This is a genomic window from Streptomyces sp. NPDC000348, from assembly GCF_042898795.1.
Classification (GTDB): Bacteria; Actinomycetota; Actinomycetes; order Streptomycetales; family Streptomycetaceae; genus Streptomyces.
This window is the reverse complement of sequence record NZ_JBIAZD010000001.1, coordinates 55211-111054: the sequence shown is the minus strand read 5'-3', so window position 1 is coordinate 111054 and position 55844 is coordinate 55211. Positions and strand designations below refer to the sequence as shown.

The 55844-nt window shown below is 69.2% G+C and carries 57 protein-coding genes and 1 tRNA gene (2 of these 58 running past the window's edge); 48 read left to right on the top strand and 10 right to left on the bottom strand.

The features are described from left to right. The 3 genes from ACFY3N_RS00560 to ACFY3N_RS00550 form a co-directional block, all read left to right on the top strand. Nucleotides 1-78, top strand: the final stretch of a protein-coding gene (locus ACFY3N_RS00560; RefSeq protein WP_390814454.1) for an anti-sigma factor domain-containing protein. It extends 675 nt beyond the left edge of the window; 78 of the gene's 753 nt are visible here — the last part of the coding sequence; the start codon falls outside the window, past its left edge; its stop codon occupies nt 76-78. A gap of 107 nt (nt 79-185) precedes the next feature. Next, nucleotides 186-1754, top strand: a complete 1569-nt coding sequence (locus tag ACFY3N_RS00555) for a sulfite oxidase (RefSeq protein ID WP_390814453.1) — start codon at nt 186-188, stop codon at nt 1752-1754. 59 nt (nt 1755-1813) lie between these two features. Then, complete coding sequence (locus ACFY3N_RS00550; protein WP_390814452.1) at nt 1814-2476, top strand: fasciclin domain-containing protein; 663 nt, start codon at nt 1814-1816, stop codon at nt 2474-2476. Between the two features lie 81 nt (nt 2477-2557). On the opposite strand, the gene ACFY3N_RS00545 is transcribed toward ACFY3N_RS00550, so the two are convergent. Beyond that, complete coding sequence (locus ACFY3N_RS00545) at nt 2558-2971, bottom strand: type II toxin-antitoxin system VapC family toxin (RefSeq protein ID WP_390814451.1); 414 nt, start codon at nt 2969-2971, stop codon at nt 2558-2560. Beyond that, nucleotides 2968-3231, bottom strand: a complete 264-nt coding sequence (locus ACFY3N_RS00540) for a CopG family transcriptional regulator (RefSeq protein ID WP_390814450.1) — start codon at nt 3229-3231, stop codon at nt 2968-2970. Before ACFY3N_RS00540 ends, ACFY3N_RS00545 begins: the two co-directional genes overlap by 4 nt. Nucleotides 3232-3459: 228 nt before the next feature. Between ACFY3N_RS00540 and ACFY3N_RS00535 the strand changes: the two genes are divergently transcribed. Beyond that, nucleotides 3460-4311: a class I SAM-dependent methyltransferase gene (locus tag ACFY3N_RS00535; protein ID WP_390814449.1), complete on the top strand. Its 852-nt coding sequence runs from the start codon at nt 3460-3462 to the stop codon at nt 4309-4311. A gap of 439 nt (nt 4312-4750) precedes the next feature. Here the strand turns inward: ACFY3N_RS00535 and ACFY3N_RS00530 are convergent, their stop codons facing one another. Continuing rightward, on the bottom strand, nt 4751-4972 hold the full coding sequence (locus tag ACFY3N_RS00530; RefSeq protein WP_381223585.1) for a hypothetical protein: 222 nt from the start codon (nt 4970-4972) through the stop codon (nt 4751-4753). Between the two features lie 244 nt (nt 4973-5216). Continuing rightward, a complete protein-coding gene (locus ACFY3N_RS00525) occupies nt 5217-5537 on the bottom strand; it encodes a hypothetical protein (RefSeq protein ID WP_390814448.1) in 321 nt (106 codons plus the stop codon). A gap of 145 nt (nt 5538-5682) precedes the next feature. On the opposite strand from ACFY3N_RS00525, the gene ACFY3N_RS00520 reads away from it, so the two are divergent. Further along, the gene (locus ACFY3N_RS00520; RefSeq protein ID WP_390814447.1) at nt 5683-6915 is read left to right on the top strand and encodes an HNH endonuclease; all 1233 of its coding nucleotides are present in this window, start codon (nt 5683-5685) and stop codon (nt 6913-6915) included. A gap of 86 nt (nt 6916-7001) precedes the next feature. On the opposite strand, the gene ACFY3N_RS00515 is transcribed toward ACFY3N_RS00520, so the two are convergent. Both ACFY3N_RS00515 and ACFY3N_RS00510 read right to left on the bottom strand, forming a co-directional pair. After that, nucleotides 7002-7193 carry a hypothetical protein gene (locus ACFY3N_RS00515; protein ID WP_390814446.1) on the bottom strand — a complete coding sequence of 64 codons (192 nt, stop codon included), beginning with the start codon at nt 7191-7193 and terminating at the stop codon, nt 7002-7004. Nucleotides 7194-7204: 11 nt separating this feature from the next. Further along, nucleotides 7205-8056 (bottom strand): helix-turn-helix domain-containing protein, encoded by an 852-nt coding sequence (locus ACFY3N_RS00510; RefSeq protein ID WP_390814445.1) that lies wholly within the window; start codon nt 8054-8056, stop codon nt 7205-7207. A gap of 253 nt (nt 8057-8309) precedes the next feature. Between ACFY3N_RS00510 and ACFY3N_RS00505 the strand changes: the two genes are divergently transcribed. From ACFY3N_RS00505 to ACFY3N_RS00420, 18 genes are all read left to right on the top strand, one after another. Continuing rightward, nucleotides 8310-8723, top strand: coding sequence for an ATP-binding protein (locus ACFY3N_RS00505; RefSeq protein WP_390814444.1), 414 nt, complete (start codon nt 8310-8312; stop codon nt 8721-8723). A 696-nt stretch (nt 8724-9419) separates the two neighbouring features. Next, nucleotides 9420-10847 carry a restriction endonuclease gene (locus tag ACFY3N_RS00500; protein ID WP_390814443.1) on the top strand — a complete coding sequence of 476 codons (1428 nt, stop codon included), beginning with the start codon at nt 9420-9422 and terminating at the stop codon, nt 10845-10847. Between the two features lie 74 nt (nt 10848-10921). Beyond that, a complete protein-coding gene (locus ACFY3N_RS00495; protein WP_390814442.1) occupies nt 10922-11884 on the top strand; it encodes an HNH endonuclease signature motif containing protein in 963 nt (320 codons plus the stop codon). 634 nt (nt 11885-12518) lie between these two features. After that, nucleotides 12519-15827, top strand: a complete 3309-nt coding sequence (locus ACFY3N_RS00490) for a type ISP restriction/modification enzyme (RefSeq protein WP_390814441.1) — start codon at nt 12519-12521, stop codon at nt 15825-15827. A gap of 308 nt (nt 15828-16135) precedes the next feature. Beyond that, on the top strand, nt 16136-16987 hold the full coding sequence (locus ACFY3N_RS00485) for a helix-turn-helix domain-containing protein (protein ID WP_390814440.1): 852 nt from the start codon (nt 16136-16138) through the stop codon (nt 16985-16987). A 97-nt stretch (nt 16988-17084) separates the two neighbouring features. Then, a complete protein-coding gene (locus ACFY3N_RS00480; protein ID WP_390814439.1) occupies nt 17085-17474 on the top strand; it encodes an ATP-binding protein in 390 nt (129 codons plus the stop codon). 175 nt (nt 17475-17649) lie between these two features. Beyond that, the gene (locus tag ACFY3N_RS00475; protein WP_390814438.1) at nt 17650-18501 is read left to right on the top strand and encodes a sigma-70 family RNA polymerase sigma factor; all 852 of its coding nucleotides are present in this window, start codon (nt 17650-17652) and stop codon (nt 18499-18501) included. Further along, on the top strand, nt 18498-19319 hold the full coding sequence (locus ACFY3N_RS00470; protein WP_390814437.1) for an integrase: 822 nt from the start codon (nt 18498-18500) through the stop codon (nt 19317-19319). Before ACFY3N_RS00475 ends, ACFY3N_RS00470 begins: the two co-directional genes overlap by 4 nt. Nucleotides 19320-19504: 185 nt before the next feature. Then, the gene (locus ACFY3N_RS00465) at nt 19505-19852 is read left to right on the top strand and encodes a hypothetical protein (RefSeq protein WP_390814436.1); all 348 of its coding nucleotides are present in this window, start codon (nt 19505-19507) and stop codon (nt 19850-19852) included. Nucleotides 19853-19857: 5 nt separating this feature from the next. Continuing rightward, complete coding sequence (locus ACFY3N_RS00460) at nt 19858-21225, top strand: FtsK/SpoIIIE domain-containing protein (RefSeq protein WP_390814435.1); 1368 nt, start codon at nt 19858-19860, stop codon at nt 21223-21225. Between the two features lie 83 nt (nt 21226-21308). Then, nucleotides 21309-21521 (top strand): hypothetical protein, encoded by a 213-nt coding sequence (locus ACFY3N_RS00455; RefSeq protein ID WP_390814434.1) that lies wholly within the window; start codon nt 21309-21311, stop codon nt 21519-21521. A gap of 24 nt (nt 21522-21545) precedes the next feature. After that, on the top strand, nt 21546-22253 hold the full coding sequence (locus ACFY3N_RS00450) for a DUF2637 domain-containing protein (protein ID WP_390814433.1): 708 nt from the start codon (nt 21546-21548) through the stop codon (nt 22251-22253). A gap of 11 nt (nt 22254-22264) precedes the next feature. Continuing rightward, nucleotides 22265-22444, top strand: a complete 180-nt coding sequence (locus ACFY3N_RS00445) for a mobile element transfer protein (RefSeq protein ID WP_073889547.1) — start codon at nt 22265-22267, stop codon at nt 22442-22444. Between the two features lie 13 nt (nt 22445-22457). Continuing rightward, on the top strand, nt 22458-22613 hold the full coding sequence (locus ACFY3N_RS00440; RefSeq protein WP_390814432.1) for a hypothetical protein: 156 nt from the start codon (nt 22458-22460) through the stop codon (nt 22611-22613). A gap of 21 nt (nt 22614-22634) precedes the next feature. Next, the gene (locus ACFY3N_RS00435; protein ID WP_390814431.1) at nt 22635-22940 is read left to right on the top strand and encodes a SpdD-like protein; all 306 of its coding nucleotides are present in this window, start codon (nt 22635-22637) and stop codon (nt 22938-22940) included. A 114-nt stretch (nt 22941-23054) separates the two neighbouring features. Beyond that, nucleotides 23055-24431, top strand: a complete 1377-nt coding sequence (locus ACFY3N_RS00430) for a replication initiator (protein ID WP_390814430.1) — start codon at nt 23055-23057, stop codon at nt 24429-24431. Continuing rightward, nucleotides 24431-24601 carry a helix-turn-helix transcriptional regulator gene (locus ACFY3N_RS00425; RefSeq protein ID WP_390815012.1) on the top strand — a complete coding sequence of 57 codons (171 nt, stop codon included), beginning with the start codon at nt 24431-24433 and terminating at the stop codon, nt 24599-24601. Before ACFY3N_RS00430 ends, ACFY3N_RS00425 begins: the two co-directional genes overlap by 1 nt. Beyond that, nucleotides 24598-26004 (top strand): tyrosine-type recombinase/integrase, encoded by a 1407-nt coding sequence (locus ACFY3N_RS00420; RefSeq protein WP_390814429.1) that lies wholly within the window; start codon nt 24598-24600, stop codon nt 26002-26004. Before ACFY3N_RS00425 ends, ACFY3N_RS00420 begins: the two co-directional genes overlap by 4 nt. A 233-nt stretch (nt 26005-26237) precedes the next feature. Here ACFY3N_RS00420 and ACFY3N_RS00415 read toward each other — a convergent pair. Then, nucleotides 26238-26309: transfer RNA gene (locus ACFY3N_RS00415), tRNA-Arg, on the bottom strand. A gap of 109 nt (nt 26310-26418) precedes the next feature. On the opposite strand from ACFY3N_RS00415, the gene ACFY3N_RS00410 reads away from it, so the two are divergent. From ACFY3N_RS00410 to ACFY3N_RS00290, 25 genes are all read left to right on the top strand, one after another. Then, the gene (locus tag ACFY3N_RS00410; protein ID WP_390814428.1) at nt 26419-26940 is read left to right on the top strand and encodes a response regulator; all 522 of its coding nucleotides are present in this window, start codon (nt 26419-26421) and stop codon (nt 26938-26940) included. A gap of 77 nt (nt 26941-27017) precedes the next feature. Continuing rightward, nucleotides 27018-27989, top strand: coding sequence for an ArgS-related anticodon-binding protein NrtL (nrtL, locus tag ACFY3N_RS00405; RefSeq protein ID WP_390814427.1), 972 nt, complete (start codon nt 27018-27020; stop codon nt 27987-27989). A gap of 20 nt (nt 27990-28009) precedes the next feature. Next, on the top strand, nt 28010-29401 hold the full coding sequence (gene lysA / locus ACFY3N_RS00400; RefSeq protein ID WP_390814426.1) for a diaminopimelate decarboxylase: 1392 nt from the start codon (nt 28010-28012) through the stop codon (nt 29399-29401). A gap of 300 nt (nt 29402-29701) precedes the next feature. After that, nucleotides 29702-30994, top strand: coding sequence for a homoserine dehydrogenase (locus ACFY3N_RS00395; protein WP_390814425.1), 1293 nt, complete (start codon nt 29702-29704; stop codon nt 30992-30994). A gap of 6 nt (nt 30995-31000) precedes the next feature. Next, nucleotides 31001-32059 carry a threonine synthase gene (gene thrC / locus ACFY3N_RS00390; RefSeq protein ID WP_390814424.1) on the top strand — a complete coding sequence of 353 codons (1059 nt, stop codon included), beginning with the start codon at nt 31001-31003 and terminating at the stop codon, nt 32057-32059. 350 nt (nt 32060-32409) lie between these two features. Next, on the top strand, nt 32410-33327 hold the full coding sequence (gene thrB, locus ACFY3N_RS00385; protein WP_390814423.1) for a homoserine kinase: 918 nt from the start codon (nt 32410-32412) through the stop codon (nt 33325-33327). Nucleotides 33328-33729: 402 nt separating this feature from the next. Next, nucleotides 33730-35811 carry a transcription termination factor Rho gene (gene rho / locus ACFY3N_RS00380; protein WP_390814422.1) on the top strand — a complete coding sequence of 694 codons (2082 nt, stop codon included), beginning with the start codon at nt 33730-33732 and terminating at the stop codon, nt 35809-35811. 240 nt (nt 35812-36051) lie between these two features. Then, nucleotides 36052-37152 (top strand): LCP family protein, encoded by a 1101-nt coding sequence (locus ACFY3N_RS00375; protein WP_390814421.1) that lies wholly within the window; start codon nt 36052-36054, stop codon nt 37150-37152. Between the two features lie 195 nt (nt 37153-37347). Further along, entirely contained in the window at nt 37348-37569 is a 222-nt protein-coding gene (rpmE, locus tag ACFY3N_RS00370) for a 50S ribosomal protein L31 (RefSeq protein ID WP_161291551.1), read from the top strand. Between the two features lie 229 nt (nt 37570-37798). Further along, nucleotides 37799-38866, top strand: a complete 1068-nt coding sequence (gene prfA, locus ACFY3N_RS00365; protein ID WP_390815011.1) for a peptide chain release factor 1 — start codon at nt 37799-37801, stop codon at nt 38864-38866. A 27-nt stretch (nt 38867-38893) separates the two neighbouring features. Further along, nucleotides 38894-39739 (top strand): peptide chain release factor N(5)-glutamine methyltransferase, encoded by an 846-nt coding sequence (prmC, locus tag ACFY3N_RS00360; RefSeq protein ID WP_361745018.1) that lies wholly within the window; start codon nt 38894-38896, stop codon nt 39737-39739. A gap of 53 nt (nt 39740-39792) precedes the next feature. Then, nucleotides 39793-40440: an L-threonylcarbamoyladenylate synthase gene (locus tag ACFY3N_RS00355; protein ID WP_390814420.1), complete on the top strand. Its 648-nt coding sequence runs from the start codon at nt 39793-39795 to the stop codon at nt 40438-40440. After that, nucleotides 40437-41114 carry a protein-tyrosine-phosphatase gene (locus ACFY3N_RS00350; protein ID WP_390814419.1) on the top strand — a complete coding sequence of 226 codons (678 nt, stop codon included), beginning with the start codon at nt 40437-40439 and terminating at the stop codon, nt 41112-41114. Before ACFY3N_RS00355 ends, ACFY3N_RS00350 begins: the two co-directional genes overlap by 4 nt. 229 nt (nt 41115-41343) lie before the next feature. After that, complete coding sequence (glyA, locus tag ACFY3N_RS00345) at nt 41344-42582, top strand: serine hydroxymethyltransferase (protein ID WP_390814418.1); 1239 nt, start codon at nt 41344-41346, stop codon at nt 42580-42582. 137 nt (nt 42583-42719) lie between these two features. After that, a complete protein-coding gene (locus tag ACFY3N_RS00340) occupies nt 42720-44048 on the top strand; it encodes an MraY family glycosyltransferase (protein ID WP_390814417.1) in 1329 nt (442 codons plus the stop codon). A gap of 311 nt (nt 44049-44359) precedes the next feature. After that, a complete protein-coding gene (locus ACFY3N_RS00335) occupies nt 44360-44797 on the top strand; it encodes a hypothetical protein (protein ID WP_390814416.1) in 438 nt (145 codons plus the stop codon). 273 nt (nt 44798-45070) lie between these two features. Next, a complete protein-coding gene (gene atpB, locus ACFY3N_RS00330) occupies nt 45071-45841 on the top strand; it encodes a F0F1 ATP synthase subunit A (protein WP_390815010.1) in 771 nt (256 codons plus the stop codon). 78 nt (nt 45842-45919) lie between these two features. Next, a complete protein-coding gene (gene atpE, locus ACFY3N_RS00325; RefSeq protein WP_159535807.1) occupies nt 45920-46156 on the top strand; it encodes an ATP synthase F0 subunit C in 237 nt (78 codons plus the stop codon). A 41-nt stretch (nt 46157-46197) separates the two neighbouring features. Further along, the gene (locus ACFY3N_RS00320) at nt 46198-46746 is read left to right on the top strand and encodes a F0F1 ATP synthase subunit B (protein WP_390814415.1); all 549 of its coding nucleotides are present in this window, start codon (nt 46198-46200) and stop codon (nt 46744-46746) included. Then, nucleotides 46743-47558, top strand: coding sequence for a F0F1 ATP synthase subunit delta (locus tag ACFY3N_RS00315; RefSeq protein ID WP_390814414.1), 816 nt, complete (start codon nt 46743-46745; stop codon nt 47556-47558). Before ACFY3N_RS00320 ends, ACFY3N_RS00315 begins: the two co-directional genes overlap by 4 nt. 137 nt (nt 47559-47695) lie before the next feature. After that, nucleotides 47696-49285, top strand: a complete 1590-nt coding sequence (gene atpA, locus ACFY3N_RS00310) for a F0F1 ATP synthase subunit alpha (RefSeq protein ID WP_390814413.1) — start codon at nt 47696-47698, stop codon at nt 49283-49285. A gap of 21 nt (nt 49286-49306) precedes the next feature. Beyond that, nucleotides 49307-50224, top strand: coding sequence for a F0F1 ATP synthase subunit gamma (locus tag ACFY3N_RS00305; RefSeq protein WP_390814412.1), 918 nt, complete (start codon nt 49307-49309; stop codon nt 50222-50224). Next, on the top strand, nt 50224-51660 hold the full coding sequence (gene atpD, locus ACFY3N_RS00300) for a F0F1 ATP synthase subunit beta (RefSeq protein ID WP_386018774.1): 1437 nt from the start codon (nt 50224-50226) through the stop codon (nt 51658-51660). The genes ACFY3N_RS00305 and atpD overlap by 1 nt, the downstream gene beginning before the upstream one ends. Nucleotides 51661-51792: 132 nt before the next feature. Beyond that, on the top strand, nt 51793-52170 hold the full coding sequence (locus tag ACFY3N_RS00295) for a F0F1 ATP synthase subunit epsilon (RefSeq protein WP_217131081.1): 378 nt from the start codon (nt 51793-51795) through the stop codon (nt 52168-52170). A 127-nt stretch (nt 52171-52297) separates the two neighbouring features. Next, a complete protein-coding gene (locus ACFY3N_RS00290; RefSeq protein ID WP_390814411.1) occupies nt 52298-52744 on the top strand; it encodes a DUF2550 domain-containing protein in 447 nt (148 codons plus the stop codon). 140 nt (nt 52745-52884) lie between these two features. Here ACFY3N_RS00290 and ACFY3N_RS00285 read toward each other — a convergent pair whose 3' ends face one another. From ACFY3N_RS00285 to ACFY3N_RS00275, 3 genes are all read right to left on the bottom strand, one after another. Next, entirely contained in the window at nt 52885-54708 is a 1824-nt protein-coding gene (locus tag ACFY3N_RS00285; protein ID WP_390814410.1) for a glycosyl hydrolase family 18 protein, read from the bottom strand. Between the two features lie 138 nt (nt 54709-54846). Next, nucleotides 54847-55488: a response regulator gene (locus ACFY3N_RS00280; protein ID WP_390814409.1), complete on the bottom strand. Its 642-nt coding sequence runs from the start codon at nt 55486-55488 to the stop codon at nt 54847-54849. Next, nucleotides 55485-55844, bottom strand: partial view of a sensor histidine kinase gene (locus ACFY3N_RS00275; protein WP_390814408.1) — the 3' end only. Its footprint extends 834 nt past the window's final position; 360 of the gene's 1194 nt are visible here — the last part of the coding sequence; its start codon lies off the right edge, out of view; its stop codon occupies nt 55485-55487. Before ACFY3N_RS00275 ends, ACFY3N_RS00280 begins: the two co-directional genes overlap by 4 nt.

The window sequence follows — 55844 nt, the reverse complement described above, 5'->3', positions numbered from 1 at the left end:
GGCATCACCGTCGAACCCGAGGGCGGCTCCCGCCGGCCGACCTCCGCCCCGATCGCCCTGATGGAACTCCCCACCTGAATCCGTTGCCGGAACGCCCGCGGATGGGTCCGGATCGCCCGGAAAAAAAGATTCACCGAATCGGGTGAGCGACCAATCCGCCGGCCTTTCCGGACCGGATTCCCCACGTGACCGACGACGAGAAGAGAACGCGACACCTCCTGGGTGCGCTGAGCGGAGTACTGGCCGGATTCTCCGCGCTCGCCGTCGCCGAACCGGTGGCGGCCCTGCTGCGCCCGCAGGCCGGCCCGGTCCTGGTGGTCGGGGGTGCGGCGATCGACCGCACGCCCGCCGCCGTCAAGGACTGGGCGATCCGGCAATTCGGCACCGACGACAAATTGGTGCTGCAACTCGGAATCCTCTCCGTACTGACCCTGTTCGCCCTCGCGCTGGGAATTCTGGCACTGCGGTTCCGGCGTTCCGGTGCGGCGGGAGTCCTGCTTTTCGGAGCGATCGGCGCAGCCGCGGCCGTGAGCCGCCCGGACTCGGCCGGCCCCGTCGACGCACTGCCGTCGCTCGTGGGAGCGGTGGCCGGAGCGGCCGTCCTGTTCCTCCTCGTCGGCCGACTCCGGGGCCCCGGTGCGGACGACGGGTCCCGGCCGGGGGACTGGGACCGGCGGGGCTTCCTGCTCGCGGCCACCGCCGCTGCCGCCGCCTCCGCCGGGGCCGGCGCCCTGGGCCGCGTGCTCCGGGGCGCCGGCCGCCGGGACGCGGCCGCCTCACGCGACGGCATCGTGCTCCCGGCCCCCGCCTCACCCGCCCCCGCGGTCCCACGGGGCGCCCGGCTCCGCATCCCCGGCATCAGCCCGTTCACCACCCCGAACGGCGACTTCTACCGCGTCGACACCGCGCTGACCGTCCCCCGGGTGGACGCCACCGCCTGGCGGCTGCGCATCCACGGCAAGGGCGTCACCCGTCCGGCCACCCTCTCCTTCGACGACCTGCTCCGCCGCGCCCTGGTCGAGCGCGACATCACGCTCACCTGCGTCTCCAACGAGGTCGGCGGCCCTTACGTGGGCAACGCCCGCTGGATCGGCGTACGCCTGTCCGACCTGCTCGCCGAGTGCGGGGTGGCACCGCCCTCCCGGGGCGGCCCGGCCGACCAGCTGGTGGCCCGCTCGGTGGACGGCATGACGATCGGCAGCCCGGTCGAGGACCTCATGGACGGCCGTGACGCCCTGCTCGCCCTCGGCATGAACGGCCGCCCCCTCCCCTTCGACCACGGCTTCCCGGTCCGCATGGTGGTGCCCGGCCTGTACGGCTACGTCTCCGCCTGCAAGTGGATCGAGGACATCGAACTCACCACGTTCGACGCCTACGACGCCTACTGGGTCAAGCGCGACTGGGCCCGCCGGGCACCGGTCAAGACCCAGTCCCGGATCGACACCCCGAAGCCCTTCGCCCGCCCGAAGGCCGGCCCGGTCATGGTCGCCGGGGTGGCCTGGGCGCAGCACCGCGGCATCGACCGGGTCGAGGTCCGCGTCGACGACGGCCCCTGGCGGGAGGCCCGGCTGGCGGCCGAGGACTCGCGCGACACCTGGCGCCAGTGGTCCTACGCCTGGCAGGCCCCCAAGGGCACCCACACCCTCACGGTCCGCGCCACCGACCGCACCGGCGAGACCCAGACCGAACGCCGCACCCGCACGGTCCCCGACGGCGCGAGCGGATGGCACTCGGTCGTGGTGACCGTCGAGTGACCCCCTGAGCTCTCTGCCCCCCTTTGAAATCAGCAGTTCCCACCACAGGAGAAACAGAAATGAACCCCCGTATCCGCCGCATCGCCCTCACCCTCACCGCGGCCGTCACCCTGCCCCTCGCCCTGAGCGCCTGCTCCGACGACGGCGGCGACTCGGCCGCGTCGGACTCCTCCGGCAAGGCGACGGCGTCCGCGCCGGCCTCGAAGCCCGCGTCCGGCGAGGGCATGGGCGGCGCCACCCCGGCGGACGCGCCGTTCGGCCCGGCCTGCGCCTCGGTGCCCGAGGACGGCGCCGGTTCCTTCGACGGCATGGCCCAGGACCCGGTGGCCACCGCCGCGTCCAACAACCCGGCCCTGTCCACCCTGGTGACCGCGGTGAAGAAGGCCGGCCTGGTCGACACCCTCAACAACGCCGAGGACATCACGGTGTTCGCCCCCACCAACGACGCCTTCGCGAAGATCCCGAAGGACACCCTGGACAAGGTGCTGGCCGACAAGGAGCAGCTCACGAACATCCTCACCTACCACGTGGTCGGCCAGCGGCTCGCCCCCGAGGACCTGGAGAACGGCTCCTACGAAACCCTGCAGAAGACCAAGCTGACGACGTCCGGCGCGGACGAGGACTACACCGTCAACGACTCCGCGAAGGTGGTCTGCGGCAACGTCAAGACCGCCAACGCCAACGTCCACATCATCGACACGGTCCTGATGCCCGCCTCCTGACACCCCACCACACCCGTCCCGGACGCCACGCGACAAGGCGCTCGGGGCGGGCTTCCGCACCGGACAGGACGATCCCCGGCGTCAGACCTTGATGACGGTGGCGCGCGCTCCGCAGAACGCGGTGATGTCCTCCGGGTCCGAGGTGAGCACGGTGACGGGCCCGGGAGCGGCCAGGGCGGTCGCGCTGAGCATCGCGTCGATGGCGTACTTGTGGCCGTGCAGTCCGGTGTCGGCGAGCAGGGCGGCGGCGTGGCGGGCGATCGGCTCGGTGACGGGTTCGACGACGAGGCGGGAAAGGGTCCATTCCAGGGCCGGGCGGTTGATGCGAGGGTGAACGACCTCCACGAGCGTCGCCGTGGACGTGATCACCCGCAGGTCGTCGGCACGGGCGAGGGCGAGCCAGGCGGTGACCGCGCGGTCGCGGAGTACGGCCTTGGCGAGCCCTTCGCTGTCCAGCACCAGCGTGCCGCCCGGGACGGCGGGGGAGCGGCTCACGCGGCGTTCGCTCCGCCCGGCGTCTGCTGCTGCCGGGCCTGGTGGAGTTGATCGCGCAGGGCCAGGATCTCGTCCTCGGTGACGGGCCCGTGCTCGGCTTCGGCGACGGCGATGAGTTCGTTCAGATTGTCGCGTTCGATCTGGCGGGTGACAGCGGCGGCGACATAGGCGGACAGCCCCGACGGACCACTGCGGGCCTTGGCCGCTTCGGCGATGTCACGCGGCATGGTGATCGAATACTTACCGGTAGGCTCACTCATGCTACTCATCCTACCTCTGACCCTACCGGCTGGGTCGGGATGCCGGTTCCTCGGGAATCCCTTCATGAACTCGGTCATCACCAGGATCGAGAGGCTCCACGCTGCCATCGGCACGATCGTGCCGACCAGTGAGCCGACCGGCCTGATGTGCAGCACCGGCAGATCCGCCGGCAGCACGAGCGGGTGGGCGCGAGTCACGGGACGCCCACGTACGGCACCATGTGCCGTATGGCCGACAACCGGATCGTGAACACCCACCAGTCCGAGGCGTGGAACGGCTACGAAGGCCGGCACTGGGCCGACCACCAGTCGCGCTACGACGCCCTCAACGACCCCACCAACGCCCCACTCCTGTCCGCCGCCCGCATCCGGGAGACGGACAGCGTCCTGGACATCGGCTGCGGCAACGGACACCTGACCCGGCTGGCCGCCCGCACCGCGGACCACGCCGTGGGCGTCGACCTGTCGGCCCCCATGCTGGAGCGCGCCCGCGCGAGCGCCGCCGCGCAGCACCTCACCAACGTCACCCACCTCCGGGCCGACGCCCAGGTGCACCCGTTCGAGCCCGCGACCTTCGACGTCGCCCTGAGCCGCTTCGGGATCATGTTCTTCGCCGACCCGGTCGCCGCGTTCGCGAACATCGGACGCGCCCTGCGCCCCGGCGGACGCCTGGCCTTCGTCTGCCCGCAGTCCGTCGACCGCATGGACCAGTCGGTGATCTTCGCGGCGGTGGCCGAGCACGTGACCCTGCCCGACTTCTCCCAGAAGACGGAAACCGGCCCCGCCGCCTTCGCGGACCCGGAACGCACCACACGCGTCCTGGGAGGAGCCGGGTTCGAAGCGATCGAGGTCGAACCACTCGAAGTGCCGCAGATGTGGGGCACGGACGCGACCGACGCCGCCACCTTCCTCTTCGGCTGGGGCCCGATGCGCCACTGGCTGCGCGACGCCGCCCCCGAGGCCGTCGACCGCGCCCGCCGGGCCGCCACCGACGCCTTCCGCGCCTACGAGACGGAGGACGGCGTACGCCTCACGGCCCGCCACTGGCTGGTGACCGCGACCTGGCCGGGACCCGCGTGACCCACCGGACCGCGGACCCCCGCTCCGCCCGGCGCCCGGTCAAGCGGGCGGTGACCAGGCTCCCGGGCCGCACTTCTGCGACACCGCCCGGTCACCTCCGGTGCCGCCCGGCCGGGCGCAGAGGGCGTTCCCCCTGCTGAGGCCTGGCCTCCCGGGCGGCCCGGGGCACGCCGGACCGCCGTCACGAACGGCGACCGGCCGCCTTGGGCCGCACCGCACCCGCATGCGGGAACGATTCCGGACCGTCCTCCGGGTGGAGATACTCGTGGTCCCCGAAGTCCGGGGCGCGGAAGGGCTGCGTCGCCGGAGGCGGAGCCACTGCGGAAGCAGGGCGAGGGGCTCCTTCCGGAGCGGAGAACTGCGAGGTCAGGTCGATGAGAGGCTCCCATTCATGACGAGCCCCTGGGGACCCGACGTACTGTGACAGGACACAGCGGTCCTACAGCTTGGTCATCTTGGAGTACGGGCTCAGGATCCGCCGTTCCGCCGAGCCGAAATCCACGACCGCGGCGATCCCCTCCTCGACACCGGTGACCCGGCCGAGGCCGTACATGTCGTGCGTGACCTGGTCGCCCACGGCGAACTGCTTGGGAGGCAGCGCGACCGGGGCCTTGAAGGGGCTGGTGGGCAGATGGCGTTTGGGCGCAGCAGATTTAGTCATTGCCCCCAGTATGCGCCCATCACGGGCCCAGGGAGTCGGAGATGCCCGGGGAGATCGGCGGATCACGACCCCGCCGGGGCCCCTCTCCTCCGGGGGCCGCCGACCGCCCGGGCCTCTGACCTGCGCCGGGACGGCTGCGCGGATCAGCGCGCCCAGTCGTGTCGGAGATGCCTCGCAGAGTGCTTTCCGTCGTCTACGTGACGTCCGTGATCGGGTGAGGGAGTCCGCGCACCGAAGAGTGCTCCTACTGCGTCGCGTCGCAGCTCTCGCAGCGGCTCACGGCCACCCGCTCGGTGTTGCCCCGGGTGGCGCGGAGCGGGCTGGAGGGAGCGAGACGACGCCATGCTCCGGGTGAGGGGGTGAGCACCCAGCCGTAGCGGGGCGGCCGGATGTCGGCCGGGACGATGTGCGTGCAGCCCGGAAGGTGGGCCTTGCCGCTGGCGTGGACGATGATCGAGGCCGCCGGCCAGCCGTCCCATTCGCCGGTGGTGGGCGCGCTGCCGTGAGGTGCACGCGGAGAGCAGTCGGCGCAGTTGTGCATTTCATGGCGTTCGCAGTACCGCATCACCCTCACCCCGTCAGGTCTCGAGCTGTCGCTCGGTGGACGGTCCGCGGATACCGGAAGCCGCCCCCTTGGGGAAGTCAATCAATAATGATTGCCGTCTGCCATGTCGCATGGATTGTCATACTGTCCGACTAGCCTTCGGCGTATGGGACTTGGCGACATCAGGTACGAGGACGTCATCGCGGCGACCGAAGAGTTCCGCCGCCTGGGCCGGGACAACTTCCTCCGGACGTACGGCTTCAAGCGAGCCAGGTCGTACGAGATGGTCCTGGACGGTCTTCGCTACGACTCGAAGGCCATCGTCGGTGTCGCCCACGGGCATGCCACAGGCGACTTCCTGAGCGCGGGGGACTTCAGCGGCGGTGCGGCCACGGTGGCACGATGCCTGCACGAACTCGGCTTCGTGGTGGAGACCGGGGAGACGTCCCTCGACCGTTCCGCCCTGCTGGAGCGCCTCCGGAAACTCAAGGTCTCCCGCGGCCCCGGGAACCCGGCCCCCAGCCGACACCAGCCGTTGAGCCTCCTGTGGGCGATGTCCCGCGAAGCCGACGAGCGGCCCCGCATGACCCCGTGGCCACAGTTCCGGGACGAAGTCGGCCCGCTCCTGGTCGAGTTCGGCCTCCCCAACGCGAAGGCCACTCCGGAGTATCCGTTCTGGCACCTCCGGGGCAGCGGACTGTGGGAGGTCCAGGGCATACCGGCCGAGCCGGCCAAGGAGATGCCGAAGACGAGCATCCTCGACGCGCACCACCCGCAGGCCGGCTTCAAGGAAGAGGCCGCTGCTCTCCTCCGGGACCCGGTGACCCGCCTCGACGCCATCACCACGATCTGCGAGACGTATCTCCAGGACGTCGACCGCCAGGCCCTCTTCGAACGCATAGGCCTGGACGGATACACCACGGCCGGCAGCCTGCCGAACCCGTCGGAGGACGAGAGCAGCGGCGCCGACATGGACGACGAGCACGGGCGGACGATCGGCCCCGCACCGCGCCGTGACGCGACCCGCTCCGTCATCGTCCGCGACGAAGCCCTGGCCAGGAAGGTCAAGGAACTCGAGGGCGACCGGTGCCAGATCTGCGACACGGCGCTCCGCTACCTGAACCGCCCGTACAGCCAGGCCGCGCACATCAGAGGCCTGGGCAGGCCCCACCACGGCCCCGACGAACTGCAGAACCTCCTGTGCCTGTGCGCCAACTGCCACGTCCTCTTCGACGGCTTGGAGATCTACGTCGACCCCGACGGCCTGGTCAGGGGCACGAGAGACGGCAGGGAACCCCGCCCTCTCCGCCGTGACCCCGGACATCCGATGGACGAGGCGCACATCGCCTATCACCGCGATCTGTGCCACCTCAATGCGCGCAAGCCTGCCGTCGGCTGACTTGCCCCAGGGCCGGGATCGGGCAGCCGACCGAGGTCGCCGAACGCACGAAAACCGTGTCACTTGGTGACGGCGCGCTACGGGCCCTACAGCAGATGATCGGCCTTACCGGCCTTGATGTCGCTGATGAGAGTGCGCAGGGCCTCGATGGAGTCGGCGAGAGGGCTCTCCTCCTGACCGGCAACAGCTATGTACCCGTTGCCGTCGGCATCGGTACCGAGCCGGAAGCAGGAGCTGCCCTCGCCGCAGAACGGGGCTTCCCAGGTGATGACAGCCATGTGGCCACTCCTCATAGTTGGTGAGCGATCTCGCGGATGAAGTCGCGGGACCGCTCCGGGGACAGCGCCAGACTTTCCAACAAGTCGAGTTGGGCGCGGTATTTCGCGAGTTGGCCGTCGCTGTGGAGGAAGTCCGGTCCATGAGAGTTGTCGATCTGCACGGTGTCGAGCTGCCGCACAGGCCCCTCGGCGTAGACGACCGTCTGTCCCGCTCCCGGGAAGGCGCCGTGGTCGAAGGGAAGCACGAGCACGGTGACGTTGTCCCACTCGGAGACTTCCAGCAGGTACTTCAACTGCCCCCGGGCAACGTCCCGTCCCCCGAACTGCATCCGAAGCGCCGCTTCGTGGATCACGGCCACGTACGGAACCGGATCGTCGCGGGTGATCACACTCTGGCGCTCCGAACGGTGGGCCAGACGGAGAGCGACCTCATGCTCGGGAAGTTGCGGGACGACGGCGCGGAAGATGGCCATGGCGTGCTCCGACGTCTGGAGCAGCCCCGGCACGTGCACGGTGTTCGCGCCCCGCAGACGTACCGCACAGGCCTCGGTTTCGGAGATGTCCAGTAAGCCCTGGGGCAAGCTGCCCCGGTAGCGTTCCCACCATCCTGCCCGGCTCGGCTCAGCCATCTCGACGAGGGCATCGACGTATGTCTCGTCGGTGCAGTCGCAGTTGCAGGCCAGCGTGCGCAGCCGTTCGGCGCTGATGCCGCGCAGTCCGGACTCCATGTTGGAAATCCGGCTCCGGTCGACGCCGAGAAGCCCTGCGGCGTACTCCGCGGACATGCCGGCTGTGGTGCGCATCCTGCGCAATTCACTACCCAGACGCTTCTGACGTTGAGTGAGGATCGTCCTCGGAGGCATGACGTTCCTTCCGTACGGTGCGGTGTCCGCATCAGTCCTATAAGCACAAGTTCACCGCATCGAGGCCATTATTTCGGACCACATGGCAAATGTGGCCCCTCCTGTTCTACTGTCAGTATCGCGCAAGTTACACAACGCGATGCCGGAAGTGCACCGCGCGAGCATGCCCGCCTGCCCTGGGGCGGGTGCGCCCGCGACCAGGGCGGTAGGCCACCGGCGACCTCAAACCCCTTGTATCGCAATGGAGTTCGCCATGCCCGAGATCCCCCTGGTACCCGTCCACTGGCACTTCCCCGCCCACCCCGCCTCCGTACGGAGGGCCCGTCGCGCCGTCGCCGAATCGCTGCCGCACGTCCTTCGCCCGCACCTGGGCGACGACCTGGGCCTGCTGACCTCCGAGCTGGTCACTAACGCCATCCGCCACGGGACCTGCCGGGAGGACGAGGACCTCATCGAACTCGTCCTGTGGCCGGCTGACGGACACTACTGGCTCGCCGTCTCCGACCCCGGCACCGGCAAGCCCGTACTGGCCCACCCGGACACGGACGCCGAGAACGGCCGGGGCCTGCTCCTCGTCGACCACTTCGCCACCGCCTGGACCGTCCGCCCTCGCCCCACGCGCGGAACATCCGTGATCGCGGGCCTCTCTTTCCGCCAGGGTGGTTGACTCGGCGGAGAGGCCAGCCGGGCCGGTCGGACAGCACAGCTCTGCCCATGCTGTCCGACCGGCTGGCCAACTCGGCGAAACCAGAGTCGCCGAGCGCGACCGCCGACCAGGCCGGCCACCGCGCGTGTGCTACGCACCCACCTGGAGTGGACATCGCCTCGGCCTTGCCTTCCGGACTCTGCGGAACTGAGGGCGGAAACCTCGACACAAGACGACGGAACTAAGAGCAGCCACGCGACAAGCCCCCCTTCACTGACCGGCCGGCCAGCCGTCCTACCTGAGGCAATGCCCAAGATTCCATCCACACCCGGCCCGCCAGCCCCGGCATAGGGCTGTTTCAGACGGCACACGCCTCCACATACGCGAAGACCCCGGCCTCAGCGTTTCCGCTGGTGACGGGGTCTTTGGGCACCTCATGCAGGGTGCCCCCGGCAGGATTCGAACCTGCGCACACGGCTCCGGAGGGGGCTTCCTCGCCCGGGGTTCTGGCTGGTCAGGGGACCATGTAGCGCCGTTCAGGCGGTTAACGGTCCACAGATAGTCCACGCTGCGAGGCTGGGGTGAGGAGCGTGATGGCGGCCGCTTGCTGGGACCACAGGCGAGGACGTCCGATCGGTAGCGGTCGGCGAACGAGGAGCCGAGCAGTTTCTGGGAATGGGCGGCGAGTGATGTAGCGGTACGCCAAAATCTGACGTCATGGACGAGGATCAGCCGCAGGCAGAGTACTTGGAAGAACGATACAGTTCGGAACTGCTTCAGGAGTTTCACGGGCTGCGCTCCAGCTCTAATGCTCATCAGCGAGGACACAAACTGGAAGAGCTGTTGGAGCGTGCTTTCAGGAAAGCCCACTACCGAGTGGTTCACAACGCGAGGATTGCCAAGCCGAGGCAGACCGATTTTGCTGTGACTTCGCGCAGCGACCGCTACCTCGTGGAAGCCAAGTGGGAGAAGGAACCCATCGACGTCAGCGTGGTCGGAGGGATCCGGGACAGGATGAGTCGCACCGACGCGTCGGTGGTAGGTGTGCTGATGACCGTCTCCGACATCAATAGTGAGGCCGCTCAAGATATCGTTGTGCGACGGGATCGCGGCTTGGTGTTGGTTTTCAATGAGCCTGACATCCTCAAGGTGCTCAAGGATCCGCACGAGTTGGAGCGGCTGCTCCGGCAAAAGCAAGATGAGCTTGTCATTCACGGACGTCTGGACCGTGGTACCCGCCCTGGCGACAAGGAAGTAAAGCGTCTCAGACGCCGAAAGGAATTGCCTGCGTCACACTTCAAGCTCATCGATAAAGTCCATAAGCCGCTACCCTGGTTCGCTGGGCTGGGTGGCTTTTCCTCGACTGTTTTTGCTCTCGGCCTCCCGGACGTCGACTGGGTGTCGGGATCAGGCAGCGGCGTGTCCCTTGACATGCCAGTGGCTGCATGGAACCAGATGGAGCTCTTTGACCTGCTGCACGAACTTAGTGACACAGGCTGGATGACCTCGCAGGCCCACTGGAGCATCAAGCAGCATGGCCGGAACTGGCATGGGACAGGGCCAATGGCCTTCGTGCAGGTCCTAAAGGATTGGAAGCGACGGACCGAGGGTCTAAGGGATCCTCATCACAGCGAGGAGTTCGCCTACCTCGATACTTGTGATGGGGGTTTCTACACGATCTCCGGGAGCTTATCGGTCGGCAATGAGCGCCAACTCCTTCGTTGCAACGTCTCATTTCAACTAAACGGTATTCCGCTCGATACCAGCCCTCTGCAACACCTGTACGCACGTTTCGAAGTTCCCCGCCGAGGTCACTTCCGCCCGCTCGTCGAACGGTCGGTGACCAGAGTAAGGCTTGATAGGCGAGTACCACTGGACGTGGTGGGGTACGTTACCGAACCAGAGAGATACGGCCGCGACAATCAAGATTGGGTAGTGGGCATTGCAGTCGGCAACCCATTTATCAACGACGCCACTGACGCGCCAGAGGGTTGGCCGAGCCAGCTATGTGAAAGCGGGATTCTGGTGTGTGACCTCCGGTCACACCACTCACTGAATGAGGCCAATAAATCCTATGAGTTGGTGTCCTTCGAACATGCTTGGACTTCCGATGCTCAGGCACTTCGCTTGTGCGCTGATTGGTAGCCTCTTGCCGGTGGTGTCCACCGAAGAAATTGGAACGCAAGCAGAGGTTGTAAATAAAGGACGCAGGGGGAGACATGGCTGGTCGGCGAGGTCCTGAGGTAACTGGTCGCATCAAACGGCTACTGTGGCGCCTAGCACTTGGCATGTGCCAAATGTGTCGGCAAGAGTTGGATCCCGGAGTTCAGGGGCCAAACCCAACCGTCCAGATCGCCCATATAGTTGCCCTCAGTGATCGCGGGCCGCGCGCTGAGCCGGAAATGCCCTTCGATCAGCGGAACGCGGCTGAAAATTTGCTGCAACTATGCCCAAATTGCCATGACCTTATCGACAAGGATGAAACAAAGTTTGATATCGATACCTTGCGTCAGATCAAGGCATCCCAAGAGACCTGGGCTGCTGGAATGAGGCAAGCGGGGAAGAGTTGGCAGGCACGCTTCCGCACCGTCGACTACGTTAACCTTTCGAGGATTCCCTTGCTGCCTGGTGGACATGCCATTTATGACGCAGCCACGCGAGTTGGTCTCGACGGCCACCAAGGTTTCCATTCTCAAGGTATGCGAGTTGGTGTGTTCCTGGCTCAGGTTCAAGCACTTTTCGAGAGCTGGCACGCCAAAGCCTGGCCTATCGGAGAGCTTGGTGAGGATGGTTTCAAGCGGGAGACTCTCGTCTCTTTCAATCATCCGATGCGAGGCCGAAACACGCCAACACTTCCGCCGCAGCCGCTCACTGGAATTCCAAACCGGGATCCGTACCTTCACTGTAAGCGCGATGGTCGAACCTTCCGGATTCGATTTGATCCTGCATGGCTAACGACTGCTACAGCGACGTCAGATCTGTACCTGTCTCGACATAGTCCAGTCACATACGCAGGACTCGGCAGGGTCGTTCAGGTAGCTGAAGAGGAAGTCTGGATTTCAGCTCTCCTCTTCGGCCAGCCCAAAACCCGGGTTGATGAAGAGTGGGACATCGCTGTAGCGAACCATTCGAGCATTAGAGAAGAACTCACATGGTACGGCGACCAAGACATGCCCTTTTGAATCTGCTCGACCGCGTCACTCGGCTAGAACAAGCGAACGGTGTTCCCGGATGCGGAGAGGATCCGCTGTCGTGGGGTTGACTGCGCCGCTGTGGTCCGTCATTCGCCTCTGTCGAGCGCCCTCGGATGGCCCAGGGACGGCCCAGCTCTGGCGCACCCGGCTGACGGCCGACGCTTCGCTATGCCTTGTCTGAACCTCAGCCGACGACAGTCAGCCACGACGGCGGGCGTGCCGACCGGCCACGCACGCGTATGTCTCGCTGGACCCCCTATGGCCTCAGCCACGTTTTCGGGGCCGTCGACCAGAACAAGCTGCGCCGGCCGACCCGTGACGACGGTGCCTGAGCCCTCAGCTTAGGAAGCCCAAGTGACCGATAGGCCGGTGCTTGGCTGACCTACACGAGAATGGCGTCGGCGCCTGTTCGTTCGCCGCGCCGATTCCTGGCATCCCCCACGCGATCTGACATGGTTCTGGTACGACCTCTCCGTCCGACCGTCCGACCGTCCGACCGTCCGACGTCCGGCGATGAGGGGACGGGGTCGTACTTGCTCGAGCGCTGGGGGCCAGGCACCTTGCGTGCGAGGGTGGCCACGAGTGATCATCTGTTTCCGGACACCTAGGTTAGGGGCGTGTTGTGGGGGGATCGGAGTATGGCTGGCTTACCGAGGCCGTATCGGATTTCGGGAAGGCCTGCAAGGACAGGCTGAGTGGCCCCGGCGGTCCCGAGGCAGTGATACGCCGCCCCATTGAGGACCTCCTCTATACTGCTGGTCGTCGCTACGGACTGAAAAAGGTCCTATGGCATGACGAGACCCGCCTTGACGAGCTCGGTGTACGCCCTGACTACGCGGTACAGGTTGACGGGGCGATCATCGGCTACATCGAGGTGAAGAAGCCTGGGCTGAACATCGACCCTGAGTCCTTCACCGGGCAGAACAAGCGCCAGTGGGAGAGGCTGCGTGATCTGCCGAACCTTCTCTACACCAACGGGACCACCTGGCGGCTTTTCCGCGGGGGCAAGGAAGCACGGGAGCCAGTCCACTTTGAGGGCTCCCTCAAGAGCGCTGGCGGCAAGCTGTCTGTGCCGACGCCCGCCAACCTGGACAGTCTGCTGCGCACTTTCCTTGGTTGGGAGCCGGAGCCCATCCGGTCCGTGTCAACTCTCGTTCAGCGGATCGCGCCGTTGTGCCGACTGCTGCGCGCCGCGGTCCTGGAACAGCTTGCCGCCGAAAAGAAGGCCATGGCGGCCGGCGCTAGCCCGAGCAAGCTGCCGTTCATTGGTCTGGCCCGGGACTGGCGCAAGCTGCTGTTCCCCACCGCGGACGACGCCACCTTCGCCGACGGATACGCGCAGGCCGTCACGTTCGCGCTCCTGCTCGCCCGTACCGAGGACATCTCTCTGACCGGTACCTCGCTCCATGAGATCGGCAAGAAGCTCCATGCCGGGCACTCCCTGATGGGCAAGGCCCTCCAACTGTTCACCGACAACGTCGACGACCGATTCGAGGTGACCCTCGACCTTCTCGTCCGAGTTGTGGCCTCCGTTGAATGGGAGCCGATCCGCAAAGACCGCCAGGATGCCTACCTGCACTTGTACGAGTCCTTCCTGGAGGTCTACGACGACGAGCTGCGGCAGAGGAGCGGTTCCTACTACACGCCCCGCGAAGTCGTGGAGGAGATGGTCAGGCTTACGGACGATGTGTTGCGTACCCGGCTGGGCAAGGCGGAGGGGTTCGCCGACCAGACCGTCTTCACCGTCGATCCGGCTATGGGGACGGGCACGTACCTACACGCAATCATCGAGCGCGTGGCCCAACGGGCTGCCGAGCGGTACGGTCCGGGCATGGTTCCCCAGGCCATCAGCGACCTTGCGGCCCGCCTCGTCGGCTTCGAATTGCAGATGGGACCTTCCGCGGTCGCTGAACTGCGTACATCGGACCTGCTGAAGAAGTACGGAGCGTCGCTGCCGGAGGGCGGGACGAATCTCTATGTGACAGACACGCTGGATAACCCGTACGTCAAGGAAGAGGCGATCGCCTCCACTTACGGGGCAATCTCGGAGTCCCGGGACCGTGCTAATAAGGTCAAGGCCCACGTGCCCGTCAATGCCGTCATCGGGAACCCGCCCTACGGTGGCAAGGCCGAAGGCCGGGGTGGCTGGGTGGAACATGGTGCAGAAGGAAAAGGTAAGCCGCTGCTGGACGACTTCCGCTTCGCAGGAAACGGCCGCCACGAGCACCTTTTGAAAAACCTCTACATCTACTTCTGGCGCTGGGCCGCGTGGAAGGTCTTTGACGCGCATCCCGAAGACCAGCATGGAGTGGTCTGCTTCATCACCCCTAATGCCGTCTTCAACGGGCCCGGAGGGCGGGGCATGCGCGCGTACCTGCGCGACACCTGCGATGAAGGCTGGGTCATAAACGTCTCCCCAGAAGGCCACCGGCCGGATGTGCCTACCCGCATCTTCCCTGGTGTCGCCCAGCCCTTGGCGATCTGCATCTTCCTGCGTCGTGCGGACGCCGACCATAGCCAGCCAGCCATCATCCATTACCGTGAGGTGCATGGCCGCCGAGCCGAAAAGTACCAGCAGCTCAAAGACATCCGACTGGACGATGGTGCCTGGCAGGTGGCTCGTACGGATAGTGATGCACCCTTTACCCCAGCTCAGTTGAACTGGGATGCGTACCCGCGGCTCAGCGATCTTTTCCCCTGGGAGAGCCTCGGTGTTACAACAAATCGGGGCTGGGTGCAGTCGCCCGGGCGGCAGATCCTCGAGCAACGTTGGAAAGCGTTGATCAACGAGGATGACGTCGAGCGAAAAGCGAAACTGTTCAAGGAGACCAACGACCGGACCCTGGGCAAGAAGCTCGACGGTCTGCCCGGCCGCAGCGCATACAACGTGCCGATCGGTCAGGAGACAGCTCAGCAGCCTGACCTCCTACGCATCAGTTTGCGCAGTTTTGACCGACAGTGGCTGATCGCGGACCGACGAGTAATGGACCGGCCTCGCCCCGACTTGTGGGAGGCGCTGCAACCCGGGCAGGTCTTCCTGAATCAGCAGTCCGCCCGCCCCATTGAGTCAGGCCCAGCCGTCGTCGCCACCGCCCTCCTTCAGGACACAAACCATTTCAATGGACGTGCCGGCCGAGTGCTGCCGATGCTGCACCCGGACGGCACCGGCAATGTGCCTACAGGGCTGCTCACCACCTTGACCTCCCGACTGGGAATTGCGGATGTGACCGTCCAGGATCTCGCCGCGTACGTCATGGCTGTGGCTGGCCACTCAGGGTTTACGCAGCGATTCAAGGAGGAACTCCTCACCCCTGGAGTGCGGGTCCCGCTGACCAGTGATTCCGCTCTGTGGGAGGAAGCAGTACGGCTTGGCGAAGAGGTTTTGTGGACCTCCACCTACGGCGAAGCCTTCACTGACCGAGAAGTCGGACGTAAGCCTGGCGATATCGCCTATGCACTTGGCGACCCGCGGCAGATCCGATACCTAACTCCCATCGGTAGCGAAGTCCCACATGAAATGCGCTACGAGGCTGCTACGCAGGTCCTCCACCTTGGCGCCGGATCCTTTGGACCGGTACCTGAGGAGGTATGGAACTACGACGTAGGTGGAATGGGCATTATCAAGAAGTGGTTCGGCTATCGTAAAGCACGCCCGGACAGTAAGAGGTCCAGCCCACTGGACGACATTCACGTTGAGCAATGGCCGAGCGAGTGGAGCGCCGAACTCATCGAGCTGCTCACGGTGCTGCGACGCCTAGTCGAGCTGGCTCCCGCCCAAGGGTCCCTGCTGGAGCGGATCCTTGCCACGCCGCTGATCACTGAGGAAGCTCTCAAAGCTGAAGGGGTTCTCCCGGTCGCCGATAAGGCCCGCAAACCGCGCCTTTCGGTCACCTTCGAGATCTTCGAAACGGCGGACGGCGCTGATTATTAGCATCATCGCTCCTCGGGGGTCTGTACCGCCCTTGTGTGACGGGGACCAGCCCGGCGGCTGGGGCCAGGTGGCTGGTCTCAGTGAAGGCGGAGCCGACCGCCCAAGCTGCGACGTATCCCTTCATTGGTATCAGGCGGCTGACTGCTATATGCGTGGCACGGGTGCCGGCCGGGCTGGAGCGGGGCGGAGACACGAGCGCAGGCCCGGCCGGGGGCCGTGCCGCGCGCGGGGAGCGGAGCGAGCCGCCTTGAACCAGTAGAGAAAGTTTGAATCATGCTGGAGCTGGCAGGTGGTGTAGAACCCTGGGCATGGGGAGTGAACGGCAGGAGCGGATGGGGGCGCTTGGTGCGCGTCTGCGCGTGCTTCGTACCGAGGCTGGTCTGACGGGTGCTGTGCTGGCGCAGCGCGCTGGTGTGGGGCAGCCGACCGTGTCCAAGGTCGAGACCGGGCGCATGGTTCCGAGCCTCGATGTGCTCAACCGGCTCTCCGGTGCCCTCGGTCTCGACGAGTCGACCGCTGGTGAGGTGCGTGGCCTCCTGGCCGCCGTGGTTGCTGCCGCGGATTCTGACCAACTGGCAGGCGGGGCAACTCCTGTCGGTACGACCGTTGACGAAGAGGTTCGCTCCGCTCGGCTGGTGCGGTCGTTCCAGTGTGTGGTCCTGCCGGCCATGCTCCAGAGCGCGGAGTACGCCCGGCACGTCTTCGCCGGTGTGCCGAACTCGACTGCTGAGGCGGTCGGCCGTGCTGTCGCTGCCCGTGTGGAGCGACAGAGCGTGCTGTACGAGCCGGGGCGGGAGTCGGTGTTCGTGCTGACGGAAGCCGTGTTGCGGACCTGGCCCGGCACTCCGGCGTTGATGCTCGCCCAGCTCGACCGGCTGCTGGCTGTCGAGAGTCTGAGCACCGTCCGGCTCGGGGTGGTGCCGTGGCGCCGGCCGGTGCCGGTGCTGCCTCGGCACGGGTTCACGTTGTGCGACCAACGGGCGGTCGTGGTCGAGACGTTCGCCGGTGAGAGGGTGTCGGTCGACTCCGCGGAGTTGGCGGCGTATGAGGAGACGTTCGGCCAGTTCGAGCGGGCTGCCGTCTTCGGTGGTGAGGTGCGGAAGCTGCTGTTGCGGGTGATGGAGGAGTTCCGGGACTTGGGAGACACCATCACTCCTTAGAGGAATAATTCCTCCAGATGCCTGGCTTGCTGGTCGGGCCTGGGAATACTCTGCCGCTGTGCTGTCTAGACCCCTAGACGGGGATGAGGAGTTTCCCATGCGGTCAAAGTGGTGCCGTGCCTTCCCCGGCCTGGCCGAAGAGGTGGCCAACGCCCGTCACTTCGTCGCCGCCCTGCTCGACGAGCGGGGTCCGGTCGAAGATGCCGTCCTGATCGTGAGTGAGCTCGCGACCAATGCCGTGCGGCACTCGCTGAGTGGTTCGGCCGGCGGTTGGTTCCTCGTGGTCGTCAGTCTCGGTGATGACCTGGTGCGCATCGAGGTGGTCGACCAGGGAGGCCCCCGCGTACCGCACCTGTGCGACGTGACCGGCCAGGAAGAGGGCGGGCGCGGCCTGGTGCTGATCGCGGGCTGTGCCAAGGACTGGGGTGTGAGGAACTGGCCCGACGGGCGCTCGGTGTGGGCCGAACTTGCGCGGGAGGGGGCGTGACCGTGTCCCGCTCGACGGTGGTTGGCGTCTGCCTGGTGGGCGGTGGCGGGTGAGTCCTCGGGGTGTGCCTCGTCGGCGGTCCCGGTTCTTCGTGATCGGCGTTCGAACGGGTCGGCGTCTCCCGCCCATATCGTCTAGGGCCCTAGACTTCTGGTTACTGCTAGGAGGTGAGGTCATGTCGGACGAGCTGCAACGGATCATGGCAATCGATGATCCGTACCTGCTCCTGCGCGAGGTCACGACCCGGTTGGCCGACGCACAGCAAGAGGTGACCGAATTGGCCCGCCTCCGCCGTCGCGTGGTGCAGGACCTGCACGCGCAAGGGCTGTCTTACGCGCAGATCGCGGCAAAGGCCGGCCTGAGCCGCGGGCGGATTCACCAGATCCGGCACACCGGACCGGCGCCGGAAGGTGCTTTCCTCGGTCGGGGTGCGGTCACCGTCGCCACTCCGCTGCGGCGCGACGACGAACGCGGGCGGACGGTCGTTGCCGTGGACGACGTCAGTTCCGGCAAGCGGCTGGAGGACCTGGCGCGCTCGTACGGGCTCGACGTCACCTCGGAACATGTGCCGGTGAGCGGTGAGATCGACCTCAACCGCGACGGCCTGGTCGTCGTCTGCGGTCCGCGCATGTCTCAGGAGATGTGGGACACCTACGCGCAGGACCCCGTCCTGAGCTGGGAGCGCGCGGAAGACGGTCCCTGGACGGTGGTGGACCGGCGGACCGGCACCGTGTACCGGTCGGGACAGGACAGTGATCCGGTCCGGCCGTACGACGTCGGATACCTCGGCCGGCTGTCGCGTCCGGACGGCAAAGGTTCGCTGCTGGCCATCGCCGGTATCCACACGCAAGGTTCCCTCGGCGTCGTGCAGCTCCTCGCCAACGACCTCAACACGCTGTGGGGACAGGTGGGCGATCACCGGTTCTCCACCCTGGTGGGTGTCGAGTACGACCCCGAGACCAGCGAACCGCAGTCCGTCGAACTGCTCTGCCCCCTGTACCGGCACGACGAGGAGACGTCGGCGTGAGGGTCGCCCTCGCCACGCTGCCCGCCGACCCCGAGCGTGAGAACGAGGACTTCGCCGCCGCCGCTCCCGGCGCGGCCGTACTCCTCGACGGTGCCGGCGTCGGCGGAGTGAAAACCGGATGCACGCACGGCGTCGCCTGGTTCTCCGGAACGCTCGGCGGTCTGCTGCTGCGCAGCATCACCATGCACCCCGCCCGGCCGCTGGCCGAGTGCTTGGCCGACTCGATCCGTCTCGTCCGGTCCCTGCACGAGGACAGTTGCGACCTGGCCTATCGGGCCAGTCCGACCAGTACGGTCGTCGCCGCCCGGATCGGTGGGGGAGTTCTGGAATACCTCGTCCTCGGTGACTCCTCCCTCCTCCTCGCCGACGGGGACGGGGGGACGACCGTCGTCACCGACCGTCGTCTGGACGACGTCGGCAAACGGCTGCGCGGGCCGGTTGACGCGCTGCCCACCGGCTCACCCGAACACACCGCCGCACTCGCCGACTATCGCGACGCCCTGACAGGACTTCGCAACCGGCCCGGCGGCTTCTGGATCGCCGGCCCCGACCCGCAGGCGGCCGAACATGCCCTGACCGGGACGGTGCCGCTCGACTCGCTGGCATCCGTGACGCTGCTGAGCGACGGCGCGACACGCCTCGTCGACCGCTTCGAACTCGCCGACTGGCAAGAGGCGTCTGCCCTCCTCGACTCATCCGGCCCGGACGAGCTGATCCGCCGTGTGCGGGAAGCTGAAGCCGGCGACCCCGACGGTCGGCGCTGGCCGCGCGGCAAGGCACGGGACGACGCGACCGTCCTTCATTGGGTCCTGTCGTAGAGCGTCCGCACGGGCTCTGAGACCCGCTCGTATACCCCCCTAGACAGTTGATGGGCCGTCGGCTACCTTGGTCGTCAACCCCCCTAGACAGTTGGGGCGGGCTCCTCCCTGTGCTGTCTAGGGGGGTATCCAGACTGAACGGTGCCGAGCAATGAGGGCGCCGACAACCCAGTGAGGTTCAGAAAATGCGTGTGATCCCCGTGGACACCTCGGCCGCGACGCTCCTCGTCACCAAGCTGCCCGAGGTCAAGGTGAAGGACCGGCAGACCGGAGAGGTCGCCGTGGACCCGGTCACCAACCAGCGGCTCATGGTCCTGGAGCTGGTGTTCATCGCGGCCGGCGGCTCCGACATGATCAAGGTCACCATCCCCGAACAGGGCATCGGTGACGGCCTGGTCATGGGTGCTCCGGTCATCCTGCCCGGTCTCGTGGCCCGGCCCTGGGAGAGCGAGTTCGGCGGCCGTGCCCGGCACGGCATCGCCTACCGGGCCGACGCCGTCATGGTCAACGCCCCGGCTCCGGCACAGGGTTGACCGCCATGGCTGACACCGTCCGGGTTCTGCTCCCCCTCCTGCTGCTCTTGGTCGCGCTGCTGGTGGTGCGGCGCCGTATGCCGCTGGTGTTCTGGTGGCTGGTCGGATATCCGGTCGTCGCACTGCGGGTGCTCGCCTCGTACCGGGCGACGATGGACGCCTGCGGTCTGACGGTCCCGGCCTCGGCCGTCCGTCGGGCCACCGCCCGGATGATCGGGCGGCAGGCGGCCCCAGTACCGCCTCGGCACTCGTTCCCGCGGCCGACCGCATCCGGGCTCGTGATGCGGCTGCGCATGGCGGCCGGGCAGGCACCCGAGGACTTCGCTGCCTCGGCCGACCGGCTGCGGCACGCCTGGGGCGCCCACGCCGTGCACGTACGCCCCACAAAGCCGGGACGGCTGGAGCTGCGGCTGGTCGGATGGGACGTGCTCGCCGAAGTGCGGCCCACCCGTCGCCGGTTCGCGGCCGGTCCGCTGTGCCTGCCGCTGGCCCTGCGGGAGGACGGCGAGTGGCACGTCCGAGACTTCCGTACCGTGCCGCACGAACTGATCCTCGGCGCCACACAGTCCGGCAAATCCGTCTACCTGCGCAACCTGCTGTGCGGCCTGGCCCGGCAACCGGTCGTCCTCGTCGGCATCGACTGCAAATGGGGCGTCGAACTCGCCCCGTTCGCACCCCGGTTGTCGGCGCTGGCCGACAACCCGGAGCGGGCGAACGAACTCCTCGACGTGTTGCTGGAGGAGATGGAGGCGCGGTTCCGGCTCATCGGGCTCCGTAGCGGGGCCGGTCCGGACGCCGTCCTCACCTCGGACGTGTGGGGGCTGCCGGAAGCGGTGCGGCCGGTGCCGGTCGTGGTCGTCGTCGACGAGGTCGCCGAACTCTTCCTCGCCGCGGGCAAGGACGACGAGAAACGGAGGGATGCCATGGTCACCAAGCTCATCCGCCTCGCCCAGCTCGGCCGCGCGGCAGGCATCTACCTGGAGGTGTGCGGACAGCGCTTCGGCTCCGAACTCGGCAAGGGCGCCACCATGCTGCGCGCCCAACTGACCGGCCGCATCTGCCACCGCGTCAACGACGAGTCCTCGGCGAACATGGCACTGGCCGACATCTCCCCCGAGGCGGCCCTGGCCGCTACCTCGATCCCGGCCGAACGGCCCGGCATCGCCATCGTCGGTGATTCCTCCGGCGGTTGGTCCCGCGTCCGCTCGCCCCACCTGACCCTCGACGACGCTGCGGCCGTCTGCCGTGACACTGCTGCCCTGGTGCCGGAGCTGCCCCGGCTCGACGCCTTCCGGCCCGCCCTCGCCGCCGAACCGGCCGGGCCCTCCTCCTCGGCCGCTGCTATGCCCACCGCTCGCCCGGCGACCGAGTAGCCGCCCCCTTCTCTCCACGGCCGGCGTGACCGCATCGCGCCACGTCCCTACCCCTCCCATGCCTGAAACCGGAAGGACGTCCTATGTCCCGCCCCACCATCGCCGAGGTCAGCGCGCTCATCGCCGACCTGGCCGCGCTCCGCCGGGACCGCTCCTGCGCCGAGTACGCCGCGCTCATGGACCGCAAGGCGGAACTGCTGGAGCGCATCGCCGTGCACACGCCCGGCGACGCCGACGCCGCCGAGGTGGCCCGCCTCGCCCGTGAGCGTGCCGACGCCCTCAAGTCCGCCAACTGATCGCACGGAAGGGAACCCGAGCTGATGCGCGCCCACCTGGTCCGCTTGGACGCCGTGATCGTCCAGGCCGTCATCGCGGGTGCCCTGTCCTTCTCCCACCTGCACGACCTTGCCTCGGCGGCCGGACAGGGCGGCTGGAAGGCGTGGGCCTACCCCATCAGCGTGGACCTGCTGCTGGTCGCCGCCTGGCGCCGGATGCGTCAATCACAGCGAGCGGGGCAGGCGTCCGGGGGCCCGCGGCTGTGGTTCTTGGTGGCCCTGGCCGCCTCTCTCGGCGCCAACGTCGCCACCGCCGGGCTTCTCGACCTGGACCACGTTCCCGCCTCGCTCCGCGTCGTGGTCGCGGGCTGGCCCGCCGTCGCCTTCTTCGGCGGCACGCTCCTCGCCCACACCGCGCACGGCCCGGAAGTGCCGGCGGATACGGCCGCCTTGGCCCCGGACGCGGAAGCGGACACGGAGCCGCACCCGGCCCCGGTCGTCATCGACACGCCTGACCGGGACGCGCTTCCGGCGTCGTCCCCTGACCCCGAGCCGACTGCCGCCGAACCGGTGGCCACCCCGGCCCCGGCTCCCGTTCCCGCCGTCGCTCTGCCGCCCGCCCTCGTCGACCGTATCCGGGCCCTGGCCGACGAGCACCGCTCGACCACCGGCCGCCCCGCCGACCCCGACGCCGTACGTGCCCGGCTCGGCCTGCCCTCATCCATGACCGCGTCCGTCGCTGCTCACCTCTGAGAGGAGCACCCATGCACCGCCGCTTCCGCAACGTCCGCCGCATCGGCCCCGTGAACGTCGCCTCCTACCTCGACCGAGGCAAGAACCGTCACCTGGCCGCCTGCACCGCTCCCCGCTGCGACTTCTCCGCCGAGTACGACTCCCGTGCCGCCGCCGAACTCGCCGCCCGTACCCACCGCTGCTCGGCCTGACAGGAGATCACGTATGGACGTCCCGCTCTGGCTCGCCCTGCTCTGCATCGGGGTCCTGGGCATCAAGCTCATCCGCCCGCCCTGGTGGCTCATCGCGGCCCTTCTCCTCGGCGGCTATCTCCTTGCCGACAGCCTGCTGGCCCCCGTCATCAACTCCCTCATCAAGTAACCCGCGGAAGGAGATCCGCCCATGTTCCGGCCAAAGATCCCGACCATGCCCCAGCCCATCGGTCTGGCCACCCCGCCCGTCGTCGTCGAGCCGACCACCATCACCCTGGCCACGCAGACCCTGCCGCCGGCCTCCGTCGCCCCGGCGCCGTCCCGCCCGGCCGTTCAGCTCACGCCCGGTACCGCGCTCGCCCTCGTCGGCGGCGGCACCGCCGTAATCCTGGTCGTCGGCGCCGTCCTGGTCTCCATGCTCCTGGCCGTCGCCGTCACCGCCGCCTCGGTCGCCGTCTGCGCCGTCGTCGTCCGCTCCCTCCTCACCCGCCGCTGACTCCTCGGCTCTCCACCGCCTTCCCTGCCCACACTGTCTAGGCCCCTCGACAGGTGGGCGGGAAGGCCGGGTGCTCGTCCCGAATTTCCACCCCCCGCAAGGAGGAATCCGCACATGCACGCCCCGGCTCCGTTCGGAGCCATCCGCCACCTGGCGGCCCTCGCCCGGCACGGCAACATCAGCGAATACGCCCGGCAGATCCAGCGCCTGGGCGGCTGCGAACGGCCCGTACGGATGGAAGGTCACCGCCTCGACGTCCACGCCTCCACGGGAGAAATCGTCCGGGAGGTCATCGACTCCGATCTGCCCGCCGGACAGCTCCTCATCCGCTGCAACAACCGCCGGGCCACCCGGTGCGCGGCCTGCGCCGAGGTGTACCGCAAGGACACGTTCCACCTCGTCACGGCAGGGCTGAGCGGCGGCAAGGGCATCGGCCCGGCCGTCGCCCAACACCCCCGCGTCTTCACCACCTTCACCGCCCCCTCCTTCGGCCCCGTCCACAACCGTCCCGGCGGCGGCCGGTGCCGCTGCGGCCGCGCCCACCCGGACGACGACTCCGCCCTGGGCACACCCCTCGACCCGGACCGCTACGACTACCGCGCGGCCGTCCTCTGGAACGCGCACGCCGGCGCCCTCTGGGCCCGGTTCACCACCTACCTCCGCCAACAACTCGCCTCCCGCGCGGGTATCAGCCGTTCGGCGCTGCGTGACTGCCTCAAGGTCTCGTACGCCAAGGTCGCCGAGTACCAGCGGCGCGGCGCCGTCCACTTCCACGCCGTGATCCGCCTCGACGGCCCGGACGGCGCCGAGGACACCCCGCCGGCCTGGGCCACGACCGAACTCCTCACCGACGCGATCCGCTCGGCCGCCCGCCTCGCCGAGACCCCGGGCCCCGTCCTCGACGGCCACGCGTACGCCTTCCGCTTCGGTGAACAGCTCGACATCCGCCCCATCCGCTCCGCCGACTTCGCGGGCACCTCGGAGCTCTCCAGCCGCGCCGTGGCCGCCTACATCGCCAAGTACGCCACCAAGGGCGCCGAAACCGCCGGCACCCTCGACCGTCCCATCCGGAACCCCATCACCGACCTGGTCGGTTCCGGCGTCACCGACCACGCCCGGCGCATGATCCTCACCTGCTGGCACCTCGGCGCTCTGCCCGAACTCGAAGACCTGCGTTTGCGCAGGTGGGCCCACATGTTGGGGTTCCGCGGCCACTTCTCCACCAAGTCCCGCGCCTACTCCGTCACCCTCGGCGCCCTCCGCCAGGAACGCGCCGACCACAACGAAGCGTTGGCCCGCGAACGTGCGGCCGAAGCGGGCCACCCGCTGCCCGACCCGGACACCGTCCTCGTCCTCTCCCACTGGCGTTTCGCCGGCACGGGGCTGACGGCCGCGGAACACCTCCTCACCCACGGCACCTCTGCTTCCGAGGGCCTAGCAGATGACGACATGGAAGGAGACTCGGCGTGGACCGCCGACGAGACGAACTGATGACTGTCCCGCAGATCCTCGCCGAGCTGGGCGGAGTGTCCCGCCGCACCTTCTACCGCTGGCGGGAACTGGGGCAGGCTCCGCAAGCGATCAAACTTCCAAACGGTGAGCTCCGCGTCTGGCGGAGTGACTTTACCTCTTGGCTCCACGGGCTCGGGGAGGCGGCGTGAAGTCGCACGACGTGCGGGTATGGGGTATCCGTAAGCGGCCGTACAAGACACCGTCGTACGACGTGCGGTGGAAGGTAGGGGAGGCCCCGCCATTCTCCGAGACCTTCCGAACGAAGGCACTCGCGGACAACTTCCGCGCGAAGCTGCTCCGGGCTACCCAAAAGGGTGAGGCATTCGACACGGAAACCGGTCTGCCGGACTCCATGGCACCGGTCAGAGAGTCGCTGACCTGGTACGACTTCGCACGCGCATATGTCGCCATGAAATGGCCGCACGCGGCCCCGAACTCTCGTGACAGCCTGAACGAGACGATGACGCTGGTCACGACTCAGCTCTTGGGGGACCGACCCGGTCGTCCGGCCGACGATGTCTTGCGGCGCGCTCTACGTGGCTGGGCCTTCGTCGTCCAGGCCCCGGGCGAGGAAACACCGCCGGTGGACATCGCGAACGCCCTTCGCTGGGTGGGCAAAGCATCGCTGCCGCTGGTGACACTCAAGAATCCGGCGGATATCCGCCGCGTTCTCGACTCGCTCAAGCTCACGCTTTCCGGAACCCTGGCGGCTGCTGAGACGGTGCGGCGCAAGCGGGCAGTCCTCTTCAATGCCCTGGGCTATGCGGTCGAACTGGGGGAGCTCCCAGAGAACCCAGTCACGCTCGTGAAGTGGAAGCTACCCAAGGTGACCAAGGAGGTGGACCGGCGGGTCGTCGTGAACCCGCGGCAGGCGGGCGAACTGCTTGCTGCTGTCTCGTACGTGGGCGGATACCGCCGGGCCCGCGGTCGTCGCCTCGTGGCGCTCTTCGCTTGCATGTACTTCGGTGGGCTGCGGCCGGCGGAAGCTGTGGCCCTGCGCCGTTCGGACTGCACGCTGCCGGACAGGGGGTGGGGCTCGTTGATTCTTGAGAAGAGCCGCCCGACCGTGGGTAAGCGTTGGACCGGAACGGGGGAGGTCCATGACAATCGCGGCCTCAAGAACCGGCCTGCGACCGAGACCCGCATTGTCCCCATTCCGCCCCGCCTGGTGCGCATCCTCCTGGCTCACATCGAGGAGTTCGGCACCGCCAAGGACGGTCGACTGTTCGCCAACGAACGTGGGGGAGTGGTTGCCTCGACGACGTACTGGCGTGTGTGGGACGAGGCGCGGCACCTGGCACTCACGCCGGAACAGGTGGCGTCACCGTTGGCCGCTCGCCCCTACGACCTGAGGCATGCCGCCCTCTCCTCGTGGCTCAACGCCGGGGTGGATCCGACCGAGGTCGCGGAGCGGGCAGGCAACAGCGTGGAGGTGCTCCTGAGCCGGTACGCCAAGTGCCTTGACGGGCGGCAGGACGTCGCCAACCGTCGGATTGCCGAACTCCTCGGCGAGGACGACGACCAGGAGAACGACCCCGGCAACAAGCCCTGATTCCGAGGCACCTCCGACACGCGCACCTGCGGCATGATGGCCCCTGGACTACAGTCCGGGGGCATCGGCGTTCTCTGGGGCTGACCTGCGGTTTCCTGCCCTGCGGCCAGTCCACGAATAGTCCACAGCCCCCGACATACAGCCGCTTCGAGTGGCATACGCCTGCACATACGCGAAGACCCCGTTCTCAGCGTTTCCGCTGGTGACGGGGTCTTTGGGCACCTCATACTGGGTGCCCCCGGCAGGATTCGAACCTGCGCACACGGCTCCGGAGGCCGTTGCTCTATCCCCTGAGCTACGGGGGCGTGTCCTCCGCGCGGTGATCGCGGCGACGTGTAGAACACTACCAGTTCCCGGGGGGTGGTCAGGAACCCGTTTTCGCGGTCGGCGTCGGCGGGTGTCGGCGGGCCGGGGGTGGTCCGGAGTGCGGGGGGTCGTCCGGGCGGGGCGGAATGGGGGAAACGCCGGACGCGGTGGCCGGTGGCGACCTACTCTCGAGTTGTGCCAGGGGCGTCGGGCCGGGTTCTTGTTGTGGACGACAACAAGGTCATCCGGCAGTTGATCAGGGTCAACCTCGAGCTGGAGGGCATCGAGGTCGTGACCGCGGCCGATGGTGCCGAGTGTCTGGAAGTCGTCCATCAGGTGCGGCCCGATCTCGTCACCCTCGACGTCGTCATGCCGCGGCTCGACGGGCTCCGGACGGCCGCCCGGCTGCGCACCGATCCCCGCACCGGTCACCTTCCGCTCGTCATCGTCAGTGCCTGCACCCAGTACGAGATCGAGAGCGGGCTCGACGTCGGGGTGGACGCGTTCCTCGCCAAGCCCTTCGAGCCCGGGGAGCTCGTCCGGACCGTCCAGCGGCTGATCCCGAGTCCCCTCGGGCGCGTGCGCGGGCCCGGGGACGCCGAGCCGGCCACCGGGCACGCGGGGGGATGAACCGGCGGCGTCCACATCCCGGGACCGTGACCGAAGGCATTCGTCCACCCGCCCCCTTCCTCCCCTACGCTTGTCCCGTGACCCCCGTCGAGCTCTCCCGCACCGTGCTGCACGCGGTGCGCCGTGCCGTCGACGAGGGGGAGCTGAGGGTGGCGGTCCTGCCCGAGCGGGTTCGCGTGACGCCTCCGGGGCCCGGAGGGTGCGGGGACTACGCGACCAATGTCGCCCTTCAGCTCGCGCGGCCGGCGGGGGAGCCGCCCCAGAGGGTCGCCGAGATTCTCCGGCCTCGTCTTCTGCGAGCGCCCGGCATCAGCGAGGTCGTCGTCACCGGGCCCGGGTTCCTCAACATCGGCCTCGCGGACGCCGGGCCCGTCGGTCTCGTGCGCGAGATCCTGCGGCGCGGTTCCCGGTACGGGCACGGTGACGCCCTGAGCGGCCACACCGTCCGGCTCCGGGCGGACCGTGAGGTGCGGGCCGTCGTCCAGGCCGAGGCGCTCGGCCGGATCCTCCGGTCCCAGGGCGCCGTCGTGCACCTCGACGACGAGCACGGCACCGTCGTCCGCCCCGTCCCGGCGCCCGCCGACCCCCTCCCGCTCGGCCGCGACGCCGCCCAGTGGGCCCTGCTGCACCCCGCCCCGCACGACCGGCCCCGGATCGGTGACGAGCACCTGGCGCAGCGGGAGAGCAATCCGCTCTTCCGGGTGCGGTACGCCCACGCGCGCACCCGGGCGCTCCTGCGCAACGCCGCCGACCTCGGATTCGGGCCCGAGCCCGGTCCCGTGGCGGAGGGCCGGTCGTTGGTCCAGGTCCTCGCCGACCACCCCCGTGTCCTCGCGGCCGCCGCCGCCCACCGGGCGCCCGACCGGCTCGCCCGGCAGCTCGTCGCCGTCGCCGACGCCATACCGCCCCTGCTTCCCGCCGTGTTGCCCCTCGGCGACGAGAAACCCTCGGCCGCCCACCGGGCCCGGCTCGCGCTCGTCGACGCCGCCGGGACGGTGCTGGCCGGCGGCCTGTCCCTGCTCGGCATCGACGCACCCGACCACCTCTGAGAGACCCCAGAGAGAGCATCATGAGCCGTTCCGCACACCCCGCCGGGCCCCGTCACGCCGACGTCCTCCCCGAGGGCCACTACTCCGCACCGCCCACCGACCTCAACGCCCTCGACCCCAAGGTGTGGGCCGAGACCGTCACGCGTGGCGAGGACGGTGTGCTCACCGTCGGCGGGATCGACGTCAAGCGGCTCGCCGAGGAGTTCGGCACCCCCGCCTACTTCCTCGACGAGCAGGACTTCCGGGCCCGGGCGGGGGCCTGGCGCACCGCCTTCGGCGGCGACGCCGACGTGTTCTACGCCGGCAAGGCGTTCCTCTCCCGGGCCGTCGTGCGGTGGCTGGACGAGGAAGGGCTGAACCTCGACGTGTGTTCCGGCGGCGAGCTGGCCACCGCGCTGTCCGCCGGGATGCCCGCCGAGCGGATCGCCTTCCACGGCAACAACAAGTCCGTCGCGGAGATCCGGCGGGCCGTGGAGGCCGGGGTCGGGCGGATCGTGCTCGACTCCTTCCAGGAGATCGTCCGGGTCGCGCACATCGCGCAGGAGCTCGGCCGGCGGCAGCGGGTGCAGATCCGCGTCACCGTGGGCGTCGAGGCGCACACGCACGAGTTCATCGCCACCGCCCACGAGGACCAGAAGTTCGGCATCCCGCTGGCCGGGGGGCAGGCGGCGGAAGCCGTACGGCGGGCGCTCCGGCTGGACGGGCTGGAGCTCATCGGCATCCACTCGCACATCGGGTCGCAGATCTTCGACATGTCCGGGTTCGAGGTGGCCGCGCACCGGGTGGTGGGGCTGCTCAAGGACATCCGCGACGAGCACGGGGTCGAACTGCCCGAGATCGACCTCGGGGGCGGGCTCGGCATCGCCTACACCAGCGACGACGACCCGCGCGAGCCGCACGAGATCGCCAAGGCGCTCACCGAGATCGTCACCCGGGAGTGCGAGGCCGCCCGACTCACCCCGCCGCGCATCTCCGTGGAGCCGGGGCGCGCCGTCGTCGGGCCCACCGCCTTCACGCTCTACGAGGTCGGCACCATCAAGCCGCTGGAGGGGCTGCGGACGTACGTCTCCGTGGACGGCGGGATGTCGGACAACATCCGGACCGCGCTGTACGACGCCGAGTACAGCGTCGTCCTGGCCTCCCGGGTCTCCGACGCCGAGCCGATGCTGTGCCGGATCGTCGGCAAGCACTGCGAGAGCGGGGACATCGTGGTGAAGGACGCCTTCCTGCCGGCGGACCTGGCGCCGGGCGACCTCGTCGCCGTACCGGCGACCGGGGCGTACTGCCGGTCCATGGCCAGCAACTACAACCACGTCCTGCGTCCGCCCGTCGTCGCGGTCAGGGACGGCGAGGCGCGGGTGATCGTGCGGCGGGAGACGGAGGAGGACCTCCTCCGGCTCGATGTCGGATGAGCCGTGGTGGCCGTGGTGCCGGACACACGGTGATGCCGGACGGGCCGCGGTGTCGGAGGGACCGCGGTGTCGGATGAGCGGCGAGGCCGGACGGACCGCGGTGTCGGACGGACCGCAATGCCGGACGAGCCGCCATGCCGGACGGGCGGCGACGAAGACCGTGATCGGGTGACGGAAGATCTTCTGTCTTTCCGGTCATGAAAATGAAATAGATGTCTCACAATCCGGACCAAGGGAAGAAAGTCCCGTCCGGTGAGTGAGACTGGTGCAACCGAGACGGTAATCAGGAATCGAGGTCGGATGATGCGTACGCGTCCGCTGAAGGTGGCGCTGCTGGGCTGTGGAGTGGTCGGCTCAGAGGTGGCGCGCATCATGACGACGCACGCCGACGACCTCGCCGCCCGTATCGGGGCCCCGGTGGAGCTGGCGGGCGTGGCCGTGCGGCGGCCGGACAAGGTGCGCGAGGGCATCGACCCGGCCCTGGTCACCACCGACGCCACCGCACTCGTCAAGCGCGGCGACCTCGACATCGTCGTGGAGGTCATCGGCGGGATCGAGCCCGCCCGTACGCTCATCACCACCGCCTTCGAGCACGGCGCCTCCGTCGTCTCCGCGAACAAGGCGCTGCTCGCCCAGGACGGCGCCGCGCTGCACGCCGCCGCCGAGGAGCACGGCAAGGACCTCTACTACGAGGCCGCCGTCGCCGGCGCCATCCCGCTGATCCGCCCGCTGCGCGAGTCGCTCGCCGGGGACAAGGTCAACCGGGTGCTCGGCATCGTCAACGGCACGACCAACTTCATCCTCGACAAGATGGACTCCACCGGCGCCGGCTACCAGGAGGCCCTGGACGAGGCCACCGCGCTCGGGTACGCCGAGGCCGACCCCACCGCCGACGTCGAGGGCTTCGACGCCGCCGCCAAGGCCGCCATCCTCGCCGGGATCGCCTTCCACACGCGGGTGCGTCTCGACGACGTCCACCGCGAGGGCATGACCGAGGTCACCGCGGCCGACTTCGCCTCCGCCAGGGAGATGGGCTGCACCATCAAGCTGCTCGCCATCTGCGAGCGGGCCGAGGACGGCGCGTCGGTCACCGCGCGGGTGCACCCGGCGATGATCCCGCTCAGCCACCCGCTCGCCTCCGTGCGCGGCGCCTACAACGCCGTGTTCGTCGAGTCGGACGCCTCCGGCCAGCTGATGTTCTACGGGCCGGGCGCGGGCGGCGCGCCGACCGCCTCCGCCGTGCTCGGGGACCTGGTCGCCGTGGGGCGCAACCGGGTCGGCGGGACGACGGGACCCGGCGAGTCCGCGTACGCCGCGCTGCCCGTCTCGCCGATGGGCGAGGTCGTCACGCGCTACCACATCAGCCTCGACGTGGCCGACAAACCGGGCGTTCTCGCCCAGGTCGCGACCGTGTTCGCGGAGCACGGTGTCTCGATCGACACGGTTCGCCAGCAGGGCAAGGACGGTGAGGCCTCCCTCGTCGTCGTCACCCACCGTGCGTCCGACGCGGCCCTCGGCGGGACCGTCGAGGCGTTGCGCAAGCTCGACACCGTGCGCGGTGTCGCCAGCATCATGCGGGTTGAAGGAGAGTAACCAGCAATGACCCACCAGTGGCGCGGAATCATCGAGGAGTACCGGGACCGGCTGCCGGTATCCGACACCACGCCGGTCGTGACGCTCCGCGAGGGCGGCACGCCGCTCGTGCCCGCGCAGGTGCTCTCCGAGCGCACGGGCTGCGAGGTGCACCTCAAGGTCGAGGGCGCGAACCCGACCGGGTCCTTCAAGGACCGGGGCATGACCATGGCCATCTCCAAGGCGAAGGAGGAGGGGGCCAAGGCGGTCATCTGCGCCTCCACCGGGAACACCTCCGCCTCCGCCGCCGCGTACGGCGTGCGCGCGGGCATGGTCTCCGCCGTGCTCGTGCCGCAGGGCAAGATCGCGCTCGGCAAGATGGGCCAGGCGCTGGTCCACGGGGCGAAGATCCTCCAGGTCGACGGCAACTTCGACGACTGCCTCACGCTGGCCCGCGCGCTGAGCGACAACTACCCGGTGGCACTGGTCAATTCGGTCAATCCGGTGCGTATCGAGGGGCAGAAGACCGCCGCCTTCGAGATCGTGGACATGCTGGGCGACGCGCCCGACATCCATGTGCTGCCGGTGGGCAACGCGGGCAACATCACCGCGTACTGGAAGGGGTACAAGGAGTACGCCGCCGACGGGATCAGCACCAGGACGCCGCGGATGTGGGGCTTCCAGGCCTCCGGCAGCGCGCCGATCGTGCGCGGCGAGGTCGTCAAGGACCCGTCGACCATCGCCACCGCCATCCGCATCGGCAACCCCGCCTCCTGGGACTTCGCGCTCGCCGCGCGGGACGAGTCCGGCGGCGCCATCGACGAGGTGACGGACCGTGAGATCCTGCGCGCCTACCGGCTGTTGGCCTCGCAGGAGGGCGTCTTCGTCGAGCCCGCGTCCGCCGCGTCGGTCGCCGGTCTGCTGAAGGCCGCCGAGCAGGGCAAGGTCGACCCGGGGCAGAAGATCGTGTGCACCGTCACCGGCAACGGTCTGAAGGACCCGGACTGGGCCGTCGCCGGCGCCCCGCAGCCGGTCACCGTCCCGGTGGACGCCGCGACCGCCGCCGAGCGGCTCGGCCTCGTCTGACGCGAGCGGCGGCCGCGACCGCGGCCGCCGCTCGCGCCCGCAGGACCGGCGTAAGGGCGCGCCCACCTGGGAAGGTTCTCCACGGGGGGCACAGGGGGCTTGCGACACGCATCGTGCGCCTCCTGTGCGCCCTATGTCGCCACTGAACCTTCCTTCGATAGGCTGTACCGAACCCGCCCGCCGCATATGCCGCGGTACCGCGGCGTCTCCGTGGTCCGGAAAGCGGCCCGGAGCGGCCCGGAGAGCGGCCGGCCACCCGGCCGGCGGCGATCCCAGGGGGTTCCGTACGTCCTCGAATGTCCATCGAATGTCATTCGACAGTCACGCAGCTCAAGGAGAGTCTTCGAGCGATGGCCGGTCCCGCGTTCCGCGCCGCCGCCGTCCGGGTGCGCGTCCCCGCCACCAGCGCCAACCTCGGCCCGGGCTTCGACGCCCTCGGCCTCGCGCTGGGTCTCTACGACGACGTGGTCGTCCGGGTGGCCGACTCCGGGCTGCACATCGACATCGCCGGTGAGGGCGGCCAGACCCTCCCGCGCGACGAGAGCCACCTGCTCGTACGCTCCCTGCGCACCGCCTTCGACCTGCTCGGCGGACAGCCGCGCGGTCTGGAGATCGTCTGCGCCAACCGCATCCCGCACGGCCGCGGCCTGGGCTCCTCCTCCGCCGCCATCTGCGCCGGCATCGTCGCCGCCCGCGCCGTGACCATAGGCGGCGAGGCCAGGCTCGACGACACCGCGCTCCTCGAACTCGCCACCGAGATCGAGGGCCACCCCGACAACGTCGCGGCCTGTCTGCTGGGCGGCTTCACCCTGTCCTGGATGGAGGGCGGCGCGGCCCGGGCGATCAGGATGGAGCCCGCCGATTCCATCGTTCCGGTGGTTTTCGTGCCCGGTAAGCCGGTCCTCACCGAGACCGCGCGCGGCCTGCTCCCGCGCACCGTGCCGCACGTCGACGCCGCCGCCAACGCGGGCCGGGCGGCCCTGCTCGTCGAGGCCCTGACCAGGCGCCCCGAGCTGCTGCTGCCCGCCACCGAGGACCGACTGCACCAGGAGTACCGCGCCCCGGCCATGCCCGAGAGCGCCGCCCTGGTGGAGCGGCTGCGGGGGGACGGGATCCCCGCGGTGATCTCCGGCGCCGGACCCACGGTCATGGCACTGGCCGACGCGGACACCGCCGACAAGGTCGAAGCACTGGCCGGCACCGACTGGGCCGCCAATCGGCTCGGTCTCGACGTGCGGGGCGCGAGCGTCCTTCCGCTCGCCACCTGACACACGGTTGCCGGATTTCGAGAGGGGGAATGTTTGTTGGATCCGGTAGTGTTAACCTCAAGTCTGCACCCGACCCCACCATGGCGAGGTGCCTCGTGTCCCCGTCCGGGACAGACATTCTTCCGGGAGTCCCCCAAGCCACACTGTGTCCTCCACCACGTACGCGGGCAGTACGTCGTGCGCGGACATTGAACGGCCTGCCGGGCGTACTCCGGAACCGGTGCGACCACGCCACGTGACACTGGGTGCCACGGCTCGGGGAAGCGCCATCACCAGATATTTCTTCCGCCGCTCAGGCGGACAACCGCCCCGGCACGGTTCACACAGCAAGGACCGATGCCGGACAGCACAACCGGTCGCCGAGCCAGACAGGCCGACGTCCGCTCCAGGGAAGGACCCTTCGTGAGCGACACCACCGATCTGATGGGCGCACGTGTCGAGGAGACCGCTGCCGCGCCCGCCACGGACGCCTCCGCGCCTGCCTCCGGTGCCGGCTCCCGGCGGCGCCGCGGTACCGGCCTCGAGGGCATGGTGCTGGCCGAGCTGCAGCAGGTCGCATCCGGCCTCGGCATCAGGGGCACCGCGCGCATGCGCAAGAGCCAGCTGATCGAGGTCATCAAGGAGGCGCAGGCCGCCGGAGGCGCCGCCCCGGCCAAGGCCGAGGCCGCCGCCGAGACCAAGCCCAAGCGCCGCGCCACCTCCCGGACCCGTACGGGTGAGGCCGCGGAGAAGAAGGCCGACGCCAAGGCCGAGCAGGCCCCCGCCGAGAAGGCCGCGGCCCAGCAGCAGATCGAGATCCCGGGCCAGCCCTCCCCGAAGGCCTCCGGCCAGCCCGAGCAGGCCGAGGAGGCCGCTCCCGCCGAGCGCCGCCGCCGTCGCGCCACCGCCGAGGCGGGCGCCCCGGCCGCCGCCGCGACCGAGACGGTCGCCGCCGAGGCGAAGGCCGAGCCCAAGGCCGAGACCCCGGCCCAGCAGCAGGGCGACGCCAAGGCCGACCAGGACGGCGGCGAGGGCCGCCGCCGCGACCGCCGCGAGCGCGGTCGCGACCGCGGCGAGCGTGGCGACCGCGGTGAGCGTGGCGACCGCGGTGAGCGTGGCGACCGCGGTGAGCGCGGCGACCGCGGTGAGCGCGGTGACCGTGGTGACCGCCGCGGCAAGGGCGACGACCAGCAGCAGGGCCAGGGCGGCCAGGGCCGTCAGCAGAGCCAGCAGGCCGGCGGCCGGCAGGACCGTCAGCACGACGACGACGACTTCGAGGGCGGCCGCCGTGGCCGTCGCGGGCGCTACCGCGACCGCCGTGGCCGTCGTGGCCGCGACGAGATGGCCTCCGAGCCGCAGCTCACCGACGACGACGTCCTGATCCCGGTCGCCGGCATCCTCGACATCCTCGACAACTACGCGTTCATCCGGACCTCCGGCTACCTGCCCGGCCCGAACGACGTGTACGTCTCCCTCGCCCAGGTCCGCAAGAACGGCCTGCGCAAGGGCGACCACGTCACCGGCGCCGTGCGCCAGCCCAAGGAGGGCGAGCGCCGCGAGAAGTTCAACGCGCTGGTCCGCCTGGACTCCGTCAACGGCATGGCGCCCGAACACGGCCGCGGCCGCCCGGAGTTCAACAAGCTCACCCCGCTGTACCCGCAGGACCGCCTCCGCCTGGAGACGGACCCGGGCGTGCTCACCACGCGGATCATCGACCTCGTGTCGCCGATCGGCAAGGGCCAGCGCGGTCTGATCGTGGCCCCGCCGAAGACCGGCAAGACCATGATCATGCAGGCGATCGCCAACGCGATCACCCACAACAACCCCGAGTGCCACCTGATGGTCGTCCTGGTCGACGAGCGTCCGGAAGAGGTCACCGACATGCAGCGGTCGGTCAAGGGCGAGGTCATCTCCTCGACCTTCGACCGCCCGGCCGAGGACCACACCACGGTCGCCGAGCTCGCCATCGAGCGCGCCAAGCGCCTGGTGGAGCTGGGGCACGACGTCGTCGTGCTGCTCGACTCGATCACCCGCCTGGGCCGCGCGTACAACCTCGCCGCCCCGGCCTCCGGCCGCATCCTGTCCGGTGGTGTCGACTCGACCGCCCTGTACCCGCCGAAGCGCTTCTTCGGTGCGGCCCGCAACATCGAGGACGGCGGTTCGCTGACCATCCTCGCCACCGCCCTGGTGGACACCGGGTCCCGCATGGACGAGGTGATCTTCGAGGAGTTCAAGGGCACCGGCAACATGGAGCTCAAGCTCGACCGGAAGCTCGCCGACAAGCGCATCTTCCCCGCGGTGGACGTCGACGCGTCCGGTACCCGCAAGGAGGAGATCCTGCTCGGCAACGAGGAACTGGCCGTCGTCTGGAAGCTGCGCCGGGTGCTGCACGCGCTCGACCAGCAGCAGGCGATCGAGCTGCTCCTCGACAAGATGAAGCAGACCAAGTCGAACGCCGAGTTCCTGATGCAGATCCAGAAGACGACGCCGGGCAACGGCGACTGACGCCGCGCCTTCCACCGAAAGGGCCGCTCCCGCAGGGGAGCGGCCCTTTCGCGTGCGGAACCCCTCGCACACCGGCCCGGCTCGCCGTGCGCACCCGTCCCGCGTTTCCCCGTCCGCCCCGACGGCGGGACGATGGAGGGCGTACGGCCGTGAAGGCCGGGCCCGACACCGAGTGCGGGAGACGACCGACCTAGGACGACCGACCGAGGACGAACCGACCGAGGACGAGCCGAGGAGCACATGGCTGCCGAGAGCACACCGGGCCACCGGGGCGAGGGGCGCCGGCGGACACCGCGCGACAAGCGGCACCGGGGCCTGAGGGCCGCGGCCTGGACCGCCGCCGGCATCGTCGTCCTCGGCGGCGCCGGCGCCGGATACCTGTACGCCAGGCTCAACGGCAACATCGAGAGCGTCGACATCGACCGGGCCCTCGGCACCGACCGGCCCGAGAAGGCCGGCAACGGCTCCGAGAACATCCTCGTCCTCGGCTCCGACACCCGCTCCGGCGGCAACGAGGCGCTCGGCGGCGGCGCCGACGACGGAAGCGCCCGTTCCGACACCGCGATGATCGTGCACGTCCACCGGGGCCACGAGAGGGCGAGCGTGGTCTCCCTCCCGCGCGACACCCTCGTCGACCGCCCCGCGTGCACCGGCACCGACGGCGGCGCCCACCCCGCGGCGAGCGGCGTGATGTTCAACTCCGCCTACGCCACGGGCGGGGCGGCCTGCGCGGTGAAGACCGTCGAGTCGCTCACCGATCTGCGCATGGACCACTACCTGGAGGTCGACTTCACCGGCTTCCGGAAGCTCGTCGACGAACTCGGCGGCGTCGAGGTCACCACCGGCGAGGACATCGACGACCCCGACAGCCATCTGGAGCTGGCGGCCGGCACCCACCGGCTCGACGGCGAACAGGCCCTCGGCCTGGTACGCACCCGGCACGGCGTCGGCGACGGCTCCGACCTCGGCCGCATCCGGCTCCAGCAGGCGTTCGTCAAGGCCCTGGTGCGGCGGATCGGCGAGGTCGGCGTCCTCACCGACCCCAGGAAGCTGTACGGCCTCGCCGACACCGCCACCAAGGCCGTCACCACCGACTCCGGCCTGGGCTCGGTCAACGCCCTGATGTCCTTCGCCTCCGGCCTGAGGAACATCACCCCCGCCGGCCTGCGCATGATCACCATGCCGGTCCGGTACGACCCGTCGAACGGCAACCGGGTCCTGGTGGAGGAGACCCGGGCCCGGCAGGTCTGGGACGCGCTGAAGAACGACGAGCCGATCCCGGAGTCGGCCACCGGAGGCACGGCCACCGGGGGAACGAAGGGCGGGGCCGACGCCGGGTAGGGGCGCGGGTCCGTATCGACATGCGGCTCCGCCGCGTGGGCGCGGCAAGCCCTCACCGGCCCGCGGGGAATACACGACGCGAGCCCCCGGTTTTGGGGGATGGCGCCAGTCCTGGCAGACTGGTCAGTCGGCCCCGGTTCACGCTCCCGCACCCCGCGGATGCGACCCGGCGCCCTCCCGAACCTAGGAGACACCTTGAAGCGCGACATCCACCCCGAGTACGTCGAGACGCAGGTCAGCTGCACCTGCGGCGCGTCGTTCACCACCCGCAGCACGATCGAGAGCGGCGCCATCCGCGCCGAGGTCTGCTCCGAGTGCCACCCGTTCTACACGGGCAAGCAGAAGATCCTCGACACCGGTGGCCGTGTGGCCCGCTTCGAGGCCCGCTTCGGCAAGGCCGCCGGCTCCAAGAAGTAGCGAGCCCCATACCGCCGGTCCACGGCCGCGTCCCCGCTCACGCGAGTGAGCCGAAGGAGTGCGTCGGTGTCGAGGGCGCGAGCGCGCGGAGGCCCGAAGGGCTGAGCACGATCGTGTTCTCGACACCGACTTGAGCACTCCGGAGGCGAACTGCGCAGATGAAGGGGGGCGGGCCGGGACCGGCGTTTTTGGTCGTCCGCCCTTCACCCCGTACCAGCAGGAGCCCATGATGTTCGAGGCAGTCGAGGAACTCGTCGCCGAGCACGCCGACCTGGAGAAGAAGCTCGCCGATCCGTCGGTCCACGCCGACCAGGCCAACGCGCGCAAGCTGAACAAGCGCTACGCCGAGCTCACCCCGATCGTCGCCACGTACCGCTCCTGGAGGCAGACGGGCGACGACATCGAGACCGCGCGCGAACTGGCCGCCGACGACCCCGACTTCGCCGCCGAGGTCAAGGACCTGGAGCGGCAGCGCGAGGAGCTCACCGAGAAGCTCCGCCTGCTGCTGGTCCCGCGCGACCCCAGCGACGACAAGGACGTCATCCTGGAGATCAAGGCGGGCGCGGGCGGCGACGAGTCCGCCCTGTTCGCCGGCGACCTGCTGCGCATGTACCTGCGCTACGCCGAGCGCGTCGGCTGGAAGACCGAGATCATCGACGCCACCGAGTCCGAGCTGGGCGGCTACAAGGACGTCCAGGTGGCCGTGAAGGCCCGCGGGCAGACCGAGCCCGGCCAGGGCGTGTGGGCCCGGCTGAAGTACGAGGGCGGCGTGCACCGCGTGCAGCGCGTGCCGGCCACCGAGTCGCAGGGCCGCATCCACACCTCCGCGGCGGGTGTCCTGGTGACCCCCGAGGCGGAGGAGGTCGACGTCGAGATCAACCCCAACGACCTGCGCATCGACGTCTACCGGTCCTCCGGTCCGGGCGGGCAGTCCGTCAACACCACCGACTCCGCCGTGCGCATCACGCACATCCCGACCGGAGTCGTCGCCTCCTGCCAGAACGAGAAGAGCCAGCTGCAGAACAAGGAGCAGGCACTGCGTATCCTGCGCTCCAGGCTCCTCGCGGCGGCGCAGGAGGAGGCGGAGCGGGAGGCCGCCGACGCCCGTCGCAGCCAGGTCCGCACCGTCGACCGCTCCGAGAAGATCCGTACGTACAACTTCCCGGAGAACCGCATCTCGGACCACCGCGTCGGCTTCAAGGCGTACAACCTGGACCAGGTCCTGGACGGCGACCTCGCCGCGGTGATCCAGGCCTGCGTCGACGCGGACTCGGCCGCCAAGCTCGCCGCCGCGTAAATCCCGTAGACAGCCCGGAGGACCGTCGTGAACCTGCTGCTCGCCGAGGTGGCCCAGGCCACCCAGCGGCTCGCCGACGCCGGTGTGCCCTCGCCGCGCACCGACGCGGAGGAGCTCGCCGCGTTCGTGCACGGCGTCAAGCGCGGCGAGCTGCACCACGTGAAGGACTCCGACTTCGACGCCCGGTACTGGGAGGTCATCGCCCGCCGCGAGGCCCGCGAGCCGCTCCAGCACATCACCGGGCGCGCGTACTTCCGCTACCTGGAGCTCCAGGTGGGGCCGGGGGTGTTCGTGCCGCGCCCCGAGACCGAGTCGGTGGTCGGCTGGGCGATAGACGCCGTCCGCGCCATGGACGTCGTCGAGCCGTGCATCGTCGACCTGTGCACCGGCTCGGGCGCCATCGCGCTGGCGCTGGCCCAGGAGGTGCCGCGCTCGCGCGTGTACGCCGTGGAGCTGTCCGAGGACGCCCTGACGTGGACCCGCAAGAACATGGAGGGGTCACGGGTCGAGCTGCGCCAGGGAGACGCCCTGACGGCCTTCCCGGACCTCGACGGCCAGGTCGACCTGGTCGTCTCCAATCCGCCGTACATCCCGCTCACCGAGTGGGAGTACGTCGCCCCGGAGGCCCGCGACTACGATCCCGACCTGGCCCTGTTCTCCGGTGAGGACGGACTCGACCTGATCCGCGGCCTGGAGCGCACCGCGCACCGGCTGCTGCGGCCCGGCGGGGTGGTCGTCGTGGAGCACGCCGACACCCAGGGCGGACAGGTGCCGTGGATCTTCGCCGAGGACCGCGGCTGGACCGACGCGGCCGACCACCCCGACCTGAACAACCGCCCCCGGTTCGCCACCGCCCGCAAGGCGCTGCCGTGAGCGTCCCGCATACTTCATCCCCCCAGCAGCACCCGTACGAGGAGGCCCGCTAGATGGCTCGCCGATACGACACCAACGACGCGACCGACCGCGCGACCGGTCTGCGCGAGGCCGCCTCCGCCGTCCGCCGGGGCGAGCTCGTGGTGCTGCCCACGGACACCGTGTACGGGATCGGCGCCGACGCGTTCACCTCGGAGGCCGTCGCCGATCTGCTGGAGGCCAAGGGCCGGGGCCGCAACATGCCCACGCCCGTCCTCATCGGCTCCCCGAACACCCTGCACGGCCTGGTCACCGACTTCTCCGAGATGGCCTGGGAACTGGTCGACGCGTTCTGGCCGGGCGCGCTGACCCTGGTCGCCAAGCACCAGCCGTCGCTCCAGTGGGACCTCGGGGACACCCGGGGCACGGTCGCCGTGCGGATGCCGCTGCACCCGGTCGCCATCGAGCTGCTCACCGAGGTCGGGCCCATGGCCGTGTCCTCGGCGAACCTGACCGGCCACCCGGCGCCGGAGAACTGCGACGCCGCGCAGGAGATGCTCGGCGACTCCGTCTCCGTGTACCTGGACGGCGGTCCGACCCCCGGCAACGTGCCCTCCTCGATCGTCGACGTCACCGGGCCCGTTCCCCTGCTGCTGCGCGAGGGCGCGATCCCGCCGGAGGAGCTGCGCAAGGTGGTACCCGACCTCGAGGTGGCGAATTGACGGCCCCTGAGTCGGGGCGTGGCATAGGCAACGGGGAATCCAGTGCGGAGATCACGACGACCTTCGGTTTTCCGCGCGACACCTTCCGCATCCTCCACGTCAGTACCGGAAACGTGTGCCGCTCGCCCATCACCGAGCGGCTGACCCGGCATTTCGTGAGCCAGCGGCTGGGGATCCTGGGCGGCGGGCTGATCGTGGAGAGCGCGGGCACCTGGGGGCACGAGGGCGCGCCGATGGAGGCCCACGCGGAGACCGTGCTGGCGGAGTTCGGGGCGGACGCGTCGGGGTTCGTGGGGCGTGAGCTGCTGGACGAGCACGTGATCCGGGCGGATCTGGTGCTGACGGCCACCCGGGACCACCGGGCGCAGGTCATCTCCATGGGGCACTCGGCGGGGCTGCGGACGTTCACGCTCAAGGAGTTCACCCGCCTGGTCAACGCCATCGACCCGGCGACCCTGCCGCCCCTGGACGAGGGGCTGGTCATGCGGGCCCGGGCGCTGGTGCGGGCTGCCGCGGCTCTACGCGGGTGGCTGCTGGCGCCGACCGCCGAGGCGGATGAGGTGTACGACCCGTACGGGGCGCCGTTGACGTTCTTCCAGTCCATCGGGGACGAGATATTCGAGGCGCTGGATCCTGTGGTGACGGCGTTGACCGGGGTGGCCGCTCGGGCGTAGGCGTCCGGCTGCCGGGGTGGATTTGCAGGGCCTCCGGCGTGGTTCCGCTGTGCCCGCCCTCCCCCATTGCCCGAAAGGCATGGGAGGTACCCCCATCGCCCTGCGGAACGACTGCCCACAGCGAGGCGAAACGACTGCCCGCGGCGAGGCGGGGCGGCTGTCCACAGCGGCGGTGGGGCGGGTGCGGCAGCGGGGGCGTTTTCCGGGGGTGCGGCCTACATTGGGCGTTATGACGGTCGGGCATGCCCTTGAGAGTGATGTGGTGCGGCGGCAGGACCCCGAGCTCGCCGATGTGCTGCTCGCGGAGCGTGAGCGGCAGTCGAGCACGCTCCAGCTGAACGCCGCCGAGAACTTCATGTCGCCGGCCGTGCTGGCCGCCCTCGGCTCACCGCTGGCCAACAAGTACGCCGAGGGATACCCCGGCAACCGGTACCACGGCGGCTGCGAGGTCGCCGACGTCGCCGAGCGCCTCGCCGTGGAGCGGGCCACGACGCTGTTCGGCGCCGAGCACGCCAACGTGCAGGCGCACTCCGGCTCGTCCGCCGTGCTCGCCGCGTACGCCGTCCTGCTGCGCCCCGGCGACACCGTCCTCGCCCTCGGCCTGCCCTACGGCGGTCATCTCACCCACGGTTCGCCCGCCAACTTCTCCGGCCGCTGGTTCGACTTCGTCGGCTACGGCGTGGACGCGGAGAGCGGGCTCGTCGACCACGACCAGGTCCGCGCCCTGGCCCGCAGCCACCGCCCCAAGGCGATCGTCTGCGGCTCCATCTCCTATCCGCGCCACCTCGACCACGCCTTCTTCCGCGAGGTCGCCGACGAGGTCGGCGCCTACCTCGTCGTGGACGCCGCGCACCCCATCGGCCTGGTCGCCGGGGGAGTGGCGCCCAGTCCGGTGCCGTACGCGGACATCGTGTGCGCGACGACGCACAAGGTGCTGCGGGGGCCGCGCGGCGGGATGATCCTGTGCGGCGGCGAGCTGGCCGAGCGGGTCGACCGTGCCGTCTTCCCCTTCACCCAGGGCGGTGCCCAGATGAACAGCGTCGCGGCCAAGGCCGTCGCGTTCGGGGAGGCGGCGAAACCGGCGTTCGCCGCGTACGCGCACCGGGTGGTCGCCAACGCGCGGACCCTGGCCGCCGCGCTGGCCGCCGAGGGGCTGGCCGTCACCACCGGCGGCACGGACACCCACCTGATCACCGCCGACCCGGCGCCGCTCGGCGTCGACGGACGCACCGCGCGCGGCCGGCTCGCGGCGGCCGGGCTCGTCCTGGACTGCTGCGCGCTTCCGCACGACGACGGCCGCGGGCTGCGTCTGGGCACCGCGGCGGTGACCACGCAGGGCATGGGAGCGCGGGAGATGACGTTCGTCGCGGGGCTCCTGGCGAGCGTCCTGCGGGGCGGCACCGAGCCCGCGCGGGCCCGGGAGGACGTACGGGAACTGGCCGCGGCGTTCCCGCCGTACCCCCGCTGAGCGGCCGGGTTCCGGGGTGGCGCGACGGACGCACAGTCACGCGTGCAACCATCGTCGCCACCCGGAAGTCCTCACCCGTATGCGTGCCTCGCTAGGGTGTGGGGCTGTGATGGCCAGCGAGACCTGTGGGGAAGCCCGTGCGTGAATACCTGCTGACGCTCTGCATCACGGCCGCGGTGACGTACCTGCTGACAGGGCCGGTACGGAAGTTCGCGATCGTGGCCGGGGCGATGCCGGAGATCCGGGCACGTGACGTGCACCGCGAACCCACTCCGAGGCTCGGCGGTATCGCCATGTTCTTCGGCCTGTGCGCGGGCCTGCTCGTCGCGGACCACCTCACCAACCTCAACCAGCTCTTCGAGAAGTCCAACGAGCCGCGGGCGCTGCTCTCCGGGGCGGCGCTGATCTGGCTGATCGGTGTGCTGGACGACAAGTTCGAGATCGACGCGCTGATCAAGCTGGGCGGCCAGATGATCGCCGCGGGTGTGATGGTCATGCAGGGTCTGACGATCCTGTGGCTGCCGATCCCGGGCGTCGGCTCGGTGGCGCTCACCCAGTGGCAGGGCACGCTGCTCACGGTGGCGCTGGTCGTCATCACCATCAACGCGGTCAACTTCGTGGACGGCCTGGACGGTCTCGCGGCCGGCATGGTGTGCATCGCGGCGGCGGCGTTCTTCCTGTACGCCTACCGCATCTGGTACTCGTACGGCATCGAGGCGGCCGCCCCGGCGACGCTGTTCTCGGCGATCCTGATGGGCATGTGCCTGGGCTTCCTGCCGCACAACATGCACCCGGCGCGGATCTTCATGGGCGACTCGGGATCGATGCTCATCGGCCTGGTGCTGGCCGCCGGCGCGATCTCCGTCACCGGGCAGGTCGACCCGGACGCGCTGAAGCTGTTCGCCGGTTCGGAGAAGGAGGCCGTGCACCAGACGGTGCCGGTCTACATCCCGCTGCTGCTGCCGCTGACCATCATCGCGGTGCCGGCCGCCGACCTGATCCTGGCGATCGTGCGGCGCACCTGGCGCGGCCAGTCGCCGTTCGCGGCGGACCGGGGGCATCTGCACCACCGGCTGCTGGAGATCGGCCACTCGCACAGCCGGGCGGTGCTGATCATGTACTTCTGGTCGGCGCTGATCGCCTTCGGCGCGCTGACCTACTCCGTGAACTCGGCGTCGATGTGGATCGTGCTGAGCGTCGTCATCCTCTCCACGCTCGGCCTCGTCCTGCTGCTGCTGCCCCGCTTCACCCCGCGCACCCCGCGCTGGGCGGAGGCCTTCGTGCCGCCGCGCTACCGCCGTCGCCGCCGGGTGACCCCGGCCGCCGCCGAGGACGCGTCGGCCCCGGCGGATCCCGGGGCCGACGACGAGCGCCGCGCCCCGGTCGCCGCGGGCGTCTCCGGCGTCAACGGCGCGACCGCCGTCGGCCCCCGCGCACGCCTGGCCGACCGATCACGGTCAAGGTAAGAATCCGACTAGAGCATTGCCAAGTCGTGGTGCCCCGATGGTTACCTGTTGGGGTGAGAAACGCCTCAATATCAGACAAAGAGGCCGGGTTCTCGCTCAGACGCGCAGATTCACTCTCATGTGTGACGGCGAGCACACCAAGCAGGTAAAGACTGCATCAAATAGTTTGTGATACCGTTCACGAGAACCCCGGAGAGAGCCAAGGAGCCGTAGTGCGACGGCTCACCGGCGCGAGGAATTCTCACTCGGCCCGGGGGTCTACGCTCGTCCATGACGACACCCTGCCCCCTGCGAAAAGCGGAGTTGCCGCCATGCCGTCCCATGACGCCCGGAACCTTCTGCAGTGCGCTGTGCCCACAGCGGCTGCCGGTGCGGTCGCCGTCGCCGTCAGCGCTGCGGTGGCCGGCGGCAAGGGTGCCCTCGGCGCGGCCGTGGGGGTCGTGCTCGCCATCCTGTTCATGGGGATCGGCCTGTACGTCCTGCAGTGGACGGCGAAATCGCTCCCGCAGCTGTTCCAGGCCATGGGGCTGATGCTCTACGTCGCACAGCTCCTGCTGCTCATGATCTTCGTCGCGATCTTCAAGGACACCTCGCTCTTCGATCCGAAGACGTTCGCGATCTCGCTCGTCGTGGCGACGCTCGTGTGGATGGCCGCGCAGGCCCGTGCGCACATGAAGGCCAAGCTCTTCTACGTCGATCCGGACTCCGCGAAGAGCGACAAGTCCGAGAAGACGGGGCCGTCGTCGTGACGGGTAGGGGCGCGATAAAGACCGGTGAGAACTCCTGCTATCGTCCGGTGCCAACTGCGGCATCGCGGGCGCGGGCATCCGAGCTGACGCCTGAGCGATCGCGAGGCTCGATGCCCCTCAGCCGCCCCCACATCCGTAACACCTGTCCGGTGCCGACCCGCGGACCTGTGCCGCGCCGACACAACGAGGTTGCCGTACCTATGCGTCACGCCGAAGGAGCCCGTGGTGAGTGCTGACCAGACCCAGCTCGCCTTTGACTGGAGCTGTCGGATCATGTCCGACAACGGGTGTGGTTTTCCGGCTCCGGGCCTGCACTCGTTCCTCTTCAAGCCGATCGCCACCGTCGGCGGGTTCGAGTTCAACAAGGTGATGCTGCTCGCGCTCATCACCACCGTCCTCGTCATCGGCTTCTTCTACGCCGCCTTCGGCAAGGCCAAGGTGGTGCCGGGCAAGCTGCAGATGGTCGGTGAGGCCGGCTACGACTTCGTCCGCCGCGGCATCGTCTACGAGACCCTGGGCAAGAAGGAGGGCGAGAAGTACGTCCCCCTCATGGTCTCGCTGTTCTTCTTCATCTGGATCATGAACATCTGGTCCGTGATCCCGCTGGCCCAGTTCCCGGTCTCCTCGATCATCGCGTTCCCGGCGGTGCTCGCCGCGATCGTCTACGTGGTGTGGCTCGGGCTCACGTTCAAGAAGCACGGCTTCGCGGGCGGGTTCAAGAACCTGACCGGTTACGACAAGTCGCTCGGCCCGGTGCTGCCGCTCGTCGTGGTCATCGAGTTCTTCTCGAACGTCCTCGTGCGGCCCTTCACCCACGCGGTCCGACTCTTCGCCAACATGTTCGCCGGCCACCTGCTGCTCGTGATGTTCACCGTCGCCAGCTGGTACCTGCTGAACAGCTACATGATCCCGGCGGCGGGCGTCTCGTTCCTCATGACCGTCGTCATGATCCTCTTCGAGCTCTTCGTCCAGGCCGTCCAGGCGTACGTCTTCGTACTGCTGGCCTGTTCCTACGTTCAGGGCGCTCTCGCCGAGCACCACTGAGCCGTCCCACCACCCCGCACCTCCAGTCGTCCGGTGGCCAACCCCCACCGGTCCATGTAAAGAGAAGGAAGATCCAGCATGGCTGCCACTGAGACCCTCGCCGCTGTCTCCGGCTCCCTCGGCTCCATCGGTTACGGCCTCGCCGCCATCGGCCCTGGTATCGGCATCGGCATCATCTTCGGCAACGGCACCCAGGCCCTCGCCCGTCAGCCCGAGGCGGCCGGTCTGATCCGCGCCAACCAGATCCTCGGCTTCGCCTTCTGTGAGGCGCTCGCCCTCATCGGCATCGTTATGCCGTTCGTGTTCGGCCAGTAAGAGCCCTTACTCACCGACACGTTTCGACGAAAGGCACTGATGTGATCGCCAACCTGGTACAGCTGGCGGCCGAGGAGGAGCAGAACCCGCTCCTGCCTCCGGGCCCCGAGCTGCTCGTCGGCACCATCGCCTTCGCCATCGTGTTCTTCTTCTTCTGGAAGAAGCTGCTCCCGAACATCAACAAGGTTCTGGAGGAGCGCCGCACGGCGATCGAAGGCGGTATCGAAGAGGCCGAGGCCATGAAGGTCGAGGCCCAGAGCGTCCTTGAGCAGTACAAGGCTCAGCTCGCCGAGGCCCGGCACGAGGCCGCGCGTCTGCGCCAGGAGGCGCAGGAGCAGGGTGCCGCGCTCATCGCCGAGATGCGGGCCGAGGGCCAGCGCCAGCGCGAGGAGATCGTCGCCGCCGGACACGCGCAGATCGAGGCCGACCGCAAGGTCGCCGCGTCCGCGCTCCGTCAGGACGTCGGCAAGCTCGCCACCGACCTGGCCGGCAAGCTCGTCGGCGAGTCCCTCGAGGACCACGCCCGGCAGAGCCGCGTGATCGACCGCTTCCTCGACGAGCTCGACCAGAAGGCCGAGGCCGCGCGATGAACGGAGCGAGCCGCGAGGCCCTGGCAGCCGCACGTGAGCGTCTCGACGCGCTGACGGACTCCACGTCCGTGGACGCGGCCGTGCTCGCCGACGAGCTGGCCGCCGTCACCGCGCTGCTCGACCGCGAGGTGTCGCTGCGTCGGGTCCTCACCGACCCGGCGCAGGCCGGTGAGGCCAAGGCCGACCTGGCCCGGCGCCTGCTCGGCTCGCAGGTCGGCGGTCCGACCGCGGACCTCGTCTCCGGCATGGTGCGTTCCCGCTGGTCGCAGTCGCGCGACCTGGTGGACGCGCTGGAGGAGCTGGCCGCCGTGGCCGACCTCACCGTCGCCCAGCGGTCCGGCGCGCTCGACGACGTCGAGGACGAGCTGTTCCGGTTCGGCCGGATCGTCTCCTCCAACACGGAGCTGCGTGCCGCGCTGACCAACCGGAGCGCCACCGCCTCCGCCAAGGGCGAGCTGCTGCGCAGCCTGCTGGGCGGCCGGGCGAACGCGGCCACCGGGCGTCTGGTCACGCGTCTTGTGACCGCGCCGCGTGGACGTAGCCTGGAGTCGGGACTGGAGTCCCTGTCCAAGCTCGCCGCCGACCGCCGCGACCGCATGGTGGCCGTCGTCACCTCCGCGGTGCCGCTGAGCGACCGGCAGAAGCAGCGCCTGGGCGACGCCCTCGCGAAGCTCTACGGCCGCCGGATGCACCTCAACCTCGACGTCGACCCCCAGGTCCTCGGCGGGATCCGGGTGCAGGTCGGTGACGAGGTCATCAACGGCTCCCTCGCGGACCGGCTCGAGGACGCCAGCCGTCGGCTGGCCGGCTGAGCAGCACATTTCTTCATAGCAGTACGCAGTAATTACGGCCCTGGTTGGGCCGTGCAGAGGATTCACCTCGTATCGGGGGGAGTCCCCATACCCCCCAAGTGAAACTTCGGGCCCAACAAGGAGAGCAGGGAACTCAGATGGCGGAGCTCACGATCCGGCCGGAGGAGATCCGGGACGCGCTGGAGAACTTCGTCCAGTCGTACAAGCCGGACGCGGCCTCGCGCGAGGAGGTCGGTACGGTCACCCTTGCCGGCGACGGCATCGCCAAGGTCGAGGGCCTTCCCTCGGCCATGGCCAACGAGCTGCTGAAGTTCGAGGACGGCACCCTCGGCCTCGCCCTCAACCTCGAGGAGCGCGAGATCGGTGCCATCGTCCTCGGTGAGTTCAGCGGTATCGAGGAGGGCCAGCCGGTCACCCGTACCGGCGAGGTGCTGTCCGTCGCCGTCGGCGAGGGCTACCTCGGCCGCGTGGTCGACCCGCTCGGCAACCCGATCGACGGCCTCGGCGAGATCGAGACCGAGGGCCGTCGCGCCCTCGAACTGCAGGCCCCCACGGTCATGCAGCGCAAGTCGGTGCACGAGCCGATGGAGACGGGCTACAAGGCCGTCGACGCCATGACCCCGATCGGCCGTGGTCAGCGCCAGCTGATCATCGGTGACCGTCAGACCGGCAAGACCGCCCTGGCCGTCGACACGATCATCAACCAGCGTGACAACTGGCGCACCGGCGACCCGAAGAAGCAGGTCCGCTGCATCTACGTCGCCATCGGCCAGAAGGGCTCCACCATCGCGTCGGTCCGCCGCGCGCTGGAGGAGAACGGCGCACTGGAGTACACGACCATCGTCGCCGCCCCGGCGTCCGACCCGGCCGGCTTCAAGTACCTGGCGCCGTACACCGGTTCGGCCATCGGCCAGCAGTGGATGTACGAGGGCAAGCACGTCCTGATCATCTTCGACGACCTGTCGAAGCAGGCCGACGCCTACCGCGCCGTGTCCCTGCTGCTGCGCCGCCCGCCGGGCCGCGAGGCCTACCCGGGTGACGTCTTCTACCTGCACTCCCGTCTGCTGGAGCGCTGCGCCAAGCTCTCCGACGACATGGGCGCGGGCTCGATGACCGGTCTGCCGATCGTCGAGACCAAGGCCAACGACGTGTCGGCGTTCATCCCGACCAACGTCATCTCCATCACCGACGGCCAGTGCTTCCTGGAGTCGGACCTGTTCAACGCCGGTCAGCGCCCCGCGCTGAACGTCGGTATCTCCGTCTCCCGAGTCGGCGGTTCCGCGCAGCACAAGGCGATGAAGCAGGTCTCCGGCCGTCTGCGCGTGGACCTCGCCCAGTTCCGTGAGCTGGAGGCGTTCGCCGCCTTCGGTTCCGACCTGGACGCCGCGTCCAAGGCGCAGCTGGAGCGCGGTCAGCGCATGGTCGAGCTGCTGAAGCAGGACCAGTACCAGCCGATGTCCACCGAGGACCAGGTCGTCTCCGTCTGGGCCGGTACCACCGGCAAGATGGACGAGGTGCCGGTCGCCGACATCCGCCGCTTCGAGAAGGAGCTCCTCGAGTACCTGCACCGCCAGGAGCAGGGCCTCATGACCTCCATCCGCGAGGGCGGCAAGATGTCCGACGACACCCTGCAGGCCGTGGCCGAGGCGATCACGGCCTTCAAGAAGCAGTTCGAGACGAGCGACGGCAAGCTGCTCGGCGAGGACGCCCCGTCCGCCGCCAAGTGACGTAAGGAAGGGACCTGACTCATGGGAGCCCAGCTCCGGGTCTACAAGCGTCGCATCCGATCCGTCACCGCGACCAAGAAGATCACCAAGGCGATGGAGATGATCGCCGCCTCGCGCGTCGTCAAGGCGCAGCGCAAGGTGGCGGCCTCCACGCCGTACGCGCGGGAGCTCACCCGCGCGGTCACGGCGGTCGGAACCGGGTCGAACACCAAGCATCCGCTCACCACGGAGGCGGAGAACCCGACCCGTGCCGCGGTCCTGCTCCTCACGAGCGACCGCGGTCTGGCCGGCGCCTTCAACTCCAACGCCATCAAGGCGGCGGAGCAGCTGACCGAGCGCCTGGAGCGCGAGGGCAAGCAGGTCGTCACCTACATCGTCGGCCGGCGCGGTGTCGCCCACTACAACTTCCGCGAGCGCACGATCGCGGAGACGTTCACGGGCTTCACAGACGAGCCCTCGTACGCGGACGCCAAGAAGGTCGCGGCCCCGCTCATCGAGGCGCTCCAGACGGAGACGGCGGACGGCGGCGTGGACGAGCTCCACATCGTCTACACCGAGTTCGTGTCGATGATGACGCAGACGGCGGTCGACTCCCGGATGCTTCCGCTGCGCCTCGAAGAGGTCGCCGAGGAGACGTCCACCAAGGGCGAGATCCTGCCGCTGTACGACTTCGAGCCCTCGGCGGAGGACGTCCTCGACGCCCTGCTGCCGCGGTACGTCGAGAGCCGGATCTACAACGCGCTGCTCCAGTCGGCCGCTTCGAAGCACGCCGCCACGCGGCGCGCGATGAAGTCGGCCACCGACAACGCGGGCGAGCTGATCAACACGCTCTCCCGTCTTGCCAACGCGGCCCGCCAGGCCGAAATCACCCAGGAAATCAGCGAGATCGTCGGTGGCGCCAGCGCTCTGGCCGACGCGACCGCGGGGAGTGACAGCTAATGACCACCACTGTTGAGACCGCGACGGCCACGGGCCGCGTCGCCCGGGTCATCGGCCCGGTCGTCGACGTGGAGTTCCCCGTCGACGCGATGCCGGACATCTACAACGCCCTCCACGTCCAGGTCGCCGACCCGGCCAAGGAGGGTGAGCTCAAGACGCTGACCCTGGAGGTCGCCCAGCACCTGGGTGACGGCCTGGTCCGCACCATCTCCATGCAGCCCACCGACGGTCTGGTCCGCCAGGCCCCGGTGACCGACACGGGCTCCGCCATCTCGGTGCCGGTCGGCGACTTCACCACCGGCAAGGTGTTCAACACCCTCGGTGAGGTGCTGAACGTCGACGAGCAGTACACGGGTGAGCGCTGGCCGATCCACCGCAAGGCGCCCAACTTCGACGAGCTCGAGTCGAAGACCGAGATGTTCGAGACCGGCGTCAAGGTCATCGACCTCCTCACCCCGTACGTCAAGGGTGGAAAGATCGGTCTGTTCGGCGGTGCCGGCGTCGGCAAGACGGTGCTCATCCAGGAGATGATCTACCGCGTCGCCAACAACCACGACGGTGTGTCGGTCTTCGCCGGTGTCGGTGAGCGCACCCGTGAGGGCAACGACCTCATCGACGAGATGAGCGAGTCGGGCGTCATCGACAAGACCGCGCTGGTCTTCGGCCAGATGGACGAGCCCCCGGGCACCCGTCTGCGCGTGGCGCTGGCCGGTCTGACCATGGCGGAGTACTTCCGCGATGTGCAGAAGCAGGACGTGCTGTTCTTCATCGACAACATCTTCCGCTTCACCCAGGCCGGTTCCGAGGTGTCGACCCTGCTCGGCCGCATGCCCTCCGCGGTGGGCTACCAGCCGAACCTGGCCGACGAGATGGGTCTCCTCCAGGAGCGCATCACCTCGACCCGCGGTCACTCGATCACCTCGATGCAGGCGATCTACGTCCCCGCGGACGACCTGACCGACCCGGCGCCGGCCACCACCTTCGCCCACCTCGACGCGACGACGGTGCTCTCCCGTCCGATCTCGGAGAAGGGCATCTACCCGGCCGTGGACCCGCTGGACTCCACGTCCCGGATCCTGGACCCGCGCTACATCGCGCAGGACCACTACAACGCGGCCATGCGCGTGAAGAACATCCTGCAGAAGTACAAGGACCTGCAGGACATCATCGCGATCCTCGGTATCGACGAGCTCGGCGAGGAGGACAAGCTCGTCGTCCACCGTGCCCGTCGCGTGGAGCGCTTCCTGTCCCAGAACACCCATGTCGCCAAGCAGTTCACCGGCGTGGACGGTTCGGACGTGCCGCTGGACGAGTCGATCGCCGCGTTCAACGCGATCTGCGACGGTGAGTACGACCACTTCCCGGAGCAGGCGTTCTTCATGTGCGGTGGCATCGAGGACCTGAAGAAGAACGCGAAGGAGCTGGGCGTCTCCTGAGCATCAGGCTCACCGTGAACCCCTGAGGGTTCACACCTGAGGGGGCGGGTGCGTCCCGTCCCCTCAGCCACGCCCCTTAGACTTGTAACCAACACCCGGCACAACCGCCGGGTGGTGACCCGAGGAGCCACCTTGGCTGCTGAGCTGCACGTCGCGCTGGTCGCGGCCGACCGAGAGGTCTGGTCCGGCGAGGCCACCCTGGTCGTCGCGCGCACCACGTCCGGCGACATCGGCGTCATGCCCGGTCACCAGCCGCTGCTCGGTGTGCTGGAGTCGGGCCCGGTGACCATCCGTACGCGTGAGGGCGGGACGGTCGTCGCCGCGGTGCACGGCGGTTTCATCTCGTTCGCGGACGACAAGCTGTCGCTGCTGGCCGAGATCGCCGAGCTGTCGGACGAGATCGACGTCCAGAGCGCGGAGCAGGAACTCGCCCGCGCGAAGGCGGAGGACGACACCGAGGCCGAGCGCCGTGCGGATGTCCGTCTGCGGGCGGCGTCGGCAGGACGCTGACACCGCGCGGTGGGATGACGTGACTCAGCCGCGGCCGGCACCGGAGCGATCCGGAGCCGGTCGCGGCTGAGGCAGATCTGGATGATTTTTCCGTTCCGTTACCTAGGAGACGAGGAGGTCGGTGCCGATGGTCCTCGCTCTGACTGTGTGCGGAATCGTCGTGGTGCTAGCGCTGGTGGGGCTCTTCGTCTTCGGACTGCGCCGCCGCCTCATCCAGCGCTCCGGCGGAACGTTCGACTGCAGCCTGCGCTGGGACGCGCCCGAGTCGGGCGACTCCGGCGGCAAGGGCTGGGCGTACGGGGTGGCACGTTACAACGGTGACCGGGTCGAGTGGTTCCGGGTGTTCTCCTACGCGCCCCGTCCGCGCCGCGTCCTGGAGCGTTCCGCGATCGAGGTGGCCGGCCGCCGTCTGCCCGAGGGCGAGGAGGAGCTGGCGCTGCTGTCGGACTCGGTGGTCCTCGCCTGTCTGCACCGGGGGACGCGTCTGGAACTCGCGATGAGCGAGGACGCGCTGACCGGTTTCCTCGCGTGGCTCGAGGCGGCCCCGCCCGGACAGAGGGTGAACGTCGCGTAGAGCGGCGTTCGGGGTCCCGCTGGGTGGGGGCGCCCCCGGCGGCGGAGCTGTTGGGGGAGGGTGAATGTGGCGTAAACACGTTCACCCTCCCCCGGACGAAGTCCGGAGAAGGGTGAAGGTCGCGCAGTGCCGCTCGAGGGTTACTTCAGGCCGCTGTCGATGGCGGTCACCAGTTCGCCGTTCGTGGTGTCGCCGCTGAACTCCCAGAAGAAGGCACCGCCCAGGCCCTGGTTCTTGGCCCAGGACATCTTCCCGGAGATCGTCGACGGGGTGTCGTAGGACCACCAGTTGGTGCCGCAGTGGGCGTACGCCGTGCCGGCGATGGTGCCGGTGGCCGGGCAGGAGTTCTTCAGGACCTTGTAGTCCTCGATGCCCGGCTCGTAGGTGCCCGGGGCCGCGCCGGTCGCCGAGCCGCCGGGGGCGGACTGGGTGACACCGGTCCAGCCGCGGCCGTAGAAGCCGATGCCGAGCAGCAGCTTGGCGGACGGGACGCCCTTCGACTTCAGCTTGGCGATCGCGTCGGCCGAGTTGAAGCCGGCCTGCGGGATGCCGTTGTATGAGGTGAGCGGCGAGTGCGGGGCCGTCGGACCCTGCGCGTTGAAGGCGCCGAAGTAGTCGTACGTCATCACGTTGTACCAGTCGAGGTACTGGGCGGCGCCGCCGTAGTCGGCCGCGTCGATCTTGCCGCCGTTCGAGCCGTCGGCGGTGATGGCGGCGGTGACCAGGTAGTCCTTGCCGAACTCGGCGCGCAGGGCCTGCGAGAGGTTCTTGAAGGCCGCGGGCCCGCTGCTGTCACAGGTGAGACCGCAGGCGTTCGGGTACTCCCAGTCGATGTCGATGCCGTCGAAGACATCGGCCCAGCGCGGGTCCTCCACGACCTGCTTGCAGGACTTGGCGAAGGCGGCCGGGTTCTGCGCGGCCTGGCCGAAGCCGCCGGAGTAGGTCCAGCCGCCGAAGGAGTACAGCACCTTGATGTGCGGGTACTTCGCCTTCAGCTGGCGCAGCTGGTTGAAGTTGCCGCGCAGCGGCTGGTCCCAGGTGTCGGCGGTGCCGCTGACGGACTGGTCGGCGGTGTAGGCCTTGTCGTAGGCGGCGTAGGTGTCGTCGACGGTGCACTGGCCGTTCTTGACGTTGCCGAACGCGTAGTTGATGTGGGTGATCTTGGCGGCGGAGCCGGACGTCACCAGGTTCTTGACGTGGTAGTTGCGGCCGTAGACGCCCCACTCGGTGAAGTAGCCGAGCTTGACCTTGTCGCCGGTGGGCGGCGGCTCCTCGGTGGTGCCGGTGGTGCGCACCTTCACCGCGCCGCTGGCCGGGCCGGTCTGGTCGCCGGTGTCACGGGCCCGCACGGTGTACGAGTAGTCGGTGCCCTTGCTGAGACCGGTGTCCGTGTACGAGGTGCCGGTCACGGTGGCGACCTTGGCGCCGTCGCGCAGCACGTCGTAGTTCTTGACGCCCTTGTCGTCGGTCGCCGCCGACCAGGACAGCTTCACCGAGGTGTCGGTGATGTCCGAGGCGGTGGGGGTGCCGGGCGCGGAGGGGGCCGCGTCGCCGGGGACGGAGGTGCCGTCGCAGCTGCCGCCGTTGAGCCTGCAGCCGGCGGGGGCGCCGGAGCCGCTGCCGTTGAAGCCGAAGGAGACCGACGCCCCGGGGGCGAGGGTGCCGTTCCAGCCGAGGTTCTTGGCGGTCCAGTGGTCGCCGGAGCTGGTGACGGTGGCGTCCCAGGCGGAGGTGACCTTGGTGCCGGAGGGGAAGTCCCACTCGAGGGTCCAGGAGCTGAGGGTCGTGGTGCCGGTGTTCTTCACCGTCCACTTGCCCTCGAAGCCGGAGCCCCAGTCCTGGGTCTTGGCGTAGGTGGCGGTCGCCGAGGTGGCGGCCTGGGCGGGGCTCGCGAGGCCGACGAGGCCGGCGAAGGGGAGCAGCAGGGACGCGAACCCTGCGGCGGCTCTGTGTCTGAAGCGCATGCTGCGCCTCCTTATGGGGGAGAAGCCGTCGGGGGCGTGACTGAGCCATCACGCCCGCAGTGTCCGCGAGAATAGAAAGGTCTGGACCACGGGTCAATAGGTCTGGACCACTGTCCCCGGAACTCGTGCCGGCTTCCGTCAGGCACCCAACTCCTGCGCCAGTACCGCCGCTTGCACCCGGCTGCGCAGCTCCAGTTTGCCCAGCAGACGGCTGACGTGCGTCTTCACCGTCGCCTCCGCCATGTCGAGGCGCACCGCGATGTCGGCGTTGGACAATCCCTCACCCAGACAGGACAGCACCTCGCGCTCGCGCCGGGTGAGGGCGTCCAGCACCGCCGGATCGGCGGTCGCCGGGCGGACGGGCTTCGCGGCGAACTCCGCGATCAGCCGCCGGGTGACGGCCGGGGCGACGATGCCCTCCCCGCGCGCCACCGTGCGCACCGACGCGATGAGGTCCTTCGCCTCCGTGTTCTTCAGCAGGAACCCGGCCGCCCCGGCCCGCAGCGCCCCGAACACGTACTCGTCGAGGTCGAAGGTGGTCAGCACCAGCACGTCGGCGAGTCCCTCCCCGACCACCTGCCGGGTCGCCGACACCCCGTCCAGGCGCGGCATCTGCACGTCCATCAGCACCAGATCGGGACGGAGTTCACGGGCGAGCGCCACCGCCCGCTCGCCGTCCCCCGCCTCGCCGACCACCTCGATGTCGGGGGCACTGCGCAGGATGAGGACCAGTCCGGCGCGGACGGCGGACTGGTCCTCGGCGACCAGGACCCGGATCATTGCATCTCTCCTCGGGTGATGTCGGTGACGGGAAGACGGGCGCGCACGACCCACAGCCTGCCGTCGGGGCCGCTCTCCGGTGCCGCCTCGAACGTGCCGTCCAGCAGGGCCACCCGCTCCCGCATGCCGACGAGCCCGGCCCCGGAGCCCGGCGCGCGCGGGGTGCCCCGGCCGCCGTACGGGCTGGTCACCCGGATGTCGAGACCGCCGTCGAGGCGGCACAGCCGCACGGTGACCTTCCCCGGCGCGGCGTGCTTCAGCGCGTTCGTCAGCGACTCCTGCACGATCCTGTACGCGGCGAGCTCGACCGGTGCGGGCACGGAGCCGCAGGCGGCGTCGAGGGTGACGTCCAGTCC

What these genes read in the sequence shown, in the direction of transcription:
- ACFY3N_RS00510 (WP_390814445.1), bottom strand. Translation starts at nt 8,056, where the DNA reads ATGCCTCCGAGGACGATCCTCACTCAACGTCAGAAGCGTCTGGGTAGT.
- ACFY3N_RS00315 (WP_390814414.1), top strand. Translation starts at nt 46,743, where the DNA reads ATGAACGGAGCGAGCCGCGAGGCCCTGGCAGCCGCACGTGAGCGTCTC.
- ACFY3N_RS00450 (WP_390814433.1), top strand. Translation starts at nt 21,546, where the DNA reads ATGCGCGCCCACCTGGTCCGCTTGGACGCCGTGATCGTCCAGGCCGTC.
- ACFY3N_RS00540 (WP_390814450.1), bottom strand. Translation starts at nt 3,231, where the DNA reads ATGAGTGAGCCTACCGGTAAGTATTCGATCACCATGCCGCGTGACATC.
- ACFY3N_RS00440 (WP_390814432.1), top strand. Translation starts at nt 22,458, where the DNA reads ATGGACGTCCCGCTCTGGCTCGCCCTGCTCTGCATCGGGGTCCTGGGC.
- ACFY3N_RS00290 (WP_390814411.1), top strand. Translation starts at nt 52,298, where the DNA reads ATGGTCCTCGCTCTGACTGTGTGCGGAATCGTCGTGGTGCTAGCGCTG.
- ACFY3N_RS00425 (WP_390815012.1), top strand. Translation starts at nt 24,431, where the DNA reads ATGACTGTCCCGCAGATCCTCGCCGAGCTGGGCGGAGTGTCCCGCCGC.
- ACFY3N_RS00500 (WP_390814443.1), top strand. Translation starts at nt 9,420, where the DNA reads ATGGACGAGGATCAGCCGCAGGCAGAGTACTTGGAAGAACGATACAGT.
- ACFY3N_RS00305 (WP_390814412.1), top strand. Translation starts at nt 49,307, where the DNA reads ATGGGAGCCCAGCTCCGGGTCTACAAGCGTCGCATCCGATCCGTCACC.
- prfA (WP_390815011.1), top strand. Translation starts at nt 37,799, where the DNA reads ATGTTCGAGGCAGTCGAGGAACTCGTCGCCGAGCACGCCGACCTGGAG.
- ACFY3N_RS00335 (WP_390814416.1), top strand. Translation starts at nt 44,360, where the DNA reads ATGCCGTCCCATGACGCCCGGAACCTTCTGCAGTGCGCTGTGCCCACA.
- ACFY3N_RS00355 (WP_390814420.1), top strand. Translation starts at nt 39,793, where the DNA reads ATGGCTCGCCGATACGACACCAACGACGCGACCGACCGCGCGACCGGT.
- atpA (WP_390814413.1), top strand. Translation starts at nt 47,696, where the DNA reads ATGGCGGAGCTCACGATCCGGCCGGAGGAGATCCGGGACGCGCTGGAG.
- thrC (WP_390814424.1), top strand. Translation starts at nt 31,001, where the DNA reads ATGACCCACCAGTGGCGCGGAATCATCGAGGAGTACCGGGACCGGCTG.
- ACFY3N_RS00530 (WP_381223585.1), bottom strand. Translation starts at nt 4,972, where the DNA reads ATGACTAAATCTGCTGCGCCCAAACGCCATCTGCCCACCAGCCCCTTC.
- ACFY3N_RS00550 (WP_390814452.1), top strand. Translation starts at nt 1,814, where the DNA reads ATGAACCCCCGTATCCGCCGCATCGCCCTCACCCTCACCGCGGCCGTC.
- ACFY3N_RS00465 (WP_390814436.1), top strand. Translation starts at nt 19,505, where the DNA reads ATGCGTGTGATCCCCGTGGACACCTCGGCCGCGACGCTCCTCGTCACC.
- ACFY3N_RS00445 (WP_073889547.1), top strand. Translation starts at nt 22,265, where the DNA reads ATGCACCGCCGCTTCCGCAACGTCCGCCGCATCGGCCCCGTGAACGTC.
- ACFY3N_RS00525 (WP_390814448.1), bottom strand. Translation starts at nt 5,537, where the DNA reads ATGCGGTACTGCGAACGCCATGAAATGCACAACTGCGCCGACTGCTCT.
- ACFY3N_RS00485 (WP_390814440.1), top strand. Translation starts at nt 16,136, where the DNA reads ATGGGGAGTGAACGGCAGGAGCGGATGGGGGCGCTTGGTGCGCGTCTG.
- atpD (WP_386018774.1), top strand. Translation starts at nt 50,224, where the DNA reads ATGACCACCACTGTTGAGACCGCGACGGCCACGGGCCGCGTCGCCCGG.
- ACFY3N_RS00495 (WP_390814442.1), top strand. Translation starts at nt 10,922, where the DNA reads ATGGCTGGTCGGCGAGGTCCTGAGGTAACTGGTCGCATCAAACGGCTA.
- ACFY3N_RS00480 (WP_390814439.1), top strand. Translation starts at nt 17,085, where the DNA reads ATGCGGTCAAAGTGGTGCCGTGCCTTCCCCGGCCTGGCCGAAGAGGTG.
- thrB (WP_390814423.1), top strand. Translation starts at nt 32,410, where the DNA reads ATGGCCGGTCCCGCGTTCCGCGCCGCCGCCGTCCGGGTGCGCGTCCCC.
- ACFY3N_RS00280 (WP_390814409.1), bottom strand. Translation starts at nt 55,488, where the DNA reads ATGATCCGGGTCCTGGTCGCCGAGGACCAGTCCGCCGTCCGCGCCGGA.
- ACFY3N_RS00285 (WP_390814410.1), bottom strand. Translation starts at nt 54,708, where the DNA reads ATGCGCTTCAGACACAGAGCCGCCGCAGGGTTCGCGTCCCTGCTGCTC.
- ACFY3N_RS00515 (WP_390814446.1), bottom strand. Translation starts at nt 7,193, where the DNA reads ATGGCTGTCATCACCTGGGAAGCCCCGTTCTGCGGCGAGGGCAGCTCC.
- lysA (WP_390814426.1), top strand. Translation starts at nt 28,010, where the DNA reads ATGAGCCGTTCCGCACACCCCGCCGGGCCCCGTCACGCCGACGTCCTC.
- ACFY3N_RS00430 (WP_390814430.1), top strand. Translation starts at nt 23,055, where the DNA reads ATGCACGCCCCGGCTCCGTTCGGAGCCATCCGCCACCTGGCGGCCCTC.
- ACFY3N_RS00460 (WP_390814435.1), top strand. Translation starts at nt 19,858, where the DNA reads ATGGCTGACACCGTCCGGGTTCTGCTCCCCCTCCTGCTGCTCTTGGTC.
- ACFY3N_RS00375 (WP_390814421.1), top strand. Translation starts at nt 36,052, where the DNA reads ATGGCTGCCGAGAGCACACCGGGCCACCGGGGCGAGGGGCGCCGGCGG.
- ACFY3N_RS00435 (WP_390814431.1), top strand. Translation starts at nt 22,635, where the DNA reads ATGTTCCGGCCAAAGATCCCGACCATGCCCCAGCCCATCGGTCTGGCC.
- atpB (WP_390815010.1), top strand. Translation starts at nt 45,071, where the DNA reads ATGTCCGACAACGGGTGTGGTTTTCCGGCTCCGGGCCTGCACTCGTTC.
- ACFY3N_RS00505 (WP_390814444.1), top strand. Translation starts at nt 8,310, where the DNA reads ATGCCCGAGATCCCCCTGGTACCCGTCCACTGGCACTTCCCCGCCCAC.
- ACFY3N_RS00520 (WP_390814447.1), top strand. Translation starts at nt 5,683, where the DNA reads ATGGGACTTGGCGACATCAGGTACGAGGACGTCATCGCGGCGACCGAA.
- ACFY3N_RS00475 (WP_390814438.1), top strand. Translation starts at nt 17,650, where the DNA reads ATGTCGGACGAGCTGCAACGGATCATGGCAATCGATGATCCGTACCTG.
- glyA (WP_390814418.1), top strand. Translation starts at nt 41,344, where the DNA reads ATGACGGTCGGGCATGCCCTTGAGAGTGATGTGGTGCGGCGGCAGGAC.
- ACFY3N_RS00395 (WP_390814425.1), top strand. Translation starts at nt 29,702, where the DNA reads ATGATGCGTACGCGTCCGCTGAAGGTGGCGCTGCTGGGCTGTGGAGTG.
- ACFY3N_RS00535 (WP_390814449.1), top strand. Translation starts at nt 3,460, where the DNA reads ATGGCCGACAACCGGATCGTGAACACCCACCAGTCCGAGGCGTGGAAC.
- atpE (WP_159535807.1), top strand. Translation starts at nt 45,920, where the DNA reads ATGGCTGCCACTGAGACCCTCGCCGCTGTCTCCGGCTCCCTCGGCTCC.
- ACFY3N_RS00455 (WP_390814434.1), top strand. Translation starts at nt 21,309, where the DNA reads ATGTCCCGCCCCACCATCGCCGAGGTCAGCGCGCTCATCGCCGACCTG.